The following is a 42,459-nucleotide window of genomic DNA, read 5'->3' as shown; positions in this document are numbered from 1 at the left end:
ACAACGCGCCTTTCGTCACCGGCGAGAGCTACACCGTGGACAAGACCGCGCCCGCGGTGACGGCTATCACGCGCCTCGATCCCAACCCCACCTCCGCCGCCAGCGTGCAGTTCCGGGTGACCTTCTCCGAGCCGGTCACCGGCGTGGCTGCGAACGACTTCGCCCTGGCGACCACCGGCAATCTTAGCGGGGCGAGCATCTCCGGCGTTAGCGGCAACGGCGCGACGTACACGGTCACCGTCGCCACGGGAACCGGCGACGGCGCGCTGCGCCTCGATGTGCCCGCCGGGGCGACCATTGCCGACCAGGTGGGGCTCAACGTGAGCAACCTGCCCTTCACCAGCGGGGAGGCGTACACCGTGAATAGCGGCGGGGGCGGCCCGATAGCGACCCCGACCCCCACGCCTTCAGGCGCGACCCCGACCCCGACGCCCCCGGGCGTCACCCCGACCCCGACGCCCCCAGGCGTCACCCCGACCCCGACGCCTCCAGGCGGCAGCACGTCGGTCAGGGTCTACCTGCCGCTGGCGCAGCGCTAAGCGCCTGCCGGGATTGCGATTCTGACGGATCCGGGGACATTGCTTGCTCCCGGATCCTTGATTTGTCCCTTCTAGAGAATTTCTGAGAATAGTTGTCGCAAAGACGCGAAGGCACAGCCTGTTTGTGGTAGTGATGCCAGGCCTGGGCGCCATTGCGTCACGCCGGTCACGGGTAATCGGGAAGCGAGGGTTCAAGGCAGGCGAGAAATGCTGGAGAAGCGCGGAAGGTCAAATCGTAGTCATGTTACAATAGAATGTAATTATGAAAGTGCAATAACCAGGGAGAGTTACAACCCATGACACAGACCGAACAGAAGACGGCTTTCTCCGTACTGCATCGGCACCAGTACGCCAATCTGTTTACCTTTCGCAAGAGCGGCGAGGCCGTCAAGACGCCTGTCTGGTTCGCCCTGCGCGATGGCAAGGCCTATGTGATGACGACGATGGACTCGGGCAAGGTCAAGCGCATCCGCAACAACAGTCGGGTGTTGATCGGCCCGTCGGATCGGGTAGGGCGGCCCCTCGGCCCGACGGTGGAGGCCCGCGCCCGCCTGCTCGCGCCCGAAGAGATCGCCGTGGCCAAAGACGCCCTCGACGAGAAGTACGGGCTGCTGAAGGCGGTCTTCGACTTCTTCGCGACCGTGGCCGACGTCAAGCGCGCCTGGATCGAGATCGAACCGGCCTGAGATTTGCCGCGCACGATAACAATAAGGGGTGCGGGGAAACCTGGTTTCCCCACACCCCTGCTTCAAATACACGGATAAAAAGAAGAGGGGCCGGGCGAATGTCCCGGCCCCTCTTACGTATACCTAATCCGGCTGCGTGACCAGTTCGGTGCCCGCAACCCAGCCCTCGCGACCATCGCTGGTGCGGACGCGCCACCAGGGGTAGTTATCTTTCTGCACGGGGCCTTCCAGCAGCGTCATCGAGGTGCCGGGAGGCAGGCTGGCAAACGCGTTGGTGTCGAGACCCGGGCCGTTGCGGAAGCGCAGGTTCTGGCCGCCGGTCTTGCGCACATAGGCAGTGACCCCTACAGCCAGTTGGCCGGGCGCGGCTGCGGCGGGCGCGCTGCCGACCTTGCCCGCCACGCTGGCGGCAGCGGCGGCGGCCTCCTGCTGAGCCTTTGCCGCCTCCGCCTGGAGGCGGGCCATTTCCGCCTGCATCTTCTGCATCTGCGCCTGGGCCTCGGCGAGGGCCTTCTCGGCAGCGTCACCGGCGCTCGCTTCCTTCTTCGCCTCCTCGAGTTGCTTCTGCAACTCGGCGATCTCCTTGCCTTTCTGCGCGAGCTGATCGCTCATCTGGCGCATGGCCTGGGCGGCCTGCTCCTGCTGAGCCTTTGCCTTCTCCTCTTCTTCCTTCTTCTTGCCGCCGCCAAACAACATGGGATTGCTCCTTCCTGCTCCTGGCTTGACGCCAGGGTGTAGCGAGTTAATTCTGTGCGGTGAAGGCCCGGCTCTCCCACGCCCTCACCCCTGTGGGTGACCCCCGCTTTGTCCTTCCTCAGGTTAGAGACTGCTTCCGGCGTCTGCCGGTCACAGGCCTAGCGGCTCCGCGAGGCCAGGAAATCAATCACATCAATCTTTGTCACGATCCCCGCGACGCGCCCCTCGTCCACCACGACGGCGGCATTGCTGCGCCCGAACAGCGAGGTCAACTCTTCCAGCGGCGTATCGAAGGTCACGGTCGCAACCTCGTGGGTGTGGACGCTTTCAATGGTGTGCTCCATCGAACCGCCGTTCACCAGGTAATCGAGCAGATCGCTCTCGCTGATGATCCCGTGCAGGCCACCCTGCCGGTCAAGCACCGGCAACTGCGAGATTCCATGGGTCTTCATCTGCCGGATGGCGGCGGCAACGGTGGTGGTTTCATCGGCAGCGATCAACGTTCCGGTGCGGGAAGCCAGCAGGTCGCCGACGGTGGCGTCGTCCAGAAAGCCATTCTCGCGCATCCAGTTATCGTCGAAGATCTTGCTCAGGTAGCGGCTGCCGCTGTCGGGGAGCAGCACCACCACCACATCTTCCTCGGTGAGATGCTCGGCTGCGGGCGAGCGGAGCCAGCGCAGGGCGCCGGCGACCGCCAGGCCGCACGAACCGCCGCAGAAGATGCCCTCCTCGCGCACCAGGCGCCGGGTCATCAAGAAGCTCTCGCGATCGCTGACCTGCACCACATCGTCCACCACGCTGAAATCCATGGTGGCAGGGAGAAAATCTTCGCCCACGCCCTCGACCTTGTAGCCGTGCACCGGGCCCGGCTGGCCGGTGCGGAAGTACTCGGTGTAGAGCGAACCCAGAGGATCAACGCCGATCACCTTGACGGCGGGGTTGCGTTCCTTGAGGTACCTGCCCGTGCCGCTGATCGTCCCGCCGGTGCCCATTCCGGCGACGAATACGCTGACCCGCCCGGCGGTCTGCCGCCAGATTTCAGGACCGGTGGAGCGGTAATGGGCCTCGGGGTTGGCCGGGTTCCAGTACTGGCCGGCGAGGATAGCATTGGGCGTCTCCTCGGCCAGACGCCGCGAGACCGAGTAGTAGGAGCGCGGATCGTCGGGTTCAACGGCGGTGGGCGTAATCACCACGCGGGCGCCAAAGGCGCGCAGGGCGCGGATCTTCTCCTCGCTCATCTTATCCGGCATCACGAAGATGCATTTGTAGCCCTTGATCGCGGCGGCAATCGCCAGCCCCATGCCGGTATTGCCGCTGGTCGGCTCCACGATTGTGCCTCCCGGCTTTAACAAGCCGCGCCGCTCCGCGTCTTCGATCATGGCGATGCCGATACGATCTTTAACACTGCCACCGGGATTGAGGAACTCCACCTTCACCGCGACGGTGGGTTTGATGCCGCGGGCCAGCTTATTCAAGCGCACCAGGGGCGTATTGCCGATCGTATCAAGGATAGTAGCGTGAATGCTGAGTGTGGCAGCGGTCGCGTCAGAGGCGGCAGTTGCGGTCACGGAACCCTCCTTGAGCCTGTCGGGACGGCCCTGAGGGACCATCCACTTTGCCGTGGCGCTCCATTGCGCCGTCATAGGCTTGATTTGCCCGGTGTTATGTATCGTAGCACAGCCGTAGTGACGGGGCAAACGGGACTCCCTTCCAACACGCACATATTCAGATTTACCCCAGAGTGCGCCGAGGAATGGAGAGTTAAGCCGGTTGCGCCCCTCCACCCTCTCTGCGGCACGAACGTGGTCGGCAGATATGAACACCATCTCCAGGGCGACATCTTGTGCCCGCCCGTCAGGATCAGGTATAATACAGGAGGTAAAATAACTCTTGAAGAGGCTACAGGCGTGCCCGTTGAGCGCTGCTGAAACCCTGCAACTGATCGCCCGGGAAATCCAGACCTGCACGCGCTGCCCCCTGCACATCGGGCGCACGCACGCGGTTCCCGGTGAAGGACCGCCGGACGCCAGGATCATGTTCATCGGCGAAGGCCCTGGCTATCACGAGGACCGGCGCGGCCGTCCCTTCGTGGGTCCGGCGGGCCAGTTTCTCGATGAATTGCTCGCCATGGCCGGGTTGCGGCGCACTGAGGTGTTCATCGGCAACGTGGTGAAATGCCGCCCGCCGCAGAACCGCGATCCTCAACCCGAGGAGATCAGCGTCTGCACCCAGGCGTTTCTGTTCCGCCAGATCGAGGCCCTCCAGCCGCGCGTGATCGTCACGCTTGGCCGTTTTTCGATGAACCTGTTTCTGCCGGGCGAGAAGATCTCGCGCATCCACGGCCAGCCGCGCAAGGTAGACGGGCGGCTGATTGTGCCGATGATCCACCCGGCAGCGGCGCTGCATCAACCGCAGAATCGCCCGTTAATTGAGGCTGACTTCCGGCGGCTGCCCGAGATACTGGCCGAGGCTGAACGTGAAGCTGCGGCGGAAGAATCCGCGGCTTCGGTCTCCGACGATGAGCCGCCGCTGGAACAACTGAGTCTCTTTTGAGAGCTGGGCATCGGCATTCCTGGTTATCGGACTTGTCGGGCATGAAAACCTACCGTCTCTCCGCCGCAGGCAGACGCAATCTGCTGGTGCTGCTCGCGGCGGCGCTGCTGATCTGGGTGTTCGCGCTGTGGAGCTTCGCGAGCACGCTGCGGATCAGCTATAACCCCCTGCAATTCTGGCCGAGCCTTCAGGAGAGCCTGGCCCAGGGTCTGAGTGTGGGCCAGGTGGTGCCGGCGTTGCTGATGCTGGCGCTCATCGTCGCCACGCCGCTGCTGATCTGGTCGCTACTGGCGGAATGGGCCGCGGCCTACACGCCGGCCCCTGATGGGCTGCACTTCGAGAGCCTGGGCGTTAGCGTGGTGTGTCCCTGGAATCAGGTGCGCGCTGTGCGCCCGGTTGATGCCGACTCCGACGAACCATTCGATGAACTGCTGCTCGACATCGATCCGAGCGTGCAGATTGGCCATCCCGTGGCGCGCTTCCTCCACCGCCAGAGCTGGGGCGCTAATCGCCTGCCGATCTACCCCGGGCTGGAGGAGCGCGAAGAGTTGCTCGACGCCATCCGTGGCGCGCTCGAAGCGACCTCCCCCGCCGAACGCGCCCCGGCGACGGCATAACTGGTCTGGTGAATCGAGGCGCCTGCCCGCCGGCGCCTCTCTCGTATACCCGGCTTTCGGCCACGGCGCCCGCAGACACGCTGCCTGGCGCGGCCTGGCCGACTAATGAGCGCGCCTGCCCGCCGCTCGCGACATGTTCAGAAAGGAGATGAAGCCCCTTCTGGCCAGCGCAGCCAGTGCGTCGGCTTCAACCAACACCTATGGCAAAACAGAGAGTGCGCATGATCCCCCTCGGCGGCGCCGGTGAAGTCGGGCGAAACATGTGGGTCGTGGAGTACGGCGATGAGATTCTCATCCTCGATTGCGGCGTCATGTTCCCTGAAGCCGAGATGCTCGGCGTTGACCTGGTGCTGCCCGATATCACCTACCTGCGTGAAAAGACCGATAAAATCAAAGGCATCCTGTTAACCCACGGCCACGAGGATCATATCGGCGCCGTTCCGCACCTCATCGGCGACCTGGGGTATCCGCCGATCTTCGCCACCCGCCTGACCCATGGCCTGCTCGGGAATAAGCTCAAGGAACATCGCCTCCTTGACAAGGTCACCCAGGTGGTGATCAACGATACTGATCCGTTTCAGGTCGGGTCATTCACCATTGAACCGTTCCATATCGCTCACTCGATCCCCGATGCGGTCGGCTTCGCGATAAATCTGCCTCCCGGCCTGGTGGTGTACCTGACCGACTGGAAGCTCGACCATACCCCGGTTGATGGCAAACCCACCGATATTCAGAAGATCGCCGAACTGGGTCAGCGTAAGCCGCTGGTGCTGATTACGGACTGTGTGCGGGTGGAGACGAAAGGCTACACCCCCTCCGAGCAGACCGTCGGCGAAGCCTTCGACAATATCTTCGCCATCGCCCCCGGACGCATCATTGTGGCGACCTTCGCCTCGAATATCAGCCGGGTCCAGCAGGTCATCGACTCAGCCGAAGCCTACGGGCGCAAGGTGCTGATCGCCGGTCGCAGCATGGAGAACAACTCGCGCATTGCCTTCGAGATGGGCTTCCTGCGCGCCGAGCCGGGCACCCTGATTCGGCCTAATGAACTGTCGGCCTACCCCGATGATCAGATCGCCGTCATCTGCACCGGTTCCCAGGGTGAGCCGATGGCCGCCCTCAACCGCATGGCCAACCGCGACTATCCCCACGTGAAGATCAAACCAGGCGATACGGTGGTGGTCTCGGCCACCCCCATCCCCGGCAACGAGGTCAGCGTGGGGCGCGTTATCAATAACCTGTTCAAGCTCGGCGCCGAGGTGATCTACGGCGGCCAGGCCAATGTGCACGTCTCCGGCCACGCCGCCCAGGAGGAACTGAAACTGGTGCTCTCCCTGCTGCGACCGGAGTTCGTGGTGCCCTTCCACGGCGACTATCGCCATATGGTGCTCTACCGCAAGATGGCCGTGGGCATGGGCGCCGGCTATACCAACGACAACGTGCTCATCCCCGAGGGTGGCACGATTATGGAGTTCTCCCGCGGCTTCGGCAAGATCACCGGCAAGGCGCCCGTCGGATACATCTACGTGGACGGGACGACAGTCGGCGATGTGGGCAACGTGGTCGTGCGTGACCGGCAGATGCTCGCCAAAGACGGCATGCTTATCGTCGTCGTGGGCATTGACAGCGCCACCGGCGAACTGGTCTCCGGTCCCGATGTGGTCTCGCGCGGCTTTGTGTACATGCGCCAGAGCCAGGATCTCGTTGAGGCGACGAAGGAGGCCGTGCGCGCTGCGCTCACGACGCGCAACGGGGTGGTCAGCGGCGCGGGCGTAGACGCGAGCTTCATTAACCGGAAGATCAAGGACGTGGTGAGCGAGTTCCTGTACCGCGAGACAAAGCGGCGCCCGATGGTGCTGCCAATGGTGATGGAAGTGTGAGCAACCCGCCGGCAGTCGCATATGGCGAGAGGTGCGGAGAGGGCGGCTCTCCGCACTGTTTTTTTATTCCGCCTGCGGGCCGAACGGATGACGGGGAAAGGCTTCACCTCCTCAATGTCCGTCGAGAGAGTCCAGCCCTCCCCGGTGGCAGGAGCAAGAAGACATCAGGTTGCCCTGAGCCTTGCCTTCGTGACAGATTTATGGGAGATCGGCGACAAAGGCGCGGAGAGCCGCTGTTGTAGCGGCAAATTGCTCTTCGAGCGCGAGGTGGAGGTCGGGCGAGAGAGGCTGCCCCTGGTTACAGGCCGCTTCGATCGCGGCGCAACGCGCTGCCAGGGCGCTGGCGCCAATGCTCAGGCAACTCCCCTGCAGCCGGTGGGCCAGCCGGGAAACGGCCCGCGGATCGCCGCGTTCGAGCGCCAGACCCAGCGCCGCGAGCAGCGGCGGCGTCTCTATGGCATAGGTTTCGACAATACTGCGCAACAGGGCCGGGCCATCTGGACCTACCATGTCCAGGAACTCGCGCAGTACATGCGTATCCATTACGTCCGTAGGCGGCTCAATCAGTTCACGCACCATAAGCATTCCCCTGTTTGCCTCCTTTTAACCAAATTTTTACCATAGCCCCGGAAAGCATGGCTATAGGACTATGGTCCTATCCGGCTATAGTCCTTATGGGACCAGGGGACTACAAAACTGCCGGTAGAGCAACCCTCAGGGTTGCTCTACCGGGCTGCTCCACCGGCCATTGTCTCAATGGTATAATGAGCAACAGCATGCTCACCATTATGGAAAACCGTCCTGGCAGGAGCACTACCATGACCATCAGCGCCTCGCCCGACACAGCCACCCTGACTGCCTGCCACGAGCGGCTGCGGGTCGTCTTCGCGCCGGACCAGCCGGTCTTCATCACTGAGGAGGTCTACGATCCGGTCGGCCCGCTCTGGCGGGTGACACTGGTCTATCGCGATCCCTACGGCGCCTGGCGCCGTAGGCGCTACCGCTACGATATTCCCAGCGACACCCTCTATTTCGCTGGCGAAGAGCCGGTTCAACCCGACGATGTGCGCGCCGCGCGCCGCTCCGGGCGACCGCTAGCCACGCCGGCTGGCAATGGACGCGGCTCGAAGTGAGGAGGCGCGGGAGCAACTCCATAATCGTTACGCTCAACCGCGCAGAAACATGAAAGCGCCACTATGTCTTCTCCATCGGTAGATGTGCCACGGAAAGGCGGCCCGTCGCGCCGGGCCATGATTGCCCTCTCGGTGATCGGGGCGCTGGCGTTGATCGTGGCCGTTCTGAGCCTGAACAACGGCGGCGCGGTCAACTACCTCACCGGCGGATCGAGCGTCCTGGTGCTGGCCCTGCCCGTCTTTCTCACCGGGGTGCTCAGCTTCCTCTCGCCGTGCACCCTGCCCATTCTGCCCGCCTACTTCGCAGTCACCTTCCAGGCCCGGCGCCACAGCATCTTCCTCATGAGCCTGGCCTTCTTCTTCGGCCTCGCCACGACCCTGACCCTGCTCGGCGGGGCCATCAGCGCCCTGACCGGCCTGCTCTTCGCCAACCGCGATCTGTTGCAGGTGATCGGCGGGATTGTGATCGTCATCTTTGGCGCGCTGGGCATTTTTGGCAAGGGTTTCGCCGGCATGCAGATTGACGAGCGTCCCGCCGCCACGCTGCTCGGCTCGTACCTCTATGGGGCCACCTTCGCCCTGGGCTGGACGGCCTGCGCCGGGCCGCTGTTCGGCGCCTTCATGACCATGCTCGCCGTCTCGGAGAACGTCGCGGTGCTGCAGGGCGCGGTGCTGGCCTTTATCTACGCCGTGGGCCTGGGGTTGCCGCTGATCATCGTCGCCACCTTCTTCAACCGCCTGGGCCGCGGCTCGCGGTTCTGGCGCATGATCAGCGGGCGCGGCTTCGAGGTGCGCCTCTTTGGCCGCACCCTCTACCTGCACACCACCAGCGTTATCGGCGGTCTGCTCATGATCGCCATCGGCGTGCTGCTGGCGACCGGCCGGCTTGAGGCTATGACCCGGTTGGCCAGCGGCAGCGACCTCGGCGCCTGGTTCGTAACCATTGAGACGAAGCTCAGTGAAATGTTTGGCCTGCGATGAGCCAGAAGCCCGTGCGCGCGGCAGGCGCGGTCGTCTATACCCGCGGCAATGACGGCATCCTGCTAGTGTTGCTGATCAAAGACCGCTATGGCGAGTGGACCCTGCCCAAGGGCCATGTTGAGCCGGACGAGGCTGAGGAGGCCGCGGCCGTGCGCGAGATCGCCGAGGAGACCGGCATCGCCTGCACCATCGAAGGCCCCCTCGCCCGCGTGAGCTACCCGATTCTCAAGCATGGCGCGTGGCGCGACAAGGAAGTTACCTACTTCCTGGCCCGCGCCGACCGCGCCACCCCCGTGCCTGCCACCGCCGAGGGCATCAGCGAAGCGCGCTGGGCAGCGCCCGCCGAGGCCCTGGCCACCATTAGCTACAGCCAGATCCGCGACGTGACCCGGCAGGCCCTTGCCGCGCTGGGCGAGCGGGTCTGAAGGCCGCGACGTGGCGCTACGTGCGGCCAGCCGCCCGGATCGCGTCGTACAAACCTTCCCGAGGCGTATGGATTGGGCGGGGAAACGAATATTTCCCCGCCCACTGCCTGAGACCGCACCCCTATGCGCCGCGCCGGGACCCCACAATCGAAAAGCCGCGGCTGGCAATCGTATCAGGGGCCGCGATCAATCCGCGGCAGCACAATGCCCACCTGGCCCTGGTACTTTCCGCGCTTGTCGGCATACGACACCTCGCACACCTCGTCGCTCTCCAGAAAGATCACCTGGCCGATCCCCTCGTTGGCGTAGATCCGCGCCGGCAGCGGAGTGGTGTTGCTGATCTCGATCGTCACATAGCCCTCCCACTCCGGCTCCAGCGGCGTAATGTTCACCAGAATGCCGCAGCGGGCATAGGTGCTCTTGCCGATCACGATGCAGGAGACGCTGCGCGGGATGCGGAAGCGTTCTACTGAACGACCCAGGGCAAACGAGTTTGGCGGAATGTCTATATGATCGACCTTCATATCTACGAACGATCGTGGATCGATACGTTTTGGATCAACGATTACGTTCCAGACATTCGTAAACACCTTGAATTCATCAGCCACTCGCAGATCGTAACCATATGATGTTAAACCATACGAAATAACCCCTTCGCGTACCTGTCCGTCAACAAACGGGTCAATCATGCCATGCTCCAGGGCCATCTTGCGGATCCAGCGGTCGGACTTGATGGGCATAAGTTTTCTCCATCCAGGCAGGCAGGGCAACCCTGAGGGTTGCCCTACAACACCGGCGCGGCGTTCATGTCTCGTTGCGTGCAGGGCAACCCTCAGGGTTGCCCCTACAACACCACTGCGGCGTTCATGTCTCGTTGCGTCAAAGCCATGTTATAATACCATCCAGACCATCTGTGATGTTCAACACAAAGGATTCTAAACTCATTCACGGGGCCTGGCCCTTAGAAAGAGCACCCGGACGTGAAAGAGTTGTTCCGCCGCACCAGGAAGAGCTTCTCGTCGGCCGAGATCTCCGAGCAGGCGCAGATCCCCGATGACCTGTGGGTCAAATGCAGCGCCTGCCGCGAGATCATCTACAAAAAGCAGTTGTACGACAACCTGAAGGTCTGCCCCAAGTGCGGGCATCACATGCGCATGAGCGCCCACGAGTGGCTCGGCCTCCTCGATGTGGGTTCTTTCAGCGAAACGGACGTGCACCTGCTGCCCACCGATCCCCTTGGCTTCGTAACCCCCGACGAAAGTTACGCCGTCAAGCTCAAGAAGTCACAGCAGCGCACCGGCATGGCCGACGCGGTGATCGCTGGCGTCGGCAGCATCAACGGCATCGTGCTGGCCCTGGGCGTGGGCGACTTCAGCTTCATGGGCGCCTCGATGGGCAGCGTCTATGGCGAGAAGATGGCCCGCGCCGCCGAGCGCGCCGCCGAGATGGGCATCCCTCTGCTGACCATCAACACCTCCGGCGGCGCGCGCCAGCAAGAGGGCGTTATCGCGCTAATGCAGATGGCCAAGGTGACTATGGCCCTCAACCGCCTGGCCGAGGCGGGCCAGCCGCATATCGCCGTGCTGGTGGACCCGTGCTATGGCGGCGTCACCGCTTCCTACCCTTCGGTGGCCGACATTATCATCGCCGAGCCGGGCGCCAACATCGGTTTCGCCGGCAAGCGGCTGATCGAGCAGATCATCCGCCAGAAGCTGCCCGCCGGGTTCCAGACGGCCGAGTTTATGCTCGAGCACGGCATGATTGACATGGTCGTACCGCGCAACGAACTGCGCGACGTGCTTGCCCGCCTGCTGCGCCACTACGATCGCCGGCGCCAGACCGAGCGCGCGCCTGCCGGCCAGGCGGCGGCTTATGCCAACGGGAGGCCCTGATGGAGCCACACGTTCTCGCCACGGCGAACCAGGAACAACTCAGCGCCTGGGACAGAGTGCTTCGCGCTCGCCAGCCGCAGCGCCCGCACACGCTCGATTATGTTTTTGCGCTGTGCGAAGATTTTGTCGAACTGCACGGCGACCGGCGCTTCGGCGATGACCCTGCGGTGGTCGGCGGTCTCGCTGCTTTTGGCGAGCGCACGGTGGTAGTGATTGGCCACCAGAAGGGCGGCGATACGCGCGAGAACATGCGCCGCAACTTCGGCATGCCCCATCCTGAGGGCTACCGCAAGGCCCTGCGGCTGATGCGCCACGCCGAGAAGTTCGGCCTGCCACTGATCTGCTTCGTTGACACTCCGGGCGCCAACCCCAACAAGGAGTCCGAGGAGCGCGGCCAGGCCAACGCCATTGCCGAGTGCATCCACGCGATGACCAACCTGCGCACGCCCATTGTGGCAGCGGTGATCGGCGAAGGCGGCAGCGGCGGGGCGCTGGCGATCAGCGTAGGCGACCGCATTCTGATGCAGGAGAACGCGATCTACTCCGTAGCCTCGCCTGAAGCCGCCGCCTCGATCCTCTGGCGCGATGCCGCCCGCGCCCCCGACGCCGCCAGCGCCCTGAAGCTCACCGCTCAGGATCTCTACGCTCTGGAGATTATTGATGAGGTGGTGCCCGAACCGCCCGGCGGCGCGCACCTGAACCCCCAGGAGGCGATTACTACCCTCGGCAAGCGCATCCAGGCCCACCTCGATGAATTGTGCGCCCTGGACCTGCCCACGCTCCTGCAGCGCCGCTACGCCAAGTATCGCGCAATGGGCCGCTACCAGGAGCTTGCCGACGTGCTGCTGCGTTCGGTCAAACGGGGGTGATTGCTGCACGTGTGGGCCACGGATATCTCCGGGAGGGCCTTGCCCTCCCAGACCCTCCCCCTTGCCGCAATCCAAAATCCAAAATCCAAAATCGCATCATCCTGGCTTCCACAGGTTGATCACGCCATCGCCCGAACTCGAGGCGAGCAAGGCGCCCGTAGGCGCGAAGGCCAGGCCAACTACCCCGCTGCCGTGCCCGCTGAGGACCTGCCGCAACCTGCCGTCAACCGTCTGCCACAGGCGGATCTCCCCATCAATGCTGCCCGCAGCCGCTACCAGACCCTCGGGATGCAGGGCGACCACGCGCACGCTGCTCTCATGACCCTGGAGGCGGTGGCGGAGCGTTCCTGCCTCCATATCCCACAGCAGCACCGGCCCATCGCCGCTGGTGGAGAGCAGCAGCGTGCCGTCCTTGCTGAACGCCAGGCCGATTACCGCACCGCGATGGCCCTCCAGCACGCTCTTCGCTGCACCGCGGGTCAGGTCGTAGATCCTGATCCGCCCATCGCCGCACCCCACAGCCAGGCTGTGCCCTCCGGGGCCAACCGCCAGGCTCAGGGCGCCTCCTTCGGGGGCGATGCGTTCAAGGAGCGCCCCGTCACTCGTTCGCCATAGACACACCACCCGGTCAGCCCCGGCGGTGATCAGCATGCTCCCGGTAGGGCCAAAGGCGACGCTGCTGAAATAGCCCCGGTTGCCCCCGATGGCGCGCAGCAGGCGCCCCGTGCGGAGCTGCCAGAGCCGGACAACCTCGCTGCCGCCGGTCGCGGCGACGAACTGGCCGTCGGGGCTGAAGGCTACACTGAGGACATTGATGCCCTGTTCATCGAGCATCGCCGTCTGCGCGCCGTCCGCTACGCGCCAGAGCCGCACCGTGCCATCCCAGCCGCCTGAGGCCAGCAGCCGGCCATCGGGCGACACGTCAAGGCCCCAGACGGCGCCGCGATGCCCGTTGAGCTGGCGCAGGCGCCGGACCGCGCCCCCCTCCCAGTCGGGCGAGCGCTGCCCAACCACGCCGCGCACCCACAGCGCCCGCCAGCGCGAGAGGTGGGCCTGCAGTTCAACGCGAAAGGCGACGCCGGAGCGGTCTCTCAGGAGCAGCGTGCCCTGTAGGCGGCCGCCATCGCGCAGCCGACGCATATCGGCGGTGACTTTAAGGCGGCACTGCTGGCCAGGGCGCAGGCTGAGCCGCGGTTGGGCCGGCAGCGCCCAGCGCGGAGTTTCGATCTCCAGTTGCAACAGGCGCCGGCCTGCGTTGGAAAGCACCACCCACTCCGCGCGCCGTTCGTCCACACCGAGGGCGCCGTAGTCGATCACGCGCCGGTCGGCCACCAGGCGCGGCGAGGCTGCGCCGAAGCCTGCCGGGTCCAGGGTGGCGAGCAGTTCGTCAAGCCCGGCGTCTTGATCGGTCGGGTTGCGAGCAACAATCGCCCGCATATCCGCGGCCAGCTTATTGCGCCCCCACAACTGCGTTACCTGGTCGGGGAGCGCGCCGTAGAGCCAGTTTGCGGCCTGTTGCCAGTGCTTCTCAACCCAGAGGGCCAGGGCGTGCTCGTCAGGAATGGCCGTGCCGTCGGGGGCCTGGAGCGGCGAACGTTTCGGCGGGGCGATCAGCCGGTCCAGGGCCGCTACCATTTCCGCGGCGCCGGGCCGGTCTTCGGGGCGGAAGGCCAGGCCACGGGCAATCAGCGCGGCAATATCGGGATGCAGGTTGGGATTGAGGCTTCGCACCGGCGGAAAGGGATTGATGGCTCCACGGAGAAAATCGGGCAACTCGGCGCGGGTCAGGGTGGGCTGGTGACCGGTAAGAATGGTGTGCAGCGTGGCCGCCAGTGCATAGACATCGCTGCGCGGCCCGGCCTGACCGCGCCACTGCTCGGGGGGCGTGAAGCCAAGCGTGCCGGCAAGCTGCGTATGCTGGGGGTTGAGATCGGGCTGCATAGGGGCTACCCGCGAGAGCCCAAAGTCAATCAGCCAGACCCGCCCGGCGCTGTCAATGATGATATTCGAGGGCTTCACGTCGCGATGGAGCACTGGTTCTGGGCGCCGGCTATGCATGTAGGCCAGGGCCGCGGCGACGTCACGGACAATAGGCAGGGCGATTTCGGGGGGCAGGACGCCGCCACGTTCGCGCACGATCTGGCTGAGGTCGCGACCCTCGACGTACTTCATCACCAGCACGCCCTGCTCGGGCAGGTACTCGTAGATCTCTGGAATGTTGGGATGGCCGGGGGTGTTGAGTGTTACCAGCAACTCGGCCTCACGGGCGAAGTTGCGGGCGGCAAACTCGCGGGTGCGGGCGCTCCAGGCCGGATTGGGGTTGTGCCGCTTTGCGACGGCGAAACGGTTCAGTTGCCGGTCGTTGACCAGGTAGGCCTCGGCGAAACCGCCTTTGCCAATCGCTCGCTCCACGATGTAGCGGCCCTGCGGATCAATCGCCGCACCACGGGGCAACCCGACCTGGGGCGCAGCGGCAACGCCAGAACGGGTTGCGCCCGCCCCGTCCGCAGGAGGGGGCGCCGGAACGGTAGGTGCGACCCGCGCCCCGCAGGCGTTGCAGAAGCGGGAGCCTGGCGGATTAGCGTGCCCGCAGGCCGGGCAGATCACAGCCGGAGGCGCCATAGCTCAGCCGGTTCCACGGACAAAGATGTTCGGCCAGGCCCGGAAGCGGGTGAAGAACGCCTCCCGGCTCACTTCCGCCCCATTCTCAACAATTACCCGATACACGGTAATGTCCCGCCCGCTGCGGGCCACATCACTCTGACGCACGGCGCCGCGGGGCAAGGTCGGGTCATCAACGTAGACAGGCTCCGCCGGGGCGCGCACCTCATTGGTGATCAGCGGCCCCTCCAGTTGCACCTGCCGGTTGGGCGGCGCGCCGTAGAGTTGCACCGTCAGCACCTGGTTCACTTCATCCACTTCGGTCTGCATCAGCAGCCAGGCCCCGGTATCGTTGACGAACTTCAGGTCAGCGACGCCGGTGTAGATGGCCGCGTCGAGGCCCTGCCCATCGCCATAGGGGCCGAGGCCGAAGCGATCGTACCAGCTAATGTAAAAGGCGTGGGCATGGCGCTCGGTGATCGGCAACCCGGCCCAGAAACCGGCGCGGAACACAGTGGTGGAAACCTGGCAGACGCCGCCGCCCCATTCCAGTTGCGTGCGGTTGCCGATGATCGCGTAGCCCTCGACGAAACCGTTCTCAGCGTTGACCTCGCCGAGTTGCCGATTGAACGAAAACTCCTCGTCGGGGGCGATCAGAACGCCGTCCATACGGCGCGCCCCGGCTTTGATGTTCGTGATGCGGTAGGCGGCGGAGCCGGCGAAGCTGCTCTTCCCTTCGGCGACCAGGCCGGTGATGCCCAGGCTGTCGAGGTTCGCGGCGGTGATCCGGGGTTGCAACGCATCCACCGGGAGGGTCAGGGTCCGGGTGATGGGCGAAGGACTGAGGAGCAACTGGCGCAGGGCTGTCGCGGTCTCCTCCTGGCGCAGGCGCCAGCCGGGGCGGCCGGGTTCGACAATCCGCAGCGCGCCATCAGCGAAGCGCAGGCGCGGCTCGGCGGTGCCGGTATCAACCTGCTGGGCCAGCCCCTCCACGGCACGGGCAAGGCGCTCGGCATCCACCTGCAACTCCAGCCGGCCCGCGACGGCTTCCACGCGCAGCAACTCCGCCAGGCGCTCTGGCGGCCAGACCCACACGCGCTCGTTGTGGCGCAGCTCAATCGGGCTCTGGAGCAGGGCGACCGCCTGGCTTTGCGCGGTGACGAGAGCCTCATCACCGATCGGCGGATCGAGCCGGTGGGTGCGCACGGCGACCTCGCGGGGCTGCAGGTCGCGCAGTGCCAGCAGCACGTCGTTGGCGGTCGCGTCAACCAGCACCTGCACTCCGGCGGCGCCGGGCGTGCCCACCACGCGCCCGGTGGCGATGCTCAGGGCGGCATTCTCCGGCGGGCGCTCAATCAGCAGCGCCACACCGAGCAGATAACTCTGCAAGGCCCGCTGGTCCACTACCAGGCGCGGGGTGACATCGAGGCCATGGCGCCAGAGTTGCCACAGTTCACGCAGTCGGGTGAGCGGATCGCCGTGGCGCCCGGCGGCTACGGCCGCCCTGGCTACCGCTTCAGTATCGAAACGCACCCCCAGCTCGGTGAGCGAGGGCGTCCAGGTCTCGCCAGCGTAGGTCAGGGCGACAGGCTGTGACAGGAAGGGGCGGTAACGCTCCCCAAGCTCGGCATTGATCGTCTCGCGGGACAGCCCGGCGACAGGCTGGCCCTGGATGGACACGCCGGGCAGCGCCGTGTCGGGATAGACGAGGTCCAGGACATAGGGCAGGACCAGGGGCGCCAGCGCCAGCAGCGCCAGCAGGAGCACCAGGCCGGTCACGCCGCGACGGCGGCGGCGCGCCGGCAGGCGGCGCGCCCGGCGTGGAGGGGACGGCTCTGGCTCGCGGGAGGGTGGCTCGAACTCCGGCCGCCTGCCGGCGCGCCGCCGCTGGATGGGGCCGTACTCTTGAAAATAATCGTCAATCGGCATACGGGCTATCGGCGCCAGGGCAACAGTGGCGCGCAGATGCGCGCCGCTGCCCGTATTGTAGAGCGACCGCACCAGTTTGACAAGGCGGGGCAGGCTGGCTATAATGTCCAGTGGGCCTCTAGCTCAACGGTAGAGCAGTTGACTCTTAATCAATTGGTTCAGGGTTCGAATCCCTGGGGGCCCACCAGTTCCGAGGCGCGGCGTAGGCCGCGCTTTTTTTGCCATGCTCCCGCACAGTTGAAGACAGGAATAAAGGTTTCCCCTGCGCCTCTATCTGATGCGGAAGTTCTGAGAGCGCGAAGCTTTCGCGGAGAGCTTTCGGATAACCTGATTTTTCCAACAGGCGCCGCTCCCACGACGAAACTGCGCCCTGGCCAGGATTGCTGGGGCCCGGGCGTGTGCACCCTCACGTTGCCTCCATCGGCGCACCGCGCTGGAACGCGGTTTTCAGAGCGACGCGGCCTTCTCCCTAACAAAATCCTCATCGTAGCACGTACTATGACTACTACAGCGCGAATAATCAATGTATTAACTTTTTTACAGTGAAAGATAATTGCCGTCTCACCCGGGTCTCACCTGGCCGCGGTACGCTCGGCATCGAACCTGCGAGCTCTCTCAACGGCGCGACCGCTCAAACAAGCAGATCTGGATTCTGGCAAGGTCAAGGGAGGCCCTCCGCTATGTCGTCATCTGCACGCAGAATGTTGACCCGCATGGCCCTGATCATTGGCCTGGCGCTAGGGATCGTTGGCAGCCCCATGCTGCCTCCGCCACCCGCGCGGGCCAATGTGCAACCCTCCTGTTCGACCAATCCGTTGTTCACGAACGGTACGTTTGTGACTGAGCCGGGACGAAGCGTCAGGCAAGATGACATTGAGGCCTTCGGTTTCCTGGCCGACCCCGTTAGAGCCGTGACCGAACCCCCCGACGGGATAACCAGAGCGCGCCTTGCCGATGATTTTACGGTGAGCGGCAACGGCTGGCGTCCGTCGGCCATAACGTTGTATGGGTACGAGATTAACAGCGGAACAACCTCAACGATCACCGGCGTTGTCGACCTGCGCCTCTGGAATGGCACGCCGGGTAATGGGGGAACGGTTATTGCCGGGCCGGTCAACGGGACGATCACCCGGAATGAGTTTACAGGTGTCTACCGGGTTCCGTCTGATAACACGAACAACCAGTCCCGCCCGATTATGGCGCTGACGCTTGCCTGGCCGTTCAACGTAACGACCCTCGCGCCCGGAACCTACTGGCTTGAATATGGGTTGACCGGCGATGACAACCTTCGAGGACCCTGGACGCCGCCAACCAATGCCACTTCCGGCAATGCGCGCCAGCTTAATCTTACCGGCGGTGAACCTGGCACGTGGAGCGTGCGAACCGATTACCCCCCCAGAGCGACTTCTGGCCGCACCTTCGAACTGCCATTCGTGATCTGCGGCAACCCCGTTCCCGCAATCACCTCCCTCTCTCCCGCTTCGGCCACCGCAGGCGGCGACACCTTCACCCTCACTGTGAACGGCTCGGGCTTCTCTAACAACTCGGTGGTGCGCTGGAACGGCACCCCGCGTTCCACCACGTTCGTGTCGGCCACCCAACTGACCGCGCAGATCCCGGCGTCGGACATCGCCGCTGCAGGCACGGCCAACGTTACGGTTTTGAATCCTAACCCGGATGTCGAGTCAGCCGCGTCCACCTTCACCATCAACAACCCGGCACCGGCGATTACCTCCCTTTCACCCGCGTCGGCCACCGCGGGCGGGCCGGCCTTCACCCTCACCGTGACTGGCTCGAACTTCGTCAACGGCGCAGTGGTGCGCTGGAACGACACTGATCGGCCCACGACCTTCGTGTCGGCCACCCAACTGACCGCGCAGATCCCGGCGTCGGACATCGCCGCTGCGGGCACGGCCAGCATCACCGTCGTCAACCCCGCGCCCGGCGGTGGAACATCGAATAGCGTCACCTTCACCATCAACGCGAGCAACCCCGTGCCGGCGATCACCTCCCTTTCACCGGCCACGGTCACCGCGGGCGGGCCAGCCTTCACCCTCACCGTGACTGGCTCGAACTTCGTCAACGGCGCAGTGGTGCGCTGGAACGGCGCTGATCGGCCCACGACCTTCGTGTCGGCCACCCAGCTGACCGCGCAGATCCCGGCGTCGGACATCGCCGCTGCGGGCACGGCCAGCATCACCGTCGTCAATCCCGCGCCCGGCGGCGGGGTTTCGGGCGCCGCCACCCTGACGATACGCTCGACCGGCCTGGTGTACTTGCCGCTCATCCGGAGGTGATGACGCCTTCGGGGAAACCAGGAGGGCACGGCTGTCGCATGCGGCAGGGGGGAGGGGAAACCAGGTTTCCCCTCCCCCCTGCGTTTTGAGGCCGAGATCAAAACGTCGGTCCCTCCAACTCGAACCCCCAGGCGCGCAGTTCGCCAGCGACGCGATCAGCGAGCGTATCCAGGAGGGCGGCGATCAACGGTGAGGGTTCCAGACCCGGCTCAAGACTGGCAGGTTGGACACCGATCAAAACGATATGCGCCGGAATGTCGCCGCTCAACTGGCTGAGTGCCAGCAGTTCCTGCAGGCCAACCTGATGCATAGACATCTTATGCGCCAGGGCGGCGGGGATCTCCTCGCCCTCCAGGCGCACAACCGCGCCCGGCGGCTGCCCGGCTTCTATTGCGTCTATCACCAGCAGGTGGGTCACCCCTTGCAGGTAGGGCAGCAAGCCCAGGCCCAGGGTGCCGCCATCAAGAATCTGCACCTGCTCCGGGACCTGGTAGCGCTGGCTTAGGCGTTGAACAACGTGGACGCCTATGCCCTCGTCGCTCAACAGCAGGTTGCCCAGGCCCAGCACCAGGGCCGAGGAAGGGGCGGTTTCAGGGGTGAGGTGCATATGGTGAAGAACGCTGCGGGCTAATGAAGATTAAGCATATAAACTGGTATTCGCTCGGCAGCCCGGCGGCTTAAGCTGCGGGCTACCGCTGCGAAGCCCGCCTGCGCGGGCTATAGCGGCTTTATTTCTTAATAATCATAAGCCCTGGCTGAGTTCAGAAAAGCCCCCGCGGGGCTTGCACGTCCTGAGCGAGGGCCTTAGCCCGCAGCGGACGATGTTGTCGCGAGGATCATCGTGGCATGCCGGATTCAGCTTTTCATCCTCACTAATCGCCAGCGGCAGGTTGTAGGTAATGGACAGCTCCAGACGCCCCGGGGTCGCCACATCACCGGGTTACAGCAACATCTCGGGAGTGATGCGGCGGGTGAAGTAGTGCATGGCGATGTTGACGATCCAGACCCAGTCAGGCTTCCGCGGCCCCAGCCGTTTCAGGATGTTGGGCCAGGAGTAGATCTCACGCTGGATCTTGATAAAGGCCTTGAGGAACTCATCGCGACCGATCCTGGCCGGTTCGTACATGTAGTGGAAGGTGTCGTACTTGTTCCAGTCGTGCTGGACAATACGCGGCTTCATCTCCTCGTACCAGGGAGTGCCCGGAAATGGCGTGGCGATGGTAAAAACCGGGAACTCGATCCGGTTGCGCATGATGAACTCGTAGGTGTGCTGGAAGCTGTCAAGCGTATCGGTATCGAAGCCAAAGATAAAGTAGCCCTGGATGGCGATGCCATTCTTGTGAACGTTAGCTACAACCTCCTCATACCGACCAACGCGATTGGAGCCTTTGTGAACGTACTTAATGGTTTCAGGAGAAACCGACTCAAAGCCGATATTCAGCATCTCGCAGCCGGCGTTCTTTGCCAGCTCAGCCACATGCGGCTTTTCGAGAAAGTTCATCGAGATATTAGCGTTCCATTTCACGCCAAGGCCGACCATGGCATGAAACAGTTCTTCGGCGAAGGCTGGCTTGAAGCAGATATTATCGTCCATAAAGGAGATATGAATATTCGGCTTGCCGGCCTCATGCTGACGGAACTTGATCTCCTCAATCACCTGCTCGACGCCGCGAACTCGGAAATTCTTGCCATAGATACGTGGCGTGCAGCAGAAGTTGCAGCCTACCGGGCAACCCTTGGTGGCGAGCAAGGGGATGCGAAAGGAGTAGCGCCTGCTGTTGGGCGAGCGCCGGGCGAAGCTGAAATCGGGGCGATCAAAGGCATTGAGCGGGCGCCAGCCGTCGGAGGGACGGTACACCGGCCTGGCATTCTTCCGGTAGAGGTCAGCCGCCAGATCCTCATACACCGACTCAATCTCGCCGAAGACGACCGTATCGCTATGGGCGCCCGCCTCTTCGATCATCATTGTCGGATGCACGCCGCCGAGGATGACATACCGCCCCTGGGCGCGGGCCCGATCAGCGATGGCATAGGCCTTTTTGGCGTTCAGCGTGCGCGACGTGATAGCGACCACATCATAAGGGGTAAAGTCTTCGGGCACCTGGTCGCCAATCCGTTCGTCAATGAAATCCACATCGAAGTGCCGGCTGACGAGCGTGGCGACCATGAGCAGATTGAGCGGCATACTCACCTTGCCCGAGTCGACCATCAGCGGGGTCTCGCTCTTTGGCTGGATGATCAGCCAGCGTTTGCGGGGTACACCGGGGGGAATGATTTGGCGCGGCGCGACCTCGATCATATCCGGTGAGATCAGTGTGCTCATTTCGTCGTTCCCCTGACAACTCACACCCGGACAGAAGGGCAGTCACAGGCAGGCTCTACCGCGACGTCGAGACTCCACTGCAACACGGGTTCAGCGCAAGGTTCCCGCTAACCCCGGGCAACGGTCAGGCGCCCTGCCCAACCTCGTGGGCCACCTCGGAAACCGATTCGCTACGCCGGGGTTGGGGAACGGGGAGACGCTTGCCGCTTTTAATGCTTTTGATCTGGTCCTGCAAGTTGTGGCGGAACAGCAAGCTCGTAACCAGGTTGATCAGCTTATTACGGTTGAGCAGCACCCGGCGGGCGATTGCGCTCCAGGAGTACATGTACAGAAAATGCTTCATGTACGTTAACTGGTACTCCAGCGGATCGTAGCGATCGCAGCGCACCACCAGATTATGCGCCGTATACTTATCCCAGTCTTCATCAACCACCAGACCGGCGGCCTTGTACTGGCGATAGAGCTGAGTGCCGGGGTAGGGGGTCAGAATAGAATAGATCGGCATCATCAGCGCATTCTCGCGCACGAACTTCTCGGTGGCGGCCATATCCTCGTAAGTGTCAATCGCGGGGTTGACCAGGAAGTTGCCCTGGATGTTCAGGCCCGCCCGGCGGCAGTTGCGGATGATCCGCGCATAGTCCTGGGCGGTATTGATGCGGCCTTTGTTGTAGGCCTTGAGCGTCTCCTGATTGATCGACTCGAAGCCGACCAGGGCCATCACGCAGCCGGCCTTGACAAGCAGTTCGACAGTTTTGGGATCGTCAAGGAACTTCAAGCTGATAAAGCTGCTAAACTTGATGTCGCATTCGGCGAGAATAGTGAGGATCTCCCAGAGACGCTGTTTATTGACCCCCAGGTTCTCGTCGGTGAACATGAACCAGGGCTTGGAGCCGTAACGCGTGGGCTTGAACCAGACTCTGCGGGCGGTCTCGATCTGCTGGCGGATCTTCTCAGGCGACTGGATGCGATAGAGGCGCCCGGTGAAGTTGGGCGTGACGCAGAACGAGCAGGTGTACGGGCAACCCCGGGTCATGTAGATCGGGATGGACTTGCGCGCATCTACCTGACCGCGCTTGCTGGCATTGAAAATGCGTTCGTAATCAATGGCCGGCACTTCGGTGACCGGCGGAAAGTCGCGGGCGTTATACTGCGGCTTGAGCGCGCCGTCGGCCAGATCTTGCAACAGGAGGGCCCAGAGATTTTCCGCCTCGCCGATCACCACGCTATCGGCATGGGGAGCGGCCTCTTCAGGATTGAAGGAGACATGGACGCCGCCAAGAACCACCGGCGTACCGCGTCGGCGGAACGCGTCGGCGATCTCGTAGGCACGGTTGGCATTCATGGTGCGAGTGGTAATGCCGACCAGATCGTAGTCGCCGTCGTAGGGGATCGGATCGCCGAAGAGTTCGTCAACCAGCTCAATGTGGTGCTGCGGAGGAGTTATACTGACCAGCACGCCAATGGCCATTGAGAAGAGCGCCTTCTGGCTGGAGTCCTCCTCTTTTTTGCCCTTCGGCGTTATCAGGAGAATGCGGAGAGGACGCACCGAGGCGGGATCGCGGAGGGGTGAGTGTCGAGTCTGCGGTGCAGCGCCGCTGCCATCATTATAGACCTGGATGATGGGCACATCGTTCGTTCGCATGCTCGTGCTGATACTCATCACGCTCTCCTCATATCGAACAACGCCAGCCCAGGCGCCATACCCCGGACGTCGGCGCTGGCCGAGGTCACGGTAACGATTATATGCCAACCTTGCTTATATGTCTAGATAGTTACAAAAGATAAAAACGTTAAAGTCCAGCGACCGGGAAGACGCCGGAAGCCGCGCAGCGCACGCCAACACAAAGGCGCGAAGGCGGCGCGAGCGCCGCTTCGCACCTTTGAAGGAGGAGCACCCTGGTCGTCCCTGACCCTCCCCGCCGGGAACGGGCAACAGCGCAACCTTCCGGGTTGCACATCGGGGATCTCATCCTCACTGGAACGCCCCGGCTGTTCAGACAGGCTCTTAATCTGCGGTTGTGCGCTCGGAAGGCGCGGCCCGGGTCTGCGGTTCGACCTGAGGCGCCGCCATGCGGTTTTCGATCCAGTCGGGCTGCTGGTCCATGCGCAGGAACTTGAAGCCGCTGAAAATGCTGCTCATCAGGCCATTGCCTTCTTCCATATCCACCAGCCAGGCGCTGTAGATGTGGTGAATGGCAAAGGCGATCAGCAGGTACATGATCAGGTGGTGGGTCAGGCGCAGGATCTGGGCGTCAACAATGGTGAAGACCCACGCCGTCAGCGGCCGCCAGATGCTGGCCGGATGCATCAGGCCATACAGGGCCAGACCGGTGAAAGTGATCAGAAGGTACAGGAACACGATGATCATATAGGTCGTGCCTGCAAGGGCATTGTGCCCGGCCACCTCGGGCGGATTACGGCGGATGAAGAGGTAGTACTGCAAGGCGTGCCCCATGTTTTTGCGCCCTTCACGGGTCAGGAAAGGGAACAACCCGCGCCAGCTGGCCCAGGCATTGCCGCGGAAGGCCCAGTACGTGCGCAGGAGAATGCTGGCGATGAAGATGTACGCAGTAATGAAATGGATGCTGCGCATCAGGCCCATGAAGTTGGGAGCGTAGGGTTCGCGCCCGCTGACGGTAATGTACGGATTGCCGATGTAGTAGCCGGTGAACGACAGCACCACAATGCAGACCACATTGACCCAGTGGGTGAGCCGCACCGGCACTTCCCACACGTACACGCGTCTACGCATATGCCCTCCTGGAGGGGCGTAAGGAAACCTGGTTTCCCCACGCCCCCGCCTGCTGGATGCAACTTGTTCACACCACCTGGATGCGCGTCAATTCACGCCCGTTGCCGTTGAACACATGGACGGCGCAGGCGATACACGGGTCGAAGGAGTGGATGGTGCGCAGGATCTCCAGGGGCTGCTCGGGGTCGGCCACAGGCGTATCCACGAGCGAGGCTTCATAGGCGCCGGGCTGCCCCCGCGCATCCCGCGGCGAGCCGTTCCAGGTGCTCGGCACCACCGCCTGGTAGTTCTCGATCTTGCCGTTCTTGATCCGCACCCAGTGGCCGAGGGCGCCTCGCGGGGCCTCCATGAAGCCCCAACCTTCCGCTTCCCTGGGCCAGGTCTCCGGGCGCCAGCGCTCGCCGTTGTGGATGGACAGATCCCCGCGGGCCATATTGGCCGCCAGTTCGTCAATCCACCGGTCCAGCTCGCGGGTCATCAGCAGGGTTTCGATACCGCGGGCCGCCACGCGCCCCAGGGTCGAGAAGAGCGCCTCGGGCCCGACGCCGAGCTTCTGGAGCACCCCGTTTACCGTCGCCCGCACGTCGGGATGACCGGCGGCGTAGGAAACGATCATGCGCGCCAGGGGGCCGACCTCCATCGGCGTGTCGTTGTAGCGCGGCGCCTTGAGCCAGGAGTACTTCCCATTGGTATCGAGGAACTCGTAGGGCGGCTTCGGGCCGGTGTAACGCGGGCTGGTTTCGCCCTGCCAGGGATGCTTGCCCTTGTCGTCTCCGTCGGCGTAGGTGTACCACGAGTGCGCGACGTACTCGGTGACTCGTTCCTGCTCCATAACCGACGGCGGCGCGCCAAGGTTCTTGTTCAGCACCACGCCGCGGGGGATCCAGAACTCTTCGGGCCGGTCTATGGTTTTCCGGGGGAAATCGCCGTAGGTCAGGTAGTTGCCCAACCCGCCGCCGATGCTGGCCCAGTCTTTATAGAAGGAGGCGATCGCCAGCAGGTCGGGGATGTACACCTGCTCGACGAAGTCGCGCGCCATCGCCGCCCACTGCTTCATCTGGGCGATGCGCTGAGCGTTGATGGCGATCTGGCTGTTTGGGTCCACCGGGATGGCCATGCCGCCGACAAGGTAGGTCTGGAGATGGGGATTCTTACCGCCCAGCAAGGCGTGGATCTTGATAAACTCGCGCTGCCAGTCCAGCGCCTCCAGATAGTGGGCGACGCCCAGGAGGTTGGCCTCGGGGGGGAGCTTGTAGGCCGGGTGCCCCCAGTAGCCATTGGCGAACAGCCCCAGTTGCCCCGACTCAACGAAGGTTTTCACCCGGTTCTGGACGGTCTTGAAGTAATTGGCGCTCGATTTGGGCCAGGAGGAGATGGACTGCGCCAGGGCCGCGGTTTCTCCCGGATCAGCCTTCAGGGCGCTTACTACGTCCACCCAATCCAGTGCGTGGAGGTGATAGAAATGGATGACGTGATCCTGGATGTGCTGGGCGCCATCAATGATGTTGCGGATGATGCGGGCGTTGTCGGGGATAGTGATGTTGAGCGCGTTTTCCACCGCGCGCACCGAGGTGAGGGCGTGCACGGTAGTGCAAACGCCGCAGAAACGCTGGGTAAAGACCCAGGCGTCGCGGGGATCCCGGCCCTTAAGAATGATCTCCACTCCCCGAAACATGGTGCCGCTGCTCCAGGCTTCTTTCACGCGCCCGCGTTCCACCACCGCTTCGATCCGCAGGTGCCCTTCGATGCGCGTGATAGGATCGATGACCAGTTTTGCCATGCTTCCCTCCCTCTTAATGCGGGACCCGCGTCTCTCCGCCCATCTGTGAACAGCCAGCAGCTCAACCCGGTGGGTTGCGTGCAGGGTTTGGGAGGGCTTTGCCCTTCCCGGAAACCATACTTATGGGCCATTGGAGCCTCTGGAAGGCGAGTCTCTGCGCTCACCGCTCTGCTGGTCGGAGGGGCTTTCGTGTTTGGCAATCGGCCTGGCGGCGCCGCGCACGGCGCTGATGATGCCGTGAGCCGCGAAGGCTGCAGTCACGCCGGCAACCACGCCCAGACCGACTTGATCGGCGGTAGCCTCGATGCCGAAGCCCTCGACATTCGGCAGCCGTTCGTAGAACGGCGTGCGGGTGTCCCAGAAGTGCGGCGACATGCAGCCCACGCAGCCGTGGCTGGACCCGATGGGCCAGCTCGTGGCGTCATTCCAGCCTACGCTCGGGCAGTTTGACAGGGCCTGCGGCCCTTTGCAGCCCATTTTGTAGAGGCACCAGCCCAGACGGTGGCCCGTGTCGCCCCACTCCTCGACGAAGCGCCCGGCATCGAAGTGGCCGCGGCGCGGGCAGTAGTTGTGGATGAGTTGCCCATACGCGAACAATGGGCGCCCCATCTGGTCGGTAGCGGGGAGATCCTTGAAGGTCAGGTAGTGCACAATCACGCCGGTCAGGTTGACGATGTTCATCGGGCAGCCAGGCATGTTGATCAGCGTGATGCCAGGCACCGCATCCTTGACGCCCACCGCCGAGGTGGGATTGGGCGCGGCGGCGGGCAGGCCGCCGTCCCAGGCGCAGGCGCCGACGGCGATGGTCGCCAGAGCGTTCCCGCAAACTTCGCGCACGATGTCCTTCGCCGCGCGCCCGGCAATGGTGCAGTACACCCCATCCTCGCCCATGGGGATGGCCCCCTCGACCACGGCCAGGTACCCTTTGGGATGGTTCTTGACGGTCTCTTCGAGCGACTGCTCGGCCTGCTTGCCCGCGGGGGCCATAATTGTCTCGTGGTAGTTCACCGAGAGCAGGTCGAGCACGATTTGCGACACGGTGGGATTCGAGGCGCGCAGGAAGGATTCGGTGTTGCCAGCGCAGTCCTGGAACTCCAGCCACACCAGGGGCAGGCGCGGCGCAGCCTGGAGCGACGAGGCGATCGTGCCGGCATAACGCGGGGGCAGGGCCAGCACGGAGGCCATCAGCCCGCAAAACTTGAGGAACTGGCGTCGCGTAACCCCCCGATGGTAGAGAGCCTCTTCGAGATTGATTGCATCAGCCATCCCAGACCTCCTGACGTGGACAACCGTCGCGGCGCCCGTTGCAGAGGAACCGCACCAGCGCCCTGCGCCATAGAGGCTCTTCGGGACAGGATGCTGCCGTGACTGATGAGCTGCTCCATAGCGCAGGCGCCTGCGCCACAGTTCACAACCGCAGCCCTCCGCCTTGCCGGGTAATCTGGCCTCGTCGCGTCGCTCACCGGTCCAGACAGATCCGTTTAATGCCCGGTCCAGGGCCGACGCGGCCGCAGCTTGCCGCGCAATTAGCACCCACAGCGCGGCGCAGCGGGCGAGTTTCGGCCCCCCTGGCGGCTTCCGGCGATGGTTGGGCATCGGCGAACGGCACGCCACCGGCGAACGGCAAAACAGACACCTTTCCAGGCCCCCTGGACAGTGGAAAACGCCGTTCAGCGCCGTTTGTATCGCCGCTCCACCGAGATATGGGATGGCGGCGCCTGCGCGCTTCCCGGACCGCCGGTTTGCGCGGCCCCGCACCTCGCTTCTTCACCGGGAGCTTGCAGCAGACTGGTAAACGCCGCCCGGAGGCATCGGTTCGCGCGGCGCCATCCCCAATCTACCCCCCTCTCCAAGGGTGACCGCTGTCGAGGCAGGTTGCACGATGCTGTTTCAGGTTGCGATGTGTGCAACCATTATAAGCAGATTCCTGAGAGTTTTGGTTAATTTGTGCAAACCTATGTAATAAAAAAGTTAATGGTTCTCCGGCAAGCTCGGTTCTACAAGGATAGGCGCGACCCTGCGGAGAGGGGCGGGGAAAGCGGGTTTCCCGAGACTCATCCCGGCACGAAGGGGTGTGGGGAAACAGGCTTTCTCCATACCCCTACAGCGCTCCCGGCGGTATGTGGTACCACAGCACGCGATTACCCCAGGCGCTTACGCTTTCCCAGAAGAGGTAGGCCAGCAACCCCAGGCATACCACACGCCCGGCGCGCCCGCGCCGCCAGAGCCAGGCCAGGCCGACGCCCGCCAGCAACGCCACTGCCGGAGCGACGAAGACCATGTGCTTGTTCCACAGCCCGAACCAGCGCTCGACCAGGGAGGTGGCTGCAAAGAGCGCGGCATAGGCCAGCCCCAGGTAGGTGACGAACCGCCCGCGCCAGTTCAACGCCAGGCCTGTCAGGACGGCTCCGGCCAGCAGCACCGGCCAGACGCGGAAGTGGGCCGCCAGGTGCTGGCCGAAGCTGTTGATCGGCGTGCCGAAGAACAACGCGCTGTCGCGCCCGACGCTGCCTTCGCTGGCGATCAGGCCCAGATAGCTCGGAATGGTGCGCTGCACCAGCGTGACGGTGTAACTGCCATAGACCAGCGCCCAGGCGAGGGTCGCGCCCAGCACGAGGCTCAGCAGCAGCGACCGGCTGGCGCGCCGTCCCGCCGCTCCGTCGAGCAGGGCCAGGCTGACCCCCATCGCCCCTGCCAGGAAAGGCACAAAAGCCACGTGGGTCACATATGCCCCGATAGCCACGGTGAGGGCCAGGGCCGCCACGACGCCGCGCAACAGCAGCCCTCCCCGGAAACCGGGCCCCGGCCCTGCGGACAGCCGATCATTCACCGGAGCAGGCTGCAGCCAGAGGGCCAGCAGCCAGTGTGCCGCGACAAGCGCTATCAGCGTTAACCAGACGCCAATCGTAGTTGGAAAGCTGCCATCGTGGAAGAACAGGTAGCCCACCGGCAGGGCCGCGTAGACCAGGCCGCCCCAGGCCGCTCCCAGGTGGCGCTGGGGGCCGCCCTGCAGGAGCGCCAGCAGCAACAGGGGCAGGGTCGCCTCGAACAGGGCTGTGACCACCTTGACCGCCTCGATCAGCGCCGGTCGAGAGTTCCAGATGGCGGTCAGCGGCAGGAGCATGTAGTAGGTAAGCAGGCTGTAGGGCACCGGCTCGCGCGTGCCCCACTCGTACTGCTGTTCTAGCCGTTCGCGCACCCGCGACTCTTCACCCGCTGCTATCAGCAGCAACTGGTTGGCGCGCAGGCCATGATCGATCGGCATAAATAGCGGATGCAGCGTTCCCGCCAGGCGCAGGGTAAAGATCAGCAGCACGGCCAGGCGGATCATCGTCGGGGCCGGGAGTCCTGCGCTTTGAAGGGGGCGCAAGGGCAAAAGGCGCAGCGCCAGCGCCAGCAGCAAGGTCAGCGGCAACACCTTGAGCAGCACCGGCAGGCCCAGGGCCACCTGCATACGCGCCTCCAGGCTGCCGCCGGGCCACCCGGCCAGCATCAGGCCAATGTAGACCAGCAGGGCCAGGGCGGGCAACACGGCCAGGCGCGTTGGGAGGCCGCTCAGGCGCAGAACCCACAGGCCAAGGAGCAGCGTCAGAGCCAGGTTCGCGGCCAGCGCCAGCGGCGGCGCGCGCCAGCCGCCTGCGCCCGGGCGCACCTCGATCCAGTCGAGGGAGATGCCCAGTGCGCGTGTATCGGGCGGCGCGACAAATGGCTCGGTTTCGAGGGTCAGGATCAGATCGCCGCTGAAGGAGGCGACGGCCTGAGGAGGAAGGACAAGGTGCACTTTCTGCCAGTGCGGGCGCAGTGGCGCTTCAAACAGGACACGCTCAGGGGCGCCGACCCGCAGCGTTCGCCCCGCGCTCGCTTCGGGCCCGCCGAAGAAGCGCTTGCGCACAATCAGCGCGCCTGCGCCGACGCCCGGCAGGCGCACCCGCGCTCGCCCGGTCGTCCAACGCTGGAAAGCGCCATGGGCCGCCGGCTCGGGCCGGTGCACGCCGCTCAGGCGCAGCGGCGAGGGGTTGGCCGCGAAGGGTTCGCGTCCGGCCACCGGCACCTGGTAGGCCAGCGCCACAGTCGCCAGCGCCAGCAGGGCCAGAGCGGGGGCCAGGCCGCCGCACCAGAGCAGATCGACCAGGGCGGCGATCCGTCCCTTCGACCAGGAGCTGCGCTGGATCCACAGCTTCATATTGCGGGGCTTCCTCGGAAGTAAGCGCGCCTGGCCAGACCGTAGGCCAGTTCGCAGGCCATATCCACGGCCTCATCCTCGGCGAGCAAGCCCTGAACCACCAGACCGGCGAGCCAGTCGCAACTCACCCGGCGCCAGAGATCGTGCCGGGCGGGGATCGAGGCAAAGGCGCGGGTGTCGTCATTGAAGCCCGCCGTGTTGTAGATGCCGGCAATCTCAACCACTTCGGCGAAGTAGCGCCGCATGCCGTTCACGCTGTCGAAGAACCACCAGGGCGGCCCGATCAACACCGCCGGGTAGTGTCCGGCCAGAGGGGCCAGTTCGCGCCCGTAGGCGCTCTCGTCGAGGGTGAAGAGGATGAGACGGAAGCGCGGATCGGCGCCGTAGGCGTTCAACAGCGGGCGCAGGTTGCGCGTCCACTCGGTGGCGACGGGAATATCGGCGCCCATGTCGGGGCCAAAGCGCGCGTACAGGCGTTCGTGGTGGTTGCGCAGGCTCCCGGCATGGAGTTGCATAACCAGACCGTCTTCGCAACTCATCCGCGCGAACTCCATCAACATGTGGGCGGTGAAGCGCGCCGCGTCCCGCGCGTCGGCGGCGCGCCGCAGCGCGCGGGCGAAGATGCGCCCGGCTTCTCCGTCGCTCAGGCGCTCGGTGGCCGGGGTCAGCACGCCATGGTCGGTCGCCAGGGCGCCAAGGGCCTTAAAGGCTGCCCGTCGGGCTTCCAGGGCTCGAATGAAACCGCTATAGTCTACTACATCTATACCCGAACGTTCGCTGAGGCGGGCGATCTGGGCGGGCCAGTCGGGAGCATCGATGGCCAGCAGCGCGTCGGGGCGGAAGGTCGGGCGAACGTAGGTCAGTCCCGAGGCATGGATCTGCCGATGTTGGTCGAGCGGGTCGGTGGCGGCATCGGTGGTGCACAGCAAGGCGATGTTGAAACGCGCCAGCAACGTCCGCGGGCGAAACTCGGGTCGCGCAAGCTGCGCCTCCAGATGGTCGTAGATGCGCTGCGCGCTTGCGCCATCGAGCCGTTCACTGACGCCGAACAGGTTCACCAGTTCGTCGGCCAGCCACAGACCGGTGGGTGTGCCCCGAAAGAGATGGAAGTGTTCGGCGAAGCGTTGCCAGATGCGCCGGGGATCGGTCTCAACCGGCGCGCCGTCGCGGGTGGGAATGCCGAGCGACTCGAGCGGCACGCCCTGGCTGTAGAGCATGCGCGTCACGTAGTGGTCGGGAATAACAAAGAGCGTGGCAGGATTGCCCAGATGAGCGTCGGGATCGGCGAGGAGCGCCGGCGGCACGTGACCATGGGGGCAGAGCAGCGGCAGGTCCCGCACCATCGCGTAGAGGTCGCGCGCCAGCGCCCGTCGCGACGGCTCGGGGTCAAAACAGCGATCCGGCGCGAGCGTCCAGGGTATGCCGGGCATGGTGTGGCTCCTGAGCGTGAAGACAAGCGGTTGCCAGGCACGAGCCGCGGGGAAACCGGGTTTCCCCGCGGCCCTCCAGGCGGCGTCAAGGCCGCCGGTTCTCGCCCTCCCTCGCTACCGGCGCCGGCGGGAGAATCGGGAGTGACAGCGGACCCGGAATCGGCCGTTTTCTCGTCCGCTATGGTACACCTTAAATGGTATACTCCAGACGGCAGGCAAAGGTAACCGTTCATTGCAAACTATTTCGCCAGCCATCAAACGTTCATCTTCATGTGCGATAGTGTTTCTCAGGAGCGCCGGTCGTCATCCACCTGATGCAAGGCCGTGCCGGGGAGCTTCGCAGAAGGTCCGGATCATTCATAGGAATCAGGCGTGTATTGGAAGCGTAAGCAGAAAGGGAGCGTATGCGTCCGCAGCGGCTACCTACCGGACGATTGGCTTTGGTCTGTTTGCTGGTCATCACTCTCACCCTGTTGAGCGCCTGCAACCAGCCCTCCTCCGGGACGCAACAACCCACCGTTCCGCCCACGACGCCCCCGGAGCCGACCGTGGCGCCGACGATTGCCCCGACACCTACCACGCTGGCGATCCGTTCGCTCGACGACGTGCGGAAGGCAGTGGTGCAGATCGAGGCACAGGGCACGTTCGTCTCGCCCAGTGAGGGCACAGTGTTCAACGTCGCGGGGCGTGGTTCCGGCTTTATCATTGACGAGAGCGGCATTGCCGTCACCAACAACCACGTAGTCACCGGCTCGGCCCTGCTCAAGGTCTTCGTGAACGGCGAGAGCCGCCCCCGCAATGCTCGCATCCTGGGAGTCTCCGAGTGCTCCGACCTGGCGGTGATTGACATTGACGGCGATGGCTATTCCTACCTCGAATGGTACGATGGCGACATCAAAGTCGGCCTGGACGTGTTTGCCGCCGGGTACCCCCTGGGCGATCCAGAATTCACCCTCACCCGCGGGATCATTTCTAAGGCCCGCGCCGACGGCGAGTCGAGCTGGGCCTCGGTGGACAACGTAGTTGAACACGATGCGACGATCAATCCCGGCAGTTCAGGCGGCCCTCTGCTGACAAGCGATGGGCGGGTCGTAGGCGTGAACTACGCCGGTCGTTCGGATACCGACCAGTACTACGCCATCGCCCGCGACGAGGCCCTGCCGCTGATCAAGCAACTGCGCGACGGCAAGGACGTCACCTCGCTGGGCATCAACGGTGAAGCCTTTGCCTCCCCCGACGGCTCGCTTTCGGGCATCTGGGTCTGGTCGGTCAAGTCCGGTTCGCCCGCAGACAAGGCCGGCGTGCGCCCGGGCGACATCGTGACCCAGCTCGAGCGGCTGGTGCTGGCCACCGACGGCAAGATGACCAGCTACTGCGACATTCTGCGCAGCCGCACGTCGAGCGACACACTGCAGATCGCCGTGCTGCGCAGCGAGACCGAGCAAGTGCTGGAGGGGCAGATTAACGGTCGCGAATTACAGGAGACGATCTCCTTTGCGCGGGGGAACGATGTGCCTGACGTCGCTGATACTGGCGCATCCTACGATGAGTATTATACGTTCGAAAACGAGTCGCGGACGTTACGAGTTGACATCCCCCGGGCCTGGAGCGACACCTCAACCGGTTCCTGGCGCCGGGGCGATACCGAGGTTCCCCAGAGCATCGCCCTGGTGGCCGCACCGAATATCAACGATTTCCTGAATACCTGGACTACGCCGGGCATGTTCCTGGGCGCCTCGCGCCAACTGGCGCGCGAGTTGACGCCCGACCAGTTGCTCGATGAGATGGCGTTCACCAACGAATGCACCTTCGACGGCCGGAGCGACTACAGTGACGCCCTGTACACCGGCAGGTACGACGTGTGGACGAACTGCGGCGGTCGCGACACCGCGCTGGTGGTAGTCGCCTTTACTCCGGAGGACAAGTCGTTCCTGGGCATGGTGCAGGTCCAGGTCGTCTCCGAGGCTGACCTCGAAGCCCTGGATCGCATTCTGGACACCTTCGTGGTTGAGCGCGGGTTCTGAGGAAAAAACGGGCCTCTCCTGGGAGGGCCGCGCTCCTGGGAAAATCCTTCTGCATGCCAGCATGAAGCCGGATAGGGAAAGAAGCGCGCACGGGCGGTTGGAGGGGTAGGGGGAACCAGGTTTCCCCCCTACCTCTGCTCACGGGGCGCCCGGCGCCCCAGAAGCAGCGGGACAGTTGCAGGAAAACCGGTTCTGGGTGATGCTCCCCTCACAGGGAGGGTTTAGGAGGGCCTTGCCCTCCCAGACCCTCTCGCTTTTCGTTTAGAGCTGGCGCGGCCAGGCCCGCGCGGAGAGGAGAGAGGATCGCGATGGAATGGTACGAGGAAGAGGTGCGGGCCATCGAACAGGCGCACGCCCTGAATCCGCCCCCTCCTGGAGCGACGGTATTTTATGGCAGTTCATCGCTCCGTCTCTGGTCAACCCTGGAAGAGGACCTGGCGCCCTGGCCAGTGGTGAACCGGGCCTTCGGCGGCTCAACGCTGTCCGCCTGCGTCTATTTTTTCGAGCGCCTGGTGCCGCCGTGCGCGCCAGGCAGTCTGGTGATCTATGCTGGCGACAATGACCTCGGTGATGGCCAGCCCGTCAGTTCGGTCATCGGCTCGTTGCACCGGCTGCTGGATAAAGTAGATACACTTTGCGGCAAGATCCCGGTGGCATTTATGGCCATCAAGCCCAGCCCGGCCCGCTGGCGCCTGCGCCATGCCATTCGCCAGGTCAACGAGGCCGCGCGCCAGGCGCTCATTGCCCGCCCCAAGGGATACTTTATTGACGTGTATCAGCCCATGCTCCAGCGCAATGGCGAGCCTGTTTCGGCGCTCTTCGCCGACGATGGTCTGCATCTGAGCGACGAAGGCTATCGCCTCTGGGCCGCGATCCTGCGCACCTTTCGATTTCCGCTTTTCGATCCCTGAAGCGAACACAGGCAGTTGGAGGGATACGAAGCAACGATGTTTCCCGATGTCTTTGCCGATGAGCAGCCCGGAACGACTTCACCGTCGCTCAGGAGAAGAGAGGAAAAGGCAGCCTCCCTGCTCCTGCCTGGGAGCGACCTGCGGCAACCCCGGCGCCGGCGCCGCCCGGTTGCCTTACCCTCAGGGCGGCGCAACAAAGGGTTAACCTGTTTATCTCAGAAAACATGCCAGGAATTAATACTGAGATAACACTTCCGCTCTACCGTGTTTATAAACCGGGCGTATGCCATATCGTTCAGATGGCAGCACCACCCGGCTTACAGACTATGCGGGATTGTTGGATCGGGCCAACTGGAGCCTTGCGGCCTTCTACCAGCGTCAAGGACCGCCGATGCGCCGGGAGTATCACGCGTGGCGCAGTCCACGCTTGCAGCGAACCATGGAACTGCTGGTGTTCGGGCACGCCGGAGCGCGGGTGCTGGTCTTTCCTACCCGTGGCGGACGATTCTACGACTACGAAAACTGGGGCCTGGTTGACGCATTGCGTCACACCGTTGAGGCAGGCAACATTCAACTCTTCTGTGTCGATAGTGTGGACTATGAGAGCCTCTACGCGCGCCATCGCCCTCCCCGGGAGCGGATCGCGCGCCATCAGCAATACGAGGCGTATATTCTGGAAGAGGTCGTGCCATTTTCGCAGCAACTCAATCCCAATCCGCATCTGATCGCCCATGGGTGCAGCCTGGGCGCGTATCACGCGGTGGCCCTGGCGTTTCGCCATCCTCAGCGCTTCCGCAAGGTGGTTGGCCTGAGTGGACGCTACGATCTGACCATGCCAATGGGATCGTTTCGTGATCTGTTCGATGGTCACTACGATGAGACGGTCTACTTTTACAACCCCTGCCATTTCCTGCCGCAACTGAACGACCCGGTGTTGCTTGAGGCGCTACGCCGGCTGGAGATCATTCTGGCTGTGGGCGAGGAAGACGTCTTCCTGGCCAACAATCAGTCGCTCAGCGCTATTCTGTGGCAAAAAGGCATCTGGCATGCCCTGCACATCTGGCCTGGCGAGGCCCACTGCGCCGCGGTCTGGCGCCAGATGGTGCCGTGGTACTTGTAGCAGGCAAGCGGCAGGGAACCCGGAGGTTTCCTGCCGCTTCGCTCAGAGGAATAAACGGTTTATCTGCGGGTCTGTTAGCAACTGGCTTGAACTACTTTTGCGCCGTTACAGATCCATAGGGGTAGGCGAGCACGCTGGGGCCATATGCGAGCACGTGCTCAGGCTGGAGCCAGCCAAACGCTTGCAGCAGGCGCGCCACAATGCCCGTCCAGCCGGTCTGGTGGCTGGCGCCGATGCCGGCGCCGTTGTCGCCGTGAAAATACTCATAGAACAGGATGTGATCGCGCCAGTGCGGGTCGGTCTGAAACTTCTCGGTGGCGCCAAACACCGGGCGCCGCCCCTCTTGATTGCGCAGGAAGATGCGCGCCAGCCGGTCGCTGATCTCTCTGGCCGCGGTGAACAGGGTGACATAGTTGCCTGAGCCGGTTGGAAACTCGATAGTGAAATCATCACCGTAGTAGGCATAGAACTGGAGCAACGCGCGGATCAGCAGGGCATTGACGGGGAACCAGATCGGGCCGCGCCAGTTGGAGTTGCCGCCAAACATGCCGCTGTCGGACTCGGCCGGCAGGTACTGCACCCGGTATTCTTGATCGCCTACGGTAAAGACATACGGATGTTCGAGATGGTAGCGTGAAAGCGAGCGGATGCCGTAGGGACTGAGAAAGTGGTTCTCGTCGAACATTTTGGCCAGGATGCGCCGTAGTTTTTGCTCATTGACCACGGCGAGCAGGCGGCGTCCATTGACGCCGGGCTGGCCCGGGGGGTGGATGTTGGCCAGCAATTCAGGATGCCTGGCCATAAAGCCCCGGATGCGCTCAAGCGCTGCGGGGAAGCGATCAAGCACCTCCGCCGGAATGACCGCCGTGGCAGCCAGAGGCAACAACCCCACCATCGAAAGCACCTTGATGCGCTCGGCGCGCCCGTCGGGCAGTATCAGCACGTCGTAGAAGAAGCCGTCTGCTTCATCCCAGAGTTCATCGCCGTGGATGCCGACACGGTCCATGGCGCCGGCGATGTACATGAAATGGCCGGTAAACTTGAGGATAAAATCCTCGAAGGCCGGCTCGTAGCGGGCCAGTTCGATCGCCAGTTCGAGCATGTTCTGGCTGTAGAAGGCCATCCAGGCCGTGCCGTCGGCCTGTTCGAGGTGACCGCCGGTGGGCAGGGGAGCGCTGCGGTCGAAGACGCCAATGTTGTCGAGGCCGAGGAACCCGCCGCTGAAGAGGTTGCGGCCCTGCGGATCCTTGCGATTGACCCACCAGTTGAAGTTGAGCAGCAGACGAGTGAAGGCGGTCTTGAGAAAGAGGCGATCCTCCTCGCCCTTGAGCTTATCCAGGGTGTAGTTGAAGAGGGTGGCCCAGGCGTGGACGGGGGGGTTAACGTCGCCAAAGTTCCACTCGTAGGCGGGGATCTGCCCGTTGGGGTGGAGGTACTCGTCACGCAGCATCAGGCGCAGTTGCTCCTCCGAGAAATCTGGGTCCACGACCGAGAGGGCCAGGGTGTGAAAGGCCAGATCCCAGGCGGCGTACCAGGGGTATTCCCACTTGTCGGGCATGGAGATGATCTGCCCGTTGAGCATATGCACCCACTCACGGTTGCGGACGTGGCGCTTGCCGCCGCTGAGAGGGTTAGCGTCGTGCTCGTGCAGCCAGGTGTCCAGGTCGAAGAAGTAGTACTGCTTGGTCCAGAGCATGCCGGCCAGGGCCTGGCGCATAACGCTGGCCTGGTCGGCGTTTAGCGCCGGCGGGGTCAGGGCAGCGTAGAATTCGTCGGCCTCGGTCTGCCGCGCGGCGAGGACCTGGGCGTAGTCCGGGCCGAAGGGTCGGAAGTTCTTCGCCGGAGCGGCGCTGGTCAGGCGCAGGCGCACGGTTTCGGTGGCGCCCGGAGCGATGGTGAATATGTAGTGGGCGGCGCTCTTGGTGCCGGTCTGGTGGGGGTTGACCGCCTCATTGCGCCCGAAGATGATGTAGCGATGGAAGGCGTCTTTGACGTAGGGTTGCGGGTTGGGTTCGCCCCAGAGCTGTTCGCGGTTGGTCTCGTTTTCAGTGAAGAGGAGCGCGGGTGCGCCTTCGGCATAGAGGTAGTAGGAGCCCAGTTCGGGATGCACGGCTTCGATCACGTTGGCGCCCGCAGGGCCTTCCACGGCCCGCGCAACCGGGCGGGGCGCCTCCGGGTGCAGCCACCACGTGTCGCGGAACCAGAGCTGCGGCAGGATGTGAAGCGGGGCCGGGTCGGGGCCGCGGTTCACGGCCTGGATCTGGATGAGAATGTCATCGGGAGCGGCTTTGGCATATTCGACGAAGACATCGAAGTAGCGGTCGTCATCGAAGACGCCCGTATCAATCAGTTCGTATTCCTGCTCCTGATAGGAACGGGTGGCATTGGTTCTGACGAGATCGGCGTAAGGATAGGCGGCCTGGGGATACTTGTAAAGAAAGCGCATCCAGGAGTGGGTCGGCGTGCTGTCGAGGTAGAAGTAGTACTCCTTAACGTCTTCCCCATGGTTGCCCTCGGGATTGGTGAGACCGAAGAGCCGTTCCTTGAGGATCGGGTCCTGGCCGTTCCAGAGGGCCAGGGCCCAGCACAGGCGCTGCCGGTCATCGGAGAACCCGGCAAGACCGTCTTCGCCCCATTTGTAGGCCCGTGAGCGAGCATGGTCGTGCGGGAAATAGCCCCAGGCGTTACCATCGTCGCTGTAGTCTTCGCGAACCGTGCCCCACTGGCGTTCGCTCAGGTAGGGCCCCCACTGCTTCCACGGCTTGCCGGCGCGCGCTTCGAGCAGCCGCTGCTGCTCGGCGCCTGCTCTGGGCGTCTTGGCAGTCTTAGACTTCGGCATGATGGTCTTTCCTTAACCTCAGGCGCCCGTGCCGCGTCGCATAGCGATGTTGCAACGAGGGCGCCGTCCTTCCCGTTGTCTCCTGGCAGGCAAGGGGCTGAGGGAAAACCTGGTTTCTTCAAACCCCTTCCGCCACTATCGTTGACTGTTTAACTGTCCCGCACGTCACCGCGCAGTATAGGCGAGGCTCACGATTGGCGCAACGCGTCGCAGCGATTCTGACGGTATAATCAGAAGGCCGCACCGCATCCGGTTGATGCCGGGCCAATGGATGGAGAAGCTGCGTTGGCACGCCCTGATCGCCCTGTCCGCTCTTTCTTCTGGCCGCTGGTCGGGCTGGGGGCCGTTCTTGTTTTGGCGCTCGTCGTAATGGGAGCAGCGGCGCAGGCGCTCGCGGTGCGCCGCAACCTGGCGGCGCTGCACATCACGCCGGCCCCGGCGCCGCAAGAATCCCGCGTCGGAGGCGCTCGCCTGCTCCAGCTCCCCACCCTGGCGCCGACGCGTCCCGGCGCTCCAGCGCCCGTCACTGTGCTGCTCCTCGGCACCGACCGGCGTCCCGGCCAGGAGGTCACCCCGCGCAGCGATGCGGTGCTGGTGGCGCGGATTGACCCGGCCCGCAGGCGCGTGGCGCTGCTGTCGCTCCCCCGCGATCTCTGGGTGGCTATCCCCGGCCACGGCAACAACCGGCTCAATGCGGCCTACCTCTGGGGCGAACGCGACGGGCCTCCCGGCAATGGCCTGGCCCTGGCGCGAGCCACGGTCAGCCAGGCGCTGGGGGCGCCGATTGATTATGTGGTGGTGGCCGACTTTCGTGGTTTCGCTGGAATTATTGACGCCCTTGGCGGCGTAACTGTGGACGTGCCGCGCCCGCTGGTCGATCATCAGTTTCCGACCGCCGACTATCGCGTAACGACCGTCCGTTTCGCCGCGGGCCGGCAACGTATGGACGGAGCGACGGCGCTGGCCTACGCCCGCATCCGTCACCCTGATAGCGACTTCGAGCGCGGGCTGCGTCAGCAGGCCGTACTGGTCGCTATCGCCGAGCGCCTGCGTGAGCGGGGCGACCTGGCCACCTGGTTCGCGGCCCGGCGGGTCAGCGCGGCCCTGGTGGGCTACGTGCAAACCGATATGCCGGTCGAGCGCATGCTTGAACTGGTCTGGACGCTGCGCGATCTCGATCCGGCCGCTGTGGAGCGCTACGCCTTCACCGAGGCCGATGTGCGCTTCGGCGTGGATAACGACCGCGTGGCCCTGTCGCCGCTTCCCGGGGTAATGGAACGCTACGCACGGTTGTTGCTCTATGGACCAGGGGAAGCGTAGCAACTGACAGCCTGGCAGGTTGACCGGGCCTGCAACTTGCGAACATACGGGGTGTTCACGTGATCGAGATCAAGATGCCCCAACTGGGCGAAAGCGTCACTGAGGGAACCATTGGCCGCTGGTTGAAGCGACCTGGCGAGACGGTGGCGAAGTATGAGCCGTTGCTGGAGGTCATTACCGATAAAGTTGACACCGAGGTGCCCGCGCCGGAGACGGGGACGCTGCTGGAGATCCTGGTGGGCGAGGGCGAGACGGTGCGCGTGGGCACAGTGATTGCCCGCATCGGCACGCCTGAGGAAGCCGCCGGTCTGGTTCAGCCGGCGGTCCCGGCGGAGCAACCGGCGCCGGTGACCGCGCCCGCGCCAGCCGCAGCGCCTCGGCCCACGGTCGCCCCGTCTACGGCGGATGGTACGGCCCGAAGCGGGTTTATCTCACCGGTAGTGGCGCGTCTGGTGGCCGAACATGGCCTCGATCTGGCGCGCATTCCCGGGACGGGCCAGGGAGGGCGCGTCACCAAGCAGGACGTGCTGCGCTACCTTGAGGCGCGTCAGGCCGAGGCGCCGGTCGCCGCACCACCGGCGCCCGTAGCCCCCGCAGCTCCCGCCCCCCAGGTGGTCGCGCCGCCGCCCGCCCCCTCGCCTGTGGTCCCCCAGGTGGTCGCGCCGCCGCCCGCCCCGCCGCCCGTAGCCGCGACACCGCTGCCCGAAGACGTCGAACTGGTTCCGCTGACGCCTATGCGTCGCTCGATCGCCGAGCACATGGAGCGCTCGGTGCGGACGGCGCCGCACGTGACCACGGTGATGGAGGCCGACCTGAGCCGGGTGGCGGCCCACCGGGAAGCCAACAAGGCGGCCTTCGAGCGCCAGGGCGTGCGGCTGACCTTTACGCCCTACTTTGTGCAGGCCGCCGTTGCCGGGTTGCGGCAGACGCCGGTGATGAACGGCCGGTTTACCGAGGCAGGCATCATGCTCAACCGGCGCATCCACATCGGGGTGGCCGTGGCCCTCGACGAGGGCCTGCTTGTACCGGTCATACGCGACGCCGACGAAAAGAACCTGCTGGGCCTGGCGCGCATCATCAACGACCTGGCCGAGCGGGCGCGCACCCGGCGCCTGACACCCGACGAGACCCAGGGCGGCACCTTCACCATTACCAACCATGGCGTCAGCGGCAGCCTCTTCGCCACACCGATCATCAATCAGCCTCAGGCGGCCATCCTCGGCGTGGGGGCGATTGTCAAGCGCCCGGTGGTGGTGACGCAGCACGGGGTGGACGCGATCGCGATCAAGCCGATGTGCTACCTCTCCCTCACTTTTGACCACCGCGTCGCCGATGGAGCGACTGCCGACGCCTTTCTGGCAGCGGTCAAGGCGGCGCTGGAAGGCATGTGATTTTGGATTTCGGATTGCGGATTTTGGATTGGGCGGGGCGGATGGCACGACGCTACCACTCCGGCACGGGGGTAAAAATGTAGCCCTCGCGCAGATCACCGAAGGTGCGGCAGCGGGCTGCGCCCCAGCGGTGGGCATAGAGGGCGATGTAGGCGCACATGAGCGCGTCCATGCGGTCTTCGTAAGCCTTGAGCGCGCACCCGTTGAATGAGGCTACATCGGTTTGCGCAAACGCCTCGTGGCCGCGCAGGGGCGGGTCGGCGTCCCTCAGGGCGGCAAGGTGCGTCTGGTAGCGCCGCCATTCGGCCAGGCGCAGCGTCGTCGAGCGGCCCGGACGGGCCTTGTACTTGAGGCTCCGCTCCAGGCCAAAGATGGCGATCATCGCCGGATGGGGAAAGACCTCGGTAATCAGCCGGCCGTTTACCCCGGCGTCAATACGCTCAACATGGCGGAAGCCTCTGCCCTCCAGCATCGCGACCAGTCGTTCGCCGCGCACCACGCCGTTGCGGGCGAGCAGGCGCCGATTGGCGGGGTGCGCTCCGGCCTCGTAGCGCCGGAAGGCCGCGCTGAGGGCGGCATCGGCCGGACGGCGCCCGCTGTAGTTGGGCACGAGCAGCGGGGCGTCCACGGCGACAATCGCCGGGCCGGCCTCCGCATGCCGCTCCACGTAGGCCACGATCGCCTCGAGGTCGTCCAGCAGTTCCGGGGGCGCCACCAGCGCCGCGCCTGCCGGGTCGCCCGTCAGACATGCCGCGCCGCTCTGGTTGCGCTCCGACCAGGCCAGATCAATGCCAATGTATGCGGTGATTGGAGAACCTGCGCTGGAGACCATGATAACGCCGGCCCTGGAAGGTGAGTCTGGGCGGCCAGGCCGCCTGGAAGTCCGAAATCCAAAATCCAAAATCGTTAACCAGCGCCCCGCGCCTCGCGCCAGCGCAGGGCCGCTTCAACCGGCGCGAAATCCCAGGGTTCGCCCATCCCGAAGATAAAGTGCGTCACCCCGGCCGCCACATAGGCCTCCAGGCTCTCACCGGGCCGCGGGGTGACGCTGCGCTCGATCTCCCGTGGATCGCGCCCGATCTCGGCGCACCAGCGCTCGAGCACAGCGCTCTTGTGCCCGATGGTGGCCAGGGTGCTGAAACTGTGCCACATCTGCGCATAGCGGGCGACCAGTCGCAGGGTGATCTTCTCGCCTCCGCCGCCGATAAGGATGGGGATCGGACGGGTGGGCGGAGGCGCGTCAATCTCCCAGCGCCGCTTAATGATCGGGAGGGCCTCCTGCAGCGCC

The 42,459-nt window shown here is 64.3% G+C and carries 33 protein-coding genes and 1 tRNA gene (1 of these 34 running past the window's edge); 17 read left to right on the top strand and 17 right to left on the bottom strand.

All coding sequences use genetic code 11. The features are described 5' to 3' along the window. Both NZU74_09480 and NZU74_09475 read left to right on the top strand, forming a co-directional pair. The coding region (locus tag NZU74_09480; GenBank protein ID MCS6881552.1) for a hypothetical protein at positions 1–539 on the top strand (539 nt) is incomplete at its 5' end. A 296-nt stretch (positions 540–835) separates the two neighbouring features. Next, positions 836–1,225 carry a PPOX class F420-dependent oxidoreductase gene (locus NZU74_09475; GenBank protein ID MCS6881551.1) on the top strand — a complete coding sequence of 130 codons (390 nt, stop codon included), beginning with the start codon at positions 836–838 and terminating at the stop codon, positions 1,223–1,225. Positions 1,226–1,348: 123 nt separating this feature from the next. On the opposite strand, the gene NZU74_09470 is transcribed toward NZU74_09475, so the two are convergent. Both NZU74_09470 and NZU74_09465 read right to left on the bottom strand, forming a co-directional pair. Beyond that, positions 1,349–1,921: an SH3 domain-containing protein gene (locus NZU74_09470; protein ID MCS6881550.1), complete on the bottom strand. Its 573-nt coding sequence runs from the start codon at positions 1,919–1,921 to the stop codon at positions 1,349–1,351. A 158-nt stretch (positions 1,922–2,079) separates the two neighbouring features. Then, the gene (locus tag NZU74_09465) at positions 2,080–3,489 is read right to left on the bottom strand and encodes a cystathionine beta-synthase (protein MCS6881549.1); all 1,410 of its coding nucleotides are present in this window, start codon (positions 3,487–3,489) and stop codon (positions 2,080–2,082) included. Positions 3,490–3,835: 346 nt separating this feature from the next. On the opposite strand from NZU74_09465, the gene NZU74_09460 reads away from it, so the two are divergent. From NZU74_09460 to NZU74_09450, 3 genes are all read left to right on the top strand, one after another. Next, positions 3,836–4,474, top strand: a complete 639-nt coding sequence (locus tag NZU74_09460; protein MCS6881548.1) for a uracil-DNA glycosylase — start codon at positions 3,836–3,838, stop codon at positions 4,472–4,474. 41 nt (positions 4,475–4,515) lie between these two features. Continuing rightward, positions 4,516–5,091, top strand: coding sequence for a hypothetical protein (locus NZU74_09455; protein MCS6881547.1), 576 nt, complete (start codon positions 4,516–4,518; stop codon positions 5,089–5,091). Between the two features lie 200 nt (positions 5,092–5,291). Then, a complete protein-coding gene (locus tag NZU74_09450; protein ID MCS6881546.1) occupies positions 5,292–6,971 on the top strand; it encodes a ribonuclease J in 1,680 nt (559 codons plus the stop codon). A 198-nt stretch (positions 6,972–7,169) separates the two neighbouring features. On the opposite strand, the gene NZU74_09445 is transcribed toward NZU74_09450, so the two are convergent. Then, positions 7,170–7,556: an Hpt domain-containing protein gene (locus NZU74_09445; GenBank protein MCS6881545.1), complete on the bottom strand. Its 387-nt coding sequence runs from the start codon at positions 7,554–7,556 to the stop codon at positions 7,170–7,172. A gap of 233 nt (positions 7,557–7,789) precedes the next feature. On the opposite strand from NZU74_09445, the gene NZU74_09440 reads away from it, so the two are divergent. The 3 genes from NZU74_09440 (at position 7,790) to NZU74_09430 (ending at position 9,510) form a co-directional block, all read left to right on the top strand. After that, on the top strand, positions 7,790–8,104 hold the full coding sequence (locus NZU74_09440; protein ID MCS6881544.1) for a hypothetical protein: 315 nt from the start codon (positions 7,790–7,792) through the stop codon (positions 8,102–8,104). Positions 8,105–8,167: 63 nt separating this feature from the next. Continuing rightward, positions 8,168–9,085 carry a cytochrome c biogenesis CcdA family protein gene (locus NZU74_09435; protein MCS6881543.1) on the top strand — a complete coding sequence of 306 codons (918 nt, stop codon included), beginning with the start codon at positions 8,168–8,170 and terminating at the stop codon, positions 9,083–9,085. After that, positions 9,082–9,510 (top strand): NUDIX domain-containing protein, encoded by a 429-nt coding sequence (locus NZU74_09430; GenBank protein MCS6881542.1) that lies wholly within the window; start codon positions 9,082–9,084, stop codon positions 9,508–9,510. The genes NZU74_09435 and NZU74_09430 overlap by 4 nt, the downstream gene beginning before the upstream one ends. Positions 9,511–9,683: 173 nt before the next feature. Here NZU74_09430 and dcd read toward each other — a convergent pair whose 3' ends face one another. Next, on the bottom strand, positions 9,684–10,250 hold the full coding sequence (gene dcd, locus NZU74_09425) for a dCTP deaminase (GenBank protein MCS6881541.1): 567 nt from the start codon (positions 10,248–10,250) through the stop codon (positions 9,684–9,686). Between the two features lie 240 nt (positions 10,251–10,490). On the opposite strand from dcd, the gene accD reads away from it, so the two are divergent. Beyond that, positions 10,491–11,402 (top strand): acetyl-CoA carboxylase, carboxyltransferase subunit beta, encoded by a 912-nt coding sequence (accD, locus tag NZU74_09420; protein ID MCS6881540.1) that lies wholly within the window; start codon positions 10,491–10,493, stop codon positions 11,400–11,402. Beyond that, positions 11,402–12,271: an acetyl-CoA carboxylase carboxyltransferase subunit alpha gene (locus NZU74_09415; GenBank protein ID MCS6881539.1), complete on the top strand. Its 870-nt coding sequence runs from the start codon at positions 11,402–11,404 to the stop codon at positions 12,269–12,271. Before accD ends, NZU74_09415 begins: the two co-directional genes overlap by 1 nt. A gap of 96 nt (positions 12,272–12,367) precedes the next feature. Here the strand turns inward: NZU74_09415 and NZU74_09410 are convergent, their stop codons facing one another. Then, on the bottom strand, positions 12,368–14,893 hold the full coding sequence (locus NZU74_09410) for a WD40 repeat domain-containing serine/threonine-protein kinase (GenBank protein ID MCS6881538.1): 2,526 nt from the start codon (positions 14,891–14,893) through the stop codon (positions 12,368–12,370). Positions 14,894–14,896: 3 nt separating this feature from the next. After that, entirely contained in the window at positions 14,897–16,873 is a 1,977-nt protein-coding gene (locus tag NZU74_09405; protein MCS6881537.1) for a VanW family protein, read from the bottom strand. A gap of 40 nt (positions 16,874–16,913) precedes the next feature. Here NZU74_09405 and NZU74_09400 point away from each other — a divergent pair. Together NZU74_09400 and NZU74_09395 are read left to right on the top strand one after the other, a co-directional pair. Further along, a tRNA-Lys gene (locus NZU74_09400) sits at positions 16,914–16,988 on the top strand. 493 nt (positions 16,989–17,481) lie between these two features. Beyond that, positions 17,482–19,098: an IPT/TIG domain-containing protein gene (locus tag NZU74_09395; protein ID MCS6881536.1), complete on the top strand. Its 1,617-nt coding sequence runs from the start codon at positions 17,482–17,484 to the stop codon at positions 19,096–19,098. Between the two features lie 97 nt (positions 19,099–19,195). Here NZU74_09395 and hybD read toward each other — a convergent pair whose 3' ends face one another. The 8 genes from hybD to uxaC form a co-directional block, all read right to left on the bottom strand. After that, a complete protein-coding gene (gene hybD / locus NZU74_09390; GenBank protein ID MCS6881535.1) occupies positions 19,196–19,705 on the bottom strand; it encodes a HyaD/HybD family hydrogenase maturation endopeptidase in 510 nt (169 codons plus the stop codon). A gap of 333 nt (positions 19,706–20,038) precedes the next feature. Beyond that, complete coding sequence (locus NZU74_09385) at positions 20,039–21,421, bottom strand: B12-binding domain-containing radical SAM protein (GenBank protein MCS6881534.1); 1,383 nt, start codon at positions 21,419–21,421, stop codon at positions 20,039–20,041. A 124-nt stretch (positions 21,422–21,545) separates the two neighbouring features. Next, the gene (locus tag NZU74_09380) at positions 21,546–23,081 is read right to left on the bottom strand and encodes a radical SAM protein (protein MCS6881533.1); all 1,536 of its coding nucleotides are present in this window, start codon (positions 23,079–23,081) and stop codon (positions 21,546–21,548) included. A gap of 345 nt (positions 23,082–23,426) precedes the next feature. Further along, positions 23,427–24,173, bottom strand: coding sequence for a Ni/Fe-hydrogenase, b-type cytochrome subunit (cybH, locus tag NZU74_09375; GenBank protein MCS6881532.1), 747 nt, complete (start codon positions 24,171–24,173; stop codon positions 23,427–23,429). A gap of 67 nt (positions 24,174–24,240) precedes the next feature. After that, positions 24,241–25,953, bottom strand: a complete 1,713-nt coding sequence (locus tag NZU74_09370; protein ID MCS6881531.1) for a nickel-dependent hydrogenase large subunit — start codon at positions 25,951–25,953, stop codon at positions 24,241–24,243. Between the two features lie 120 nt (positions 25,954–26,073). Next, a complete protein-coding gene (locus NZU74_09365) occupies positions 26,074–27,219 on the bottom strand; it encodes a hydrogenase small subunit (GenBank protein MCS6881530.1) in 1,146 nt (381 codons plus the stop codon). 835 nt (positions 27,220–28,054) lie between these two features. After that, complete coding sequence (locus tag NZU74_09360; GenBank protein MCS6881529.1) at positions 28,055–30,136, bottom strand: hypothetical protein; 2,082 nt, start codon at positions 30,134–30,136, stop codon at positions 28,055–28,057. Next, positions 30,133–31,566: a glucuronate isomerase gene (uxaC, locus tag NZU74_09355; protein MCS6881528.1), complete on the bottom strand. Its 1,434-nt coding sequence runs from the start codon at positions 31,564–31,566 to the stop codon at positions 30,133–30,135. The genes NZU74_09360 and uxaC overlap by 4 nt, the downstream gene beginning before the upstream one ends. 449 nt (positions 31,567–32,015) lie before the next feature. Between uxaC and NZU74_09350 the strand changes: the two genes are divergently transcribed. The 3 genes from NZU74_09350 (at position 32,016) to NZU74_09340 (ending at position 35,621) form a co-directional block, all read left to right on the top strand. Beyond that, positions 32,016–33,590 (top strand): S1C family serine protease, encoded by a 1,575-nt coding sequence (locus tag NZU74_09350; GenBank protein ID MCS6881527.1) that lies wholly within the window; start codon positions 32,016–32,018, stop codon positions 33,588–33,590. Between the two features lie 308 nt (positions 33,591–33,898). Then, complete coding sequence (locus tag NZU74_09345; protein MCS6881526.1) at positions 33,899–34,501, top strand: SGNH/GDSL hydrolase family protein; 603 nt, start codon at positions 33,899–33,901, stop codon at positions 34,499–34,501. A gap of 283 nt (positions 34,502–34,784) precedes the next feature. Continuing rightward, positions 34,785–35,621, top strand: coding sequence for an alpha/beta hydrolase-fold protein (locus NZU74_09340; protein MCS6881525.1), 837 nt, complete (start codon positions 34,785–34,787; stop codon positions 35,619–35,621). A gap of 91 nt (positions 35,622–35,712) precedes the next feature. Here the strand turns inward: NZU74_09340 and NZU74_09335 are convergent, their stop codons facing one another. Then, complete coding sequence (locus tag NZU74_09335) at positions 35,713–38,460, bottom strand: hypothetical protein (protein MCS6881524.1); 2,748 nt, start codon at positions 38,458–38,460, stop codon at positions 35,713–35,715. A gap of 285 nt (positions 38,461–38,745) precedes the next feature. Between NZU74_09335 and NZU74_09330 the strand changes: the two genes are divergently transcribed. Continuing rightward, on the top strand, positions 38,746–39,780 hold the full coding sequence (locus NZU74_09330) for an LCP family protein (GenBank protein MCS6881523.1): 1,035 nt from the start codon (positions 38,746–38,748) through the stop codon (positions 39,778–39,780). A gap of 59 nt (positions 39,781–39,839) precedes the next feature. Further along, a complete protein-coding gene (locus tag NZU74_09325; GenBank protein MCS6881522.1) occupies positions 39,840–41,171 on the top strand; it encodes a 2-oxo acid dehydrogenase subunit E2 in 1,332 nt (443 codons plus the stop codon). Positions 41,172–41,223: 52 nt separating this feature from the next. Here NZU74_09325 and NZU74_09320 read toward each other — a convergent pair whose 3' ends face one another. Both NZU74_09320 and NZU74_09315 read right to left on the bottom strand, forming a co-directional pair. Next, on the bottom strand, positions 41,224–42,003 hold the full coding sequence (locus NZU74_09320; protein ID MCS6881521.1) for a DUF429 domain-containing protein: 780 nt from the start codon (positions 42,001–42,003) through the stop codon (positions 41,224–41,226). Positions 42,004–42,077: 74 nt separating this feature from the next. Then, a protein-coding gene (locus tag NZU74_09315) for an LLM class F420-dependent oxidoreductase (GenBank protein ID MCS6881520.1) crosses the window boundary here: on the bottom strand, positions 42,078–42,459 show its end. 386 nt of this gene lie beyond the right edge of the window; the window shows 382 of its 768 coding nt (coding positions 387–768); the start codon falls outside the window, past its right edge — the gene reads right to left on this strand; its stop codon occupies positions 42,078–42,080.

The sequence above is a fragment of the Chloroflexaceae bacterium genome (genome assembly GCA_025057155.1).
In the GTDB taxonomy this organism is placed as follows: Bacteria; Chloroflexota; Chloroflexia; order Chloroflexales; family Chloroflexaceae; genus JACAEO01.
This window is presented reverse-complemented; position numbering and strand designations above follow the sequence as displayed.

What these genes read in the sequence shown, in the direction of transcription:
- NZU74_09475 (MCS6881551.1), top strand. Translation starts at nt 836, where the DNA reads ATGACACAGACCGAACAGAAGACGGCTTTCTCCGTACTGCATCGGCAC.
- NZU74_09470 (MCS6881550.1), bottom strand. Translation starts at nt 1,921, where the DNA reads ATGTTGTTTGGCGGCGGCAAGAAGAAGGAAGAAGAGGAGAAGGCAAAG.
- NZU74_09455 (MCS6881547.1), top strand. Translation starts at nt 4,516, where the DNA reads ATGAAAACCTACCGTCTCTCCGCCGCAGGCAGACGCAATCTGCTGGTG.
- NZU74_09450 (MCS6881546.1), top strand. Translation starts at nt 5,292, where the DNA reads ATGGCAAAACAGAGAGTGCGCATGATCCCCCTCGGCGGCGCCGGTGAA.
- NZU74_09445 (MCS6881545.1), bottom strand. Translation starts at nt 7,556, where the DNA reads ATGCTTATGGTGCGTGAACTGATTGAGCCGCCTACGGACGTAATGGAT.
- NZU74_09440 (MCS6881544.1), top strand. Translation starts at nt 7,790, where the DNA reads ATGACCATCAGCGCCTCGCCCGACACAGCCACCCTGACTGCCTGCCAC.
- NZU74_09435 (MCS6881543.1), top strand. Translation starts at nt 8,168, where the DNA reads ATGTCTTCTCCATCGGTAGATGTGCCACGGAAAGGCGGCCCGTCGCGC.
- NZU74_09430 (MCS6881542.1), top strand. Translation starts at nt 9,082, where the DNA reads ATGAGCCAGAAGCCCGTGCGCGCGGCAGGCGCGGTCGTCTATACCCGC.
- dcd (MCS6881541.1), bottom strand. Translation starts at nt 10,250, where the DNA reads ATGCCCATCAAGTCCGACCGCTGGATCCGCAAGATGGCCCTGGAGCAT.
- NZU74_09415 (MCS6881539.1), top strand. Translation starts at nt 11,402, where the DNA reads ATGGAGCCACACGTTCTCGCCACGGCGAACCAGGAACAACTCAGCGCC.
- NZU74_09410 (MCS6881538.1), bottom strand. Translation starts at nt 14,893, where the DNA reads ATGGCGCCTCCGGCTGTGATCTGCCCGGCCTGCGGGCACGCTAATCCG.
- NZU74_09395 (MCS6881536.1), top strand. Translation starts at nt 17,482, where the DNA reads ATGTCGTCATCTGCACGCAGAATGTTGACCCGCATGGCCCTGATCATT.
- hybD (MCS6881535.1), bottom strand. Translation starts at nt 19,705, where the DNA reads ATGCACCTCACCCCTGAAACCGCCCCTTCCTCGGCCCTGGTGCTGGGC.
- NZU74_09385 (MCS6881534.1), bottom strand. Translation starts at nt 21,421, where the DNA reads ATGAGCACACTGATCTCACCGGATATGATCGAGGTCGCGCCGCGCCAA.
- NZU74_09380 (MCS6881533.1), bottom strand. Translation starts at nt 23,081, where the DNA reads ATGAGTATCAGCACGAGCATGCGAACGAACGATGTGCCCATCATCCAG.
- cybH (MCS6881532.1), bottom strand. Translation starts at nt 24,173, where the DNA reads ATGCGTAGACGCGTGTACGTGTGGGAAGTGCCGGTGCGGCTCACCCAC.
- NZU74_09370 (MCS6881531.1), bottom strand. Translation starts at nt 25,953, where the DNA reads ATGGCAAAACTGGTCATCGATCCTATCACGCGCATCGAAGGGCACCTG.
- NZU74_09365 (MCS6881530.1), bottom strand. Translation starts at nt 27,219, where the DNA reads ATGGCTGATGCAATCAATCTCGAAGAGGCTCTCTACCATCGGGGGGTT.
- NZU74_09360 (MCS6881529.1), bottom strand. Translation starts at nt 30,136, where the DNA reads ATGAAGCTGTGGATCCAGCGCAGCTCCTGGTCGAAGGGACGGATCGCC.
- uxaC (MCS6881528.1), bottom strand. Translation starts at nt 31,566, where the DNA reads ATGCCCGGCATACCCTGGACGCTCGCGCCGGATCGCTGTTTTGACCCC.
- NZU74_09345 (MCS6881526.1), top strand. Translation starts at nt 33,899, where the DNA reads ATGGAATGGTACGAGGAAGAGGTGCGGGCCATCGAACAGGCGCACGCC.
- NZU74_09340 (MCS6881525.1), top strand. Translation starts at nt 34,785, where the DNA reads ATGCCATATCGTTCAGATGGCAGCACCACCCGGCTTACAGACTATGCG.
- NZU74_09335 (MCS6881524.1), bottom strand. Translation starts at nt 38,460, where the DNA reads ATGCCGAAGTCTAAGACTGCCAAGACGCCCAGAGCAGGCGCCGAGCAG.
- NZU74_09320 (MCS6881521.1), bottom strand. Translation starts at nt 42,003, where the DNA reads ATGGTCTCCAGCGCAGGTTCTCCAATCACCGCATACATTGGCATTGAT.